This is a genomic window from Aquamicrobium sp. YD-1-mutant5 (genome assembly GCF_059509755.1).
Genome location: NZ_JCAKKP010000014.1, coordinates 1 through 55,817 on the forward strand (window position 1 = coordinate 1; position 55,817 = coordinate 55,817).

Below are 55,817 nucleotides of genomic sequence, written 5' to 3' on the forward strand. Positions count from 1 at the left end.
GAACCCCGTGCCACAACGGGAAGTACGGCGATATGCGCGCCATCTGGCACTCGCTCAGCAGAAACAAATCACCCATCACGGCCTCCTTCAGCAAAGACCGTGAATCACAGATCAAACCAAATTAATAGGTCCTGAGCCTAAAGGCAACGTGCCTGGGGCCGGTTGCAAAATTGAATGCGCCGCTAAGCAAGAGTGCGCGCAACATGATTTATGCGCGGAATGGTACAGGCAAATCGTTTATCACGCGCGCGCTTCGCTACCTGGATATTCACGGACAGCAGGGGGATATATCTGACGCTGCCTTTAATCTTGTGTCGGAAGAATCCGTTGACGGTCGCGGCAGTTTTGCTCTGGTCCAGGGTCCAGCGGCTCTTGGTTCTCTGACGCTTGATAACAGCAATTCCAGCGTCTCGGCCTCATGTCCTGACCGAATCTTCTACGTCTTTTCAGACGACTTCGTACACGCAGAGCTTCGCCAGAATAACTATGACATGGATGGAGACATCGAGAGTGAAATCACCCTCGATCAGGACAATATCGACACAAAGGATGTCGAGAAGCGTCTTGATGCCAAGCAGAAAGATTCCGCCAAAGCGCGGCTGCTACTCCAGAGCCTACTGGAAACGCAAAAGTCTGAGGAGTTGGTGGGGAAAGCCTCAATCAATCGCCAGCTTCGCGAGTTTCGGGATATTGGCGTTGATCGCCTCATTGCGCTGGTCGAGCAACCACCCCTTCCCGAGCGTTCATTCAAAATCGTTCTAAGTGACCTCGATGCTCTCAAAGCAATCCCTGCCGAGCCGGATTATCCATCAGAGCAGAACCAAGTCACGATTGATCAGAGCAATTTGAGTGTCGTTGACTCGCTCTTGTCTAAAATCACATCACCCTCGACTGTGTCAGAGCACATCAAGACGCTGCTTGAGAGCAATCCGACGTTCTTCGAAGCGGGTCTTGAATTACTGGAACACGGCGGCGACGACAATTGCCCGTTTTGTAAACAGTCAGTGGCTCACCCGCCTGCAAGGGATCATATAGAGCTTTACCTGGCGTACTTTGCTGACGCCGAGGGCAAGCATAAGGCCCAGCTTCGCACTGCATGGAGCAACGTTAAAACATTAAGATCAACGATAAGCGACCGTGTCGCGTCCGTTGCCAAACAGGCTCTGAAATTTGAGGCGCTTCGCAAACTCGTGCCCTCGCAGCGATCCGTGGTGCTTCCGGAAATTAGCGGTGTCGCCAGTGTTCTTGATGCATCGTTCGAGGCCTATCTTCTGGCCATTCAGACGAAAGGCAAATCCCCTTCTTCGGAAGTGGCAATTCCTAAACACGAGATCTTTTCCTGCCTCGATGAACTGAACGCTCATATTGTTGCCCACAATGAAGCTTTCTCGAATCTGTCAGCAGCAGTTCGAAAATCGGACGAAGAACGGAAAAGTCTCCATCGAGAAGCTTGCCTAACATTCTCAGTAGAGTTTTCTCATTCAAATTGGGCAGATATCGCGGCGATCCACCTGCTCGACCAAGAAGCGTTGGCTGTTGAGGCGGAGTTAAACGCTCTGAAAAAGTCCCAAATCTCCACGAGCGTTAAAGAGCGAGTAGCTCAGACCTTCGAGATTCTTATCTCCAGTTTCTTCGGTACGAAATATTCTTTTGATCGTACCGAGTTCGTCCTGCGCAGAGACAGTAAAAAAATGGCACGCGGTGCAAGCCGCACATTGAGCGACGGCGAGAAGACCGCCATAGCGTTTTGCTATTTCCTAGCTTGCGCACATAAGAAGGTTAAGCAGACATCGGACTACGCGAAGCTGTTTTTCGTCTTCGACGATCCGATTACATCAATGTCTTATGACTTCGTTTTCTCCATCGCGCAGACACTCAAAAACATGAGCATTAGCAACGGCGGAGACTTCTCGATCAATCCGGCAGACATTGGCGGAGCAAGAAGACCTGAGCTGCTGGTGCTGACGCACAGCAGCTACTTCTACAATATCTGCGTGACCAATCGCATCATTGAGAAAGAATCCGCCTTCTTCCTCTACAAGGCCGGAGCGGAACACAAGCTCGCCAATCGGGCAAAATATGTCGCTCCCTTTGAGGAGCATTTGAAAGAAATCATGGAAGTGCATGGTGGTCGGGAGGCAAATCATACGACAGGCAACGCCGTTCGCTGTGTTCTCGAAGCCATCGGACGCTTTTGCCACCCTGACAAGTCAGAGTCCCTGTCGGACTTCATCAAGTTCTTAGCTGGCGAAGAGAATTTCACCATCAAGAGCGTTCTCATAAACAACCTGTCGCATGGCACCTACTACGACGAAACACCGAGTCCCGAAGAGTTGCAGGAGGCGTGCAGCGAAGCAATCCTTATCGTTGAACGCTACGCACGCGGGCAATTGGATCTGGTACGCTTGATGCCGTCTGCGAATGCCACGATGTCGGCTTAGCGGATCATGATGCGGATGCTCTTCCGTCTGTGCAAGCCACTCCAGGCCTCGCCAGAATTGCGACACCGACAAAGAGTGCGATTGCCGCAGCGCCGAGTGCAATGCTGAGGCCCATCGCCGAACTTCCTACGGTAATCCTCCCCGTTTTGGCGGAGCGCATTGTTGTCGGAATTCACTGCTCTCGCGAATGACCGCTTTTCCGGCTCACCAGCTTGAAGGGGGCAGACAGCTTCCAACCCCTTTGTCGCCGTTTGGAATGCAGATTGGCAGTCGCCCGCGTAGTGCGTTGCTGCTGAAGCCAACGACTTTACCGAGGTGGGAGTAGTTTGCGACGAAAAACGGCCCGCGATTGCGGGCCGTTTTGTTCACTTGAGGCATACTTTGGGTGCTTTGAGCCAATCTATGGGGTAACTGACAACTTTCGGGCGACATGCCTTAGCTGCAGCCGCTGGTTGCGCCGCAGGTGTCGCACTTCTCGCAGGTACCGTTCCGCACCATGGTGAAGTTGTGGCACTCGGAGCATTCGTTGCCCGTGTAGCCCTGCATCAGCGATTGCTGGCGACGGGCGGCGGCGAGCTTCTTGGCATCGGCTGCTTCCCGGGCGGCAGCGTCGGTGAACAGAACTTCGGCCGTGGCCTCCGGAGCATCTTCGGCCGCTTCCTTCGCCTGCTCCTCAAAGTCGCGCTTGAAGGCGACGGCGCCATCTATGGCCAGTTCGCTTTTCAGGGCCGTCGCTCCCGACGAGATCGGATGGACGTTGGAGGTGAATGCGGTCGGCGCGGTGCGCTGTGCCTTGTCGCCCGAGCTGCCGCCCATACCCTTCGGCTCGCTGCTGACCAGCTTCACGGTCGAGGCGCCGCGCACCAGACCCTTGGAGAAGGGCAGGGCCTTGCCTTCAGTGATGCCCTTGCCGAGCGACGTGTTGGAGAAGTCGGTATCGACATGGGCAAGATCGTTGCGCGCCAGATAGGAAACCGCCAGCTCGCGGAACACATAGTCGATGATCGACGTGGCGCTCTTGATGGCGTCGTTGCCCTGCACCATGCCGGCCGGTTCGAACTTCACGAAGGTGAAGGCTTCGACATATTCCTCCAGCGGCACGCCATATTGCAGACCGAGCGAAATGGCGATGGCAAAATTGTTCATCATGGCGCGGAAGGCAGCGCCTTCCTTGTGCATGTCGATGAAGATCTCGCCGAGGCGGCCATCGTCGAACTCGCCGGTGCGCAGATAGACCTTGTGGCCGCCGACGACTGCCTTCTGGGTGTAGCCCTTGCGGCGGTTCGGCAGCTTCTCGCGGTCGCGCACTACCTTTTCGACCACGCGCTCGATGATCTTTTCCGTCACTTCCACGGCGCGGGCAGCCGCCGGAGCGGCAACCAGAGCCTCGACCGCATCGTCCTCTTCTTCCTCGTCGGAGATCAGCGAAGCGTTGAGCGGCTGCGAGAGCTTGGAGCCGTCGCGGTAGAGCGCGTTGGCCTTCAGCGCCAGTTTCCACGACAGCATGTAGGCGTTCTTGGCGTCCTCGACCGTCGCCTCGTTCGGCATGTTGATGGTCTTGGAGATAGCGCCCGAGATGAAGGGCTGCGCCGCGGCCATCATGCGGATGTGGCTCTCGACCGACAGGTAGCGCTTGCCGATCTTGCCGCACGGATTGGCGCAGTCGAACACGGCCAGATGCTCATCCTTCAGGAAGGGCGCGCCTTCCAGCGTCATCGCACCGCAGACATGGATGTTGGCGGCCTCGATCTCCTTCCTGGAGAAGCCAAGCGCCGGCAGGACCTCGAACGAGAAGTCGTTGAGCTGCTCGTCGGTGAAGCCGAAAGTCTCCTTCAGCCAGTCAGCGCCCAGCGTCCACTGATTGAACACGAACTTGATGTCGAAGGCCGATTTCAGCGCACCGTTCAGCGCCTCGATCTTCTCGTCTGTGAAGCCTTTTGCCCTGAGCGTTGAAGGATTTACGCCGGGAGCCTGATTCAGATTGCCATGACCGACTGCGTACGCCTCGATCTCGGCAATCTGGCTCTCGGAGTAACCCAGCGTGCGCAGGGCTTCCGGCACGGCCCGGTTGATGATCTTGAAGTAGCCGCCGCCGGCCAGCTTCTTGAACTTCACCAGCGCGAAGTCCGGCTCGATGCCGGTGGTGTCGCAGTCCATGACGAGGCCGATGGTGCCTGTCGGCGCGATCACCGTTGCCTGCGCATTGCGGTAGCCGTGCTTCTCGCCAAGCTCGATGGCGCGGTCCCATGCGGCGCGGGCATGTTCGACCAGTTCCTTCTGGCTGACATGTTCGGCATTGAGCGGCACAGGGTCGACAGCCAGCTTCTCATAGCCATTGCTCTCGCCATAGGCGGCACGGCGATGATTGCGCATGACGCGCAGCATGTTTTCGGCGTTGCGGTCGTAATCCGGGAAGGCCCCCAGTTCGCCCGCCATCTCGGCGGAGGTGGCGTAGGAAACGCCGGTCATCAGTGCGGTCAGCGCACTGCAGATGCCGCGGCCCTCATCGGAGTCGTAAGGAATGCCGGAGGTCATCAGCAGGCCGCCGATATTGGCGTAGCCGAGGCCGAGCGTGCGGTACTTGTAGGACAGTTCCGCGATTTCGCGCGACGGGAACTGCGCCATCATGACCGAGACTTCGAGCACGATGGTCCACAGCCGCACGGTATGCTCATAGGCGGCGATGTCGAAGGTGCCGTCCTGATTGCGGTAGGGCAGCAGGTTGACCGAGGCCAGGTTGCACGCCGTGTCGTCGAGGAACATGTATTCCGAGCACGGGTTGGAGGCGCGGATCGGGCCGGCGGCCGGGCAGGTGTGCCAGTCGTTCATGGTGGTGTTGAAATGCAGGCCGGGATCGGCCGAGGCCCATGCCGCGTAGCCGATCTTCTCCCAAAGGTCGCGGGCCTTGAGGGTCTTCGTCACCTTGCCGTCCTTGCGGGCGGTCAGGTGCCAGTCGCCGTCATTTTCAACAGCGCGCAGGAAATCGTCCTTGAGCGAGACGGAGTTGTTCGAGTTCTGGCCCGAAACGGTCAGATAGGCTTCCGAATCCCAGTCGGTGTCGTAGGTGCTGAATTCGATTGCCGTGTAGCCCTGCCGCGCGAACTGGATGACGCGCTGGACATAGTTTTCCGGCACGGCGTTCTTCTTCGCCGCCTTGATCTCGCGCTTCAGCGCGGTGTTGATCGATGGGTCGAAGCAATCGTCGTCCTGACCTTCGCAGTTCACGCAGGCCTTCATGATCGCGTCGAGGTGCTTGCGCACGATCTTGGAGCCGGTGACGAGGGCGGCAACCTTCTGCTCCTCCTTCACCTTCCAGTCGATGAAGGCTTCGATGTCCGGGTGGTCGGCATCGACGATCACCATCTTGGCAGCACGGCGGGTGGTGCCGCCAGATTTGATGGCGCCGGCGGCACGGTCGCCGATCTTGAGGAAGCTCATCAGGCCCGACGACTTGCCGCCGCCGGAAAGCTTTTCGCCTTCGCCGCGCAGATGCGAGAAGTTGGAGCCGGTGCCGGAGCCGTATTTGAACAGGCGCGCCTCGCGCACCCACAGATCCATGATGCCGCCTTCGTTGACGAGGTCGTCGCCCACGGACTGGATGAAGCAGGCGTGCGGCTGCGGATGCTCATAGGCAGACTTCGAGCGGGTCAGCTTGCCCGTGAAGGGGTCGACATAGAAGTGGCCCTGACCGGGACCGTCGATGCCGTAGGCCCAGTGCAGGCCGGTGTTGAACCACTGCGGAGAGTTCGGCGCCACGCGCTGCGTCGCCAGCATGTAGGACAACTCGTCTTTGTACGCCTGGGCATCTTCCTCGCTGTCGAAATATTTGCCCTTCCAGCCCCAGTAGGTCCAAGTGCCGGCCAGACGGTCGAAGACCTGACGCGCGTCGGTCTCGGAGCCGTAGCGCTCGGCTTCGGGCAGTTCGGCGAGGGCGGCCTCGTCGGCCACCGAACGCCACAGGAAGGAAGGAACGTCGTTCTCCTCGACTTTCTTCAGGCGCGCGGGAACGCCAGCCTTGCGGAAATATTTCTGGGCGAGGATGTCGGCGGCAACCTGACTGAACTGCGCCGGCACATCGATGTTGTCGAGCCTGAACACAACCGAGCCGTCGGGGTTCCTGATCTCCGACAAGGCCTTGCGGAACTCGATCTCCGTGTAGGGAGACTGACCCGCTTTTGTGAAGTGCCGTTCGATGCGCATCTGGTTTCTTCCTTCATCTATATATAGCGCGTTTCAGGGCGGCCGCCCAACCGGTTTTCCACAGGAATGGCGCTGATCCGGACAGACTGCGCCGTCGCGGATCTGCTCCGCTTTCCCTGACGCGATTTGAAACCGGATGCACCAGCAATTCCGGGACAGTCGAAGCCGTCCGCATGCCGTACCCACAAAAACGCTGCAATTCCCTCAAAAGGGAAGGTTTACATTATCTAGCCGGAATAATGATCGCAAACACTAAATATAGTATTAAACGATTAATTTTACCAGCTATTCCGCTGCTCTCCACGCATGGAAAAACGCTCCGCAAACGGCCTCTTCAGAAGGCGGAATGCGACTGAAACGCGATTGAACGGGAAAAAGACCGGGCTCAAAACTTTCCGGCCGCGTCCGCAACATCGAACGCATGGCCAATAAAAGGCGACTCGCAGGGGAGCGTCAAGCGCTCGTTCGTCCAACTTTTATGACCCCCAACATCTTGTATGTGAAGGGTGTGGATATCGGGGAGAAGCGCGCAAGGCTGTTGCCTGTTGCAATGGCCATCGTGGCGAACCTCGTTTCGGCCTGAGCCCGGCTTTTCCGCCACAGGCGCGACCCGGTTCCGTGATGCGGGTAATGATATGATGAAGGCAGGACAGGGCCGGATGACAGCGCGGCTCGCATACGGAATTCCTGTGCTGAAGGCAGATTAAGGAAAATTGGGTTCACCACCTGCCCGATCTGCTCTATATCTGTCGTGGAGTTGGTTGGGGCCATGTCCTGACCCTTTATGTCGTGCCGCGAGGCGCGCGCCGGTTTGCTTCATTCGAGCACCGGTATTCATGCGCCGGCGCCGATACCCGAAGGCGGGGAGTTAATGTCATGAACAGTCTGTTGCGTCACAACGCGCTGCAACCGGTCGATCCCATCTGGCGCTCCATCCGCGACGAGGCGATGGCGGCGGTCAACCGTGATCCGCTTCTGGCAGCGTTTCTCTATTCCACCATCCTCAATCAGGAGAGCCTTGAGGACGCCGTCATCCACAGGCTGGCTGAGCGGCTCGCGCATCAGGATATCGGGGCGGACCTGATCCGTCAGACCTTCGATGCCATGCGCGAAGACGACCGGGAATGGTCGACGGTGGTGCGGGTCGACATTCAGGCCTATTTCGATCGTGATCCGGCCTGCGAGCGCTTTCTGGAGCCTGTGCTCTACTTTAAGGGCTTTCATGCGATCCAGACGCACCGCCTGGCGCACTGGCTGTGGAAGCAGGGCCGCAAGGATTTTGCGCTCTATCTGCAGAGCCGTTCGTCGTCGGTATTCCAGACCGACATCAATCCGGCCGCCCGCATCGGCAAGGGCGTCTTCCTCGATCACGCGACCGGCCTCGTGGTCGGCCAGACCGCCGTCATCGAGGACGATGTCTCGATCCTGCACAATGTGACTTTGGGCGGCACCGGCAAGGCGAGCGGCGACCGGCATCCGAAGATCCGGCGCGGCGTCCTGATCGGGGCAGGGGCCAAGATCCTCGGCAATATCGAGATCGGTCATTGCTCCAAGGTGGCTGCCGGCTCGGTCGTGCTGGCTACCGTTCCCCACAACAGGACTGTTGCCGGCGTGCCGGCCCGCATTGTCGGCGAAACGAGCTGCGACGATCAGCCTTCCCGCGAGATGGATCAGCTCCTGCCTTCACAGGCGATGGATCATGTCGTGAGTTTCGACATCTGAGAATGAACTGAACATGACGGGGTTGTGTCGTCACCGCCTCGTCTTTACAGCGCCCTGACCGCGTGCAAGAAGCGCCTCTCACATCCAGTCCCTTAGCGGAGAATTTTTTTGAAACCCGACGAAATCCGAAAGCTCGACGCCTATTTCAAGCGCGTCTTCCAGAATCCGCGCCTTGAAGTGAAGGCTCGTCCGCGCAAGGACGATTCAGCCGAAGTGTATGTCGGCGACGAATTCCTCGGCATCGTGTTCAAGGACGAGGATGACGGCGACTACAATTTCTCGATGGCCATTCTCGACATCGATCTGGGCTGATTTTTTTCAACCCTTCGTGTTCGCTTCACCTTCATTGTTGCGGTGAAGCCGAGGCACCAAGCATGGATGCGGCGAGGTTTTCAACCGCCGTGTCCAGTGCCTGCCACTCTTCCAGAAATCGTTTCGGAAAGCGGTAGGTGAGCGTGAGACGCTCGCCGACCAGAATGTCGCGCTCGCAGGGGGCGAGCGACTTTTCTGCCGCTTCACCGGTCAGGCAACGCGCCACGAATGGCTCCCGCCCCTGCCTGTCCGCCACGGCAAGCTTTTCTCCCACATATCCTGAGTTTTCGGAAAATTCGTAGAAGGTGATGCCCGCGGGACCGTTGCGGCCCGGTCTGGCAATCAGCGCGTTGTAGATCGGCGCAAAACGGCCGCTCATGTCGCGGGACATCATCTGCTCCGAAAAGCCGAGAAAGATGATCGAGTCGGTCGTGGTTGCGTGATTGAATTCGTCGCGCGACGCCTGCGTATATCCTGCCATCGAAGGATAGTGCACATAAAGGTCGAGCCGTTCCGCATTGCCGCTGCGCCTTGCCTGCTCGAAGCGGATCATGTTGGCCGGCACCGCCAGCAGATTGTTCCCGATGACCACGGCGTGGATCGTTGTGTCATCGGTGTGGCCGCCCATCGCCATCCGTTCGCCGAACCATTTTCCGGCGAACGTGATCGCCACCGACAAAATCGCCACCACGACGAGGCCGTAAAACAGCCGCGACCTCAGGGAGGAACCGACGACCTTGAATTCGTTCGCGGCGACGGCGTCCTTCATCTTGCTCCGTGAAATGGTTGCAGCGGCCGCCAGAAACAGCGGCGTATCAGGTGAGACTGTGGAGATTTATGGTAAAGGGAGCGTAAAGAAACGGGTGCGGCAACCGTGCCAGTCTGACAGGAGAAGATATGCCCATCTACGCAATCGATGCAGCAGAGCCCAGCTTCGAGGACAAGGACACAAACTGGCTTGCCCCGGACGTGACGCTCATCGGCAATGTCCATGTCGGTCGCAATGTCGGCATCTGGTTCGGCACGGTCATCCGTGGCGACAATGAAGCGATCGTGATTGGCGAGGATACGAATGTGCAGGAACACACGATCATGCACACGGACCCCGGCTTCCCCCTCACCATCGGCAAGGGCTGCACGGTCGGCCACCGCGCGCTGCTGCATGGCTGCACCATTGGCGACAACAGCCTGATCGGCATGGGCGCGATTGTCCTCAACGGCGCGAAGATCGGCAGGAACTCGCTTGTCGGCGCCGGCGCGCTGGTCACAGAGGGCAAGGAATTTCCCGACAATTCACTGATCGTCGGTTCTCCGGCCAAGGTGGTGCGCACGCTGGATGAGGCAGCCGTCGAGCGGTTGCGGCAATCTGCCGGGCATTACGTGGCGAATGGCCGCCGTTTCAACAAAGGTTTCAGAAAACTCGAAGACTGATCCTGACGACAACCGTCTGCGGCCTGAAAAAGCGGAGCCGGCTCCGGTTAAGAGCCGGCTCCTGAAATCCGGTCGTCGGGGGGGGCGGGGGCTCGACCGGATTTTTGGCGGACAGCCAGCCATTCAGCTTTGGCTGAGGTCAGCGGACGGAGGCCACCGCGTCGGCGCGGCCATCGGTGATTGAAACCCACACACCCGAATTCTGCGCGGACTGGCGCTTGAGGTAGGTGTACTGGGTTTGCGACCACGCAAGAACCCGGCTTTCGAGGTTGTCGAGGATGAAGTCGCCCATGCTGGTGTGGACGGTCAGAACCGCATGGCCTTCGCCATTGGGCTGGCGCACGACGGTGATGAGCAGGTTGCCGGCCGGCACTCCGGCCTGCATGAGGCGGCGGCGCTTTTCCAGCACGTAGTCCTCGCAGTCACCCATGCCGTTGACCGGGTAGGACCAGACTTCCTCGCGACCCCAGATTTCCATGTCGGTCATGGGAATGACGCTGGTGTTCACGTCGTTGTTGACGGAAATGATCGTTGCCCACAGCTTGCGGGTGAGTTCAACCGGAGCTTTCTTCGCAGTCTTCTGGCGGCATTCCTGCGGCAGACCCTGACAGAACTCATAGTGTCCGACCGGCTGTGTGGTGCGGCCGCCCGTAGGCATGAAGCTGTTCCCGGCATGGGCGCTGCCCAGTGCGGCGATCAGTATCGTCATGGCCGTTATAAGCGAAGCGCCCCAGTTGAAAGTCATTTCGGTGTCTCCCCGTTTGAGGAGATAATGACAGGTCCGGATTTATTTGGCGCAAAGTACCGAAGAAGACATTGAGTAAAACATAGATCATTTTAAGAGAAAACAAGAATAAAACAATAAACAAATTTGATTCAAGTTTTATCCTTTCTGGCAACGTATGAGCGCATGCCTGCGCCTGGAACAGCAGGTCTCAACTCGCCTGATTTCGTGGATTTTGCCCGGCGATGTGCGGCGAAGACGTCCGCCCGGGCAGCCGCGGTGTGTTAACGCCTGCTGGGCCCGGCAGGAGTGTCAGCCGAGTTGACCGGCGGGGAAGAAGCGCAATGCGGGAAATCGCTCCCGCTTCGCGCGCCTATTTTCAGCCGAGTGTCGTGTTGAATTCCGCGTTCAGGGATTCGGGCCGCTGGACGACGGCGAACTCGATGGCCACCCCATCTTCAAAGTGGCGCACGATCTGGCCGCGCATGGTGCCCAGCTTGACCTGCACGCCGATCGCCGGCTTGACCTCGATCTCAACCGCGGCACCCGACAGCGACAGGTCGATGATCCGGCAGGGATACTGGCGACCGTCCATGAGGCGCAGAACGCTGATCGGATTGCGCGGCGCGATGCGCTCATGGCGGCGATCTTCCGGCAGATCGAGCTCGTGACGGTTTGCGAGCCATGTGAGCTGGGCGGCAAGTTTCTCGCGCTTGCGCTCGGAGGCAAGCACGGTCATGGCAAATCCGTCCTGAAAGGTGCGAACGATAATGCCTTCAACGCGGCCGATATGGTCGATATAGGCGATAACGCGCTCACCCGGTTCGCCGATGCAATCCGTGCGCAGAGCCATGTTGCCGGGCGACATTTCAATGACCTGACAGGGGTGCTCGGAGCGGTCCTCAAGCATGAAGCGTCCGTAGACCTTGACGCGAACGCGCTGGAAGCTGCGCCTTTCGGCAACAGACGGCGCGAGGACCTTCGCCGCAGAAACCATAACCGCCTTCACCCCACTGGCCGTCCCGCCTTTCGGGCGGATTCCTGACCAGATTATGAATGGGGAAAGTTAACAACCGGCAAACAAGGCATCTGCAGGGCACTTACTCGTCGCGGCCGCCGTCAAGCACCAGAAGGTGGCGTATCCTGCGGGCCTTGCCGTAACCGGCAATGGTGCTGGCCGTGTCGAGATCGACGGGTGCGAGTTCCGGCGCTTCGATTGCAGGACGCTGAAAGGCTTCGGTTTTCTCGGTAGCGGGATCCACGACGCGCAGGGCTTCGATGACCGCGTCGTTGATGGGATCCGCACCCAGCCAGAACGGCTTGTGCGCGGGGGCTGCGACACCCAGGCAGCGTGAGCTTCCGATTCCACTTTCCAGCGGCAGGGCCAGCAGTTCAAAGGGGAGGGCGCGTCCTGCCTGACTGATTGCCTCGTAACGGATCAATATCACCGCGTGCCTGTCGAACACGTTGTCGAGCAGGCGGGCGACCAGCCCTTGGTCTTTCGGACGCCAAAGCGAAGGGAAGCTGAAACCTTTCAGTTCCCGCCCATAAGCAGCACACAGCCGTGTTCCCGCCAGGCGGAACACGGCCTCGCCACGCGTATCCTTTTCAAGAATAAAAGTATCGGCAAGCAGCTTTTTAATGTCTGCCGGCTCGATCTCCGTGCGCTGTGGCGCAGAACGGTCCCCGCGCAGCCGATTCCAATAATGGAACAGTGCAATGGATCCTGCGAGTTTCATGTTCGCTCCGCTTCGTGCAATCTGAAGTCTGATTGTCCCAACGATGAACAGGAGGACATTTCCGACTACCTACATGCGGTGCGGAGCATAAACCGTGCCAGCTTTGAGGCGGCTTGTTCACGGATCGAGGCCGTTAAGGTTAACAAACGGTTTAGATTGCGGCCGGGCATGACATGTGAGACTTTGAATTCATTCCAGAAAACGGCCTGCCGGAAAGCGGCGGCGGTTTTCCAGTCAGAAGTCCAGGGGAGCCCAGGGGCTCGATCGGCCGTTCAGGACATGTCCTGAACGGCCATTTTTTTGATTCGATTCGGCTGTTTCAGAAGTCCCGTCCGCGCCGCGGCGACGATTCGCCGTTTGGAAAAAGCCGGTGTGTCGCCTACATCGCATCTCTCAAACAGGACGATATCATGAGCCAGCCCGAGCCCTACATGCCGACGCAGCCTGCGATGCAGCGCCGCGAGCCGATGTTCAACCTGCCGGGCATCGTGATCGCGCTTCTGGTGCTCTGCACCGGCATACATGTGCTGCGCACCTATGTTTTGACCGCCGAGCAGGATTTCGAGCTGATCATCCGCGCCGCCTTCGTGCCGATCCGCTATTCCGGTGACTATGTGCTGGATGTCTATGCCTTCTCCACCCCGTTCACCTATGCGCTGCTGCACGGAAGCTTCGCGCACCTTGCCGTCAACATGGTCTGGATGGCGGCGTTCGGCGCACCGCTCGCCAACCGGCTGGGGGCAGTGCGCTTCGCGATCTTTTTCGCGGTGACAAGCCTCGCGGCCGCCTTCTTCTTCTATGCGATCCACCCGCTGGGGCAGAACCCGCTTGTCGGCGCTTCCGGCGCCATTTCCGGCATGATGGGCGCTGCCGCGCGCTTCGCCTTCCGCATCGATCGTTCTTCAGGCAAGGGCGCCTTCGCCGGTGATCCGCTGCCGATGCGTGAGATCGTGCGCTCGCGCAGCGTCGTGACCTTTCTGGCTGTGTGGATGGTCATCAATCTCGTCACCGGCATTGCCGGTTTCGTTCCGGGCGAGGAATCCCAGATCGCATGGGAGGCGCATATCGGCGGTTTTCTGGCCGGTTTCTTTGGGCTGCGTCTTTTCGAGGCAGGTCTGCGCCGTCGCTTCTGACCGGTTCTGTCTCCACGGAAGCTTGAAAAGCTTGCGGCCCCGGCGCACCATGTCTCTGCGAACGTCATGGCCGGAGGAGCGGTCCGGCCTAACGCAGAGGAGGACGCAATGACGGTTAAAGCTATTCTCGCACAGAAGGGGCACGACGTTTTTACACTCGGGCCTGACGAAAAGCTCGCCGAGGCGATCCACAAACTTGCCGCGCATCGCGTGGGTGCGCTGGTTGTAACCAATCCGGAAGGCGGGATCGTCGGCATTATCTCCGAACGCGACATCGTACGCGTCATGGCCGCTCATGGGGCTTCGGCGCTCGATATCTCCGTCCGTGACGGCATGACATCCAAAGTCAAAATCTGTCACGAGCACCACACGATCACCGAAGTCATGGAGGTCATGACGGCGGGCCGCTTCCGCCACCTTCCCGTTGAAAAGGATGGCAGGCTGGACGGCATCATTTCCATTGGTGACGTGGTGAAGCGGCGCATAGAGGACGCGGAGCGCGAGGCCGAGGAGATCAAGGCCTATATCGCCACCGCATAGGAGGCTTGCCAGAGCCTTCCAGAGTTCAGCTCGAAAACTGCCAGAGCCGGCTTTATGCCGGCTTTGTGCTTGTCTGGCAGCCGGGTTTGCAATAGCCAAGCGATACGATCTATATCCGCCGGGTAAGCAAGCCTATTCCGGCATATCCGAAAAGACGACAGGCCGCACATGACCCTCGTAGATACCCGCACGCCCGACGCAAAACGCCTCATTCCCGGCGCAACCGGAGACTGGGAGGTCGTCATCGGCATGGAAGTCCATGCGCAGGTGACGTCGCAGTCGAAGCTTTTTTCCGGCGCTTCCACGGCGTTCGGCGCCGCGCCCAACGCCAATGTGTCGCTGGTCGATGCGGCCATGCCCGGCATGCTGCCGGTGATCAATGAGGAGTGCGTGAAGCAGGCCATCCGCACCGGCCTTGGTCTGAAGGCGCAGATCAACCTGAAGTCCGTCTTCGACCGCAAGAACTATTTCTATCCGGACCTGCCGCAGGGTTACCAGATCTCGCAGTTCAAGCAGCCCATCGTCGGCGAAGGCCAGATCATCGTCTCGGTCGGGCCTGACAAGAAGGGCGAGTTCGAGGACATCGAGATCGGCATCGAGCGTCTGCATCTGGAACAGGATGCGGGCAAGTCGATGCACGACCAGCATCCCACCATGTCCTATGTCGACCTGAACCGTTCCGGCGTGGCGCTGATGGAGATCGTGTCGAAGCCCGATATGCGCTCGTCCGACGAGGCCAAGGCCTATCTCACCAAGCTGCGCACCATCGTGCGTTATCTAGGCACCTGCGACGGCAACATGGATGAAGGCTCCATGCGTGCCGACGTAAACGTTTCGGTGCGCCGTCCGGGCGAAGGGTTCGGCACGCGCTGCGAGATCAAGAACGTCAATTCGATCCGCTTCGTCGGCCAGGCCATCGAATATGAGGCGCGCCGCCAGATCGCTATTCTGGAAGATGGCGGCAAGATCGATCAGGAAACCCGCCTGTTTGACGCCAACAAGGGCGAGACGCGCTCCATGCGCTCGAAGGAAGAGGCGCATGACTACCGCTACTTCCCCGATCCCGACCTTTTGCCGCTGGAATTCGATCAGGCTTATGTCGATGCGCTGGCGGTTGACCTTCCCGAGCTGCCCGACGACAAGAAGACGCGGCTGATCGAAAAGCTCGGCCTGTCGGCCTACGATGCCTCGATCCTCGTTTCCGAAAAGGCGATCGCCGATTATTTCGAGCAGGTCGTTGTGGGACGCGATGGGAAGCTGGCCGCCAACTGGGTCATCAACGACCTGCTGGGCGCCCTCAACAAAGCCGGCAAAGCCATTGAAGAGACTCCGGTTTCGCCCGATCAGCTGGGCGCCATCCTCGACCTGATCAAGGAAGGCATCATCTCCGGCAAGATCGCCAAGGATCTGTTCGAGATCGTCTGGAACGAAGGTGGCGATCCGCGCGAGGTCGTGGAACAGCGCGGCATGAAGCAGGTTACCGATACCGGCGCCATCGAGAAGGCGGTGGACGAGATCATCGCCGCGAACCCCGACAAGGTCGAGCAGGCGAAGGCCAAGCCGACGCTGGCCGGCTGGTTCGTCGGTCAGGTGATGAAGGCGACCGGCGGCAAGGCCAACCCGCAGGCCGTCAACGATCTGATCAAGGCCAAGCTGGGCCTCGAATAGATGTTCATCCGCACCGCCGGAGAACGCGACCTGGAGGCGATCAAAGCGCTTCTGGCTGAAACCTGGCACGCTACCTACGATGCCATCTACGGCTGGAAGCGTGTGAACGAGATTACCGCCGAATGGCATTCGATGGCTGCGTTGAGGACGCGCCTGACGCACCCGCACTCCGAATTCCTTGTCGCCGATGACGGCAAGGCCATCGCCGGGATGGCATTCGCCGCTTCTGTCGACGAGGGCAGGGTGGTGTGGCTGCGTCAGCTCTATGTGCTGCCCGCACAGCAGAGACGCGGCATCGGCGCCATGTTGCTCGACGAGGTGTCCGAGAGCTTCCCCGAGGCCAGCCTGATCCGGCTTGAGGTCGAAGCGGAGAACCTGAATGCAATCGGGTTTTACCGTGCACAGGGCTTTATCGTATCGGATGCCGCTGAAACGACGCAGGATGAGGTTTCGGTCGTGGTGATGGAAAAAGCGCTCGCCTGATCAGCGAGCGCCGATATTGCCGTGCCGATGGACGGCAACGCTCAAGCCACCGCGGCAATTTCCACATTGTCGATCAGCCGCGTGCTGCCAAGCCATGCGGCAACGAGCAGCCGCCCCACTGTTGAAGGCTGCCATGGTCCCAGCGAACCGCTTTCGCGCGCCGCTACATAGTCCACGCTTCTGAAACCCGCATCCAGCAAGGCCTGCCCGGCTTTCGCTGCCTCCTGTTCAGGATCGGCTCCGCTTGAAATCGCGCTGGATGCCGTGCGCAGGATGACGTTGAGCTTGCGGGCGATGGTGAGCTGTGCCTCGTCGAGATAAGCGTTGCGCGAGGACATGGCGAGGCCGTGCTCGTCGCGAACCGTCGGCGCGCCGATGATCTCGACGGGAATGTCGAGGTCACGGCACAGTTGCTGCACCACACACAGCTGCTGATAATCTTTCTGGCCGAACACGGCGCAATCGGGTGCGGCCTGCAGCAGGAGCTTGGTGACGACCGTTGCCACGCCTTCAAAAAAGTGCGGACGAAAATCCGTTTCCAGTCCGGCGGAAGGCCCCGCTACCGACACTTTGGTCGCAAAGCCGGCCGGATAGATTTCGGCAGGCGTGGGCGTAAAGGCAAGCTGCACGCCGACTTCCGCCAGCCGCTCGATATCCCGCTCTAGCTGGCGCGGATATTTGTCGAGGTCTTCTGTCGGTGCGAATTGCGCGGGGTTGACAAAAATCGAGACGATGCAGCGATCAGCGCGCGAGAGCGCCTCGCGCATCAGCGAAAGATGCCCCTCGTGCAGCGCGCCCATGGTCGGCACCATGGCGACACTCAGCCCCTGCCGGCGCCAGTCTTTCACCTGCGCGCGCAGATCCGCGATGGTCGGTGAAATATGCGGTCCGCTCATGTCAGCCCTTCGGTGTCTGCTTGCGGAACACATGGTCCGCGGTCGGGAAGGCGCGGGCGCGTACTTCGGCCGCATAGCTCATCGCCGCCTTGGCAACCTCGTTGCGCAGGTCGGCATATTCCTTGACGAATTTCGGAACCCGGTCGATCGTCAGGCCAATGGCGTCGTCGATCACCAGCACCTGCCCGTCGCAGGCCGCACTTGCTCCGATGCCAATGGTCGGGATCGAGAGAATTCGCGTGATTTCGGCTGCCAGCGGCTCGATCGTGCCCTCGATCACCACGGAAAAAGCGCCGGCCTGTTCAACCGCGCGCGCATCCGCCAAAAGCTTTGCGGCGCTTTCGTCGGTTCTGCCCTTGATCTTGTAGCCGCCTTCCTTCTCGACGGATTGGGGCTGCAGGCCAATGTGACCCATCACCGGAATGCCGGCCTTGACGATTGCGGCGATTCGGTCGGCCATTTCCGTGCCGCCTTCCAGCTTCACGGCATGGCAATGCGTTTCCTCGAAAATACGCCTGGCGGAGGCCAGCGCCTGTTCGGCCGAATCTTCGTAGCTGCCGGCCGGCATGTCCACCACCACGCAGGCATTGCGCACCCCACGCATGACGGCCTGCCCATGCAGGATCATCATGTCCATGGTGGCGCCAAGCGTGTTTTCATGGCCGTGCAGAACCATGGCCACGCTGTCGCCGACCAGAAGCAGGTCGACATGCGGGTCCAGAAGCTTTGCGACCGGATAGGTATAGGCAGTGAGGCACACCACCGGCTCGCCGCTCTTGGCGGAGCGGATCGCCTCGGTTCTGGCGTGCGATTGCGCCGACAAGACAGGTGCCATTCTCTCCCTCCGGTATTTTGCCGCATGGCCCCGATGGGCTGGCAGCATTAGAAATATGACAGGGGCTTGGCAAGGCGCATTGTGCACCGCAATAGCAAAAGGCTTGCCCAAAACGCTTGTCATTGCCATATGGCAGGGTCATAAGCAGCGGGCAGGCGGTTTTGCCCGGCGAGGATTGGATGAAAAAGTTTCTCCTGCAGATTTTCACTTGGTGGAACGGCCAGACGCTGAACACGCGCTTCTATACGTGGCGCAAGGGCAAGCGCGTCGGTGAAGACGAGTTCGGCAACGTTTATTACGAAGGCGGTGTCAATTCGGAAGGGCGTACGCGCCGCTGGGTCATTTTTAACGGCTATTCGGAAGCTTCGGCCATTCCGCCGGGCTGGCACGGCTGGATGCATCACCGCGTTGACGTTCCTCCTGTCCGGGAAGAGTACAAGCCCCGCGACTGGCAGAAGCCGCACCATCCCAATCTGACGGGCACACCGGCAGCATATCGTCCGAAGGGCTCGATTCTCGGCACGGGCCATCGCCCGCAGGTTACCGGCGATTATGACGCCTGGACGCCGGGCGCCTGAGGAATCCAGTGCTGCGTGGCTTTTGTTGCCACATTTTGTGTTTAGCTGGTTGCCTCATCCGCAACGCCCGCTAGCCTTTCGAATCATCGCTGGCGCAACAATCGGTGTTTTTGCATGAGGGAATTCGGCCGTATCTGGCAAAGCGCTGCGGCGTCTGTGATCGCCGCCTGCGCATTTTCGGCACCGCTTCATGCTGCCGAACCCACGGTTGCCGAGCGCGTGAACAACGCGGTTGCCGAGTTCGCAGGGCTCGACAAGATCACTGGCCGCATCATCACCTTCGATGTCTACATCGACGAGACCGTCCAGTTCGGCGCGCTGCAGGTCACGCCGCGCGTCTGCTATTCCCGCCCGGGTGCTGAAGCTCCGAAGACGGATTCCTTCGTCGAGGTCGATGAAATCACGCTGGATCGCAAGATCAGGCGCATCTTCACCGGCTGGATGTTTGCCGAAAGCCCGGGCCTCAACGCCGTGGAACACGCCGTCTATGACGTGTGGCTGAAGGACTGCAAGCAGAAGTCCGACGTCCCGGCCCCGGATGCCGCCGGAACGAACTGAATCCCGCCTCAGATCGTGGTGCGTCCATTCGGACGCACAAAGGACGAACTGAATTATTGATCGAGGATCCGAACAACCGAAAACCGGTTCCCGCTTTCGGTCTGATGCTCTAGATCAGCAGCAGGCCTTTCATCGAGGCATAGCCCTTTTTGCCGATGATGAGATGGTCATGCACGGCTATGCCAAGGCGCCTGCCGGTCTCGATGATTTCCTTCGTCATGTCGATGTCCGCGCGTGATGGTGTCGGATCACCTGAGGGGTGATTATGCACGAGCACGATGGCGGTGGCGGAAAGCTCCAGCGCGCGCCTGATCACCTCACGCGGATAGACGGGCGTGTGATCGACCGTCCCGGTTTGCTGCACTTCGTCGGCAATCAGTCCGTTCTTCTTGTCGAGGAACAGGATGCGGAACTGCTCGCGCTCCTCGAAGGCCATGGCGGCCTTGCAATAGTCCAGAACCTGCGACCATGAGGTCAGCACCTCGCGCCCTTTGATCTTGCCGAGCACCATGCGCTGGGCGGCGGCCGCGATGACCTTGAGGTCCAGAGCCACGGCAGGGCCAATTCCTTTCACTTCCTGCAGAAGATTGATGGGAGCGCCCAGAACTTCGGCCAGCGAACCGAACCGTGCAAGCAGCGCCTTGGCAACGGGTTTGGTATCCGAGCGCGGGATCAGGCGGAACAGCAACAGCTCCAGAAGCTCGTAGTCGGGCAGGGCGCCCTGTCCTGAGGTGAGAAAGCGTTCGCGCAGCCGGTCACGGTGTCCGAGATAGTGCGGCTTCTCGTCAGCTGAGGCGCTTTTGCGAAGCTCGGGCATTGGCTGCTCCGCCAGAAACCCGTGCGAATCGCCGCCGTTCTTGCTCATACGCCCCCCGAAACACCCATACAGACCCCCTTAACGCGCAGGCCACCTTTGCCGGCGGCCCTGATGTTAGGACGGCAGGCCGGGTCGGTCGAGCCCCCTGGGTGACAGCGTGAATATCTCGCAGCCCGTTTCGGTCACGCCGATGGAGTGCTCATACTGCGCGGAAAGGGAGCGATCACGGGTCACGGCGGTCCAGCCATCGGACAGCACCTTCACATGAGGCCGGCCGAGATTGATCATCGGCTCGATGGTGAAGATCATGCCGGGGCGCATCTCCACGCCGTCGTTGACGTTGCCGTAGTGCAGGATATTCGGTGAATCGTGGAAAAGTTGGCCGACGCCATGGCCGCAGAAGTCGCGGACCACGGAGCAGCGTTCGCCCTCGGCATAGGCCTGAATGGCGGCGCCGATAGCGCCGGTGCGAACGCCGGGCTTCACCGCCGCGATGCCGAGCAAGAGGCACTCATAGGTGACTTCGAGCAGCCGCTCGGCCGCGCGCTTGATGGTGCCAACCGGATACATGCGGCTGGCGTCGCCATGCCAGCCATCCACGATGTAGGTGACATCGATATTGACGATGTCGCCGTCGCGCAGGGGCTTGTCGTCGGGAATGCCGTGGCAGACGACATGATTGATGGAGGTGCAGGTCGACTTCGTATAGCCGCGATAATTCAGCGTTGCGGGCAGGGCGCCGTTGTCCATGCCGAACTCGAACACGAAACGATCGATCGCATTGGTCGTCACGCCGGGCTTGACGATATCGACGAGCGCGTCGAGGCAGCGCGCGGTCAGGTTGCAGGCCTTGCGCATGCCGGCAAAGCCTTCTTCATTGTAGAGGCGGATCTGCCCGGTATTGCGAAGAGGCGCGGTCTCGGCGTCGAGATAAGTGGTCATGGCTTCCGGCGACTGACTTCAGAATTAATTTCCCCATCATTTGGCACCGATTGCCTTCGTCTTCAACCCATCGCCCGAAACGGGGTGTTTTCGGGAACCACCAGAACCCGGCTGCATTTACCAGACAGCCGGCAATGTGGCGGCAATCATGGGGCTGACCTGTGAAAGCCGCTGCAGCCTCACCATACCCTGACATGATCGGCCGAAACGGGGAAAGCAAATGGACAGGCTACAGTTTTCAGTTCCGGTACGTCTTTCATTGAAGGACGGGCAGCCCGTCGAAGAGATTTACTGCGTCGACCAGGCGCTGGCGTTTCTCCAGAACTGGCCAGTGGGCAGGCAGGGGCCGTTGTTTCAGGCAGCTTTCGATGCCTGTTTTGGCGCGAGCGTCGATGTTGTTTCCACCGAGGAGGCACGCAAGGCGTTCGCTGCCTTCTGTCGTGTAAGCGACCTGCTTGCCAAAGATGCGATGCTTTCGGATCGAGGCGGCGAGGAGTATCGGATCCGGCCGGCCTGACACAAACCGCCGCTAATCCGCAACTTCGATCGATCCATAAAAATTTAATAAAAACAGATATTTATTTGAATACAATCTCGCTGTTCATATTAATCATCCAGCGATAGGAATCGCGAACAACCTGCTGTCGGGGGCGCAGACCGGAAGCAGCGAGATGTCGATTCGCGAGAAACGATTCAGTATCGTCCTTGATCCCACCAATCTGTGGACCGTGTGGGATGGCGAGGAAGAGACGCCGGCGGTGTTCGGCGACAGGGTGCTGTGCAGCCTCTCCGAAAGCGAGGCGCGCTCGGCATGTGATGTTCTTAACGCCATTGATGAGCGCCGACGCTGGCGCCGCCCCAGCCCTGTGCCGCAGGAGGGCATGCGCATGGAAAATGTGCTGGACCCGGAGGTGGTGGCCAAGTTCAAGGCCACCGGTCCCGGTTGGCAGTCGCGTATCAACGAGTTGCTGCGTCAGGCGAAGATCTGAGGTGACAGCGTAGCGGCAAAGCGCTCGCGCAAATCACCTTCGTCATGCTCCGCGTGCGCTGCCTGCCGTCGAACTGCTCACCTGCGACCACGGCATGGTCGCGGTGATGTCTTCAAGGATCCGACTGGATTTCGCGAAGCCAACGAATGCGGCGCGGGCCGCGGCGAGCGGATAGTCCGTTTCGAAGGCCTTCTGGCACGCACGCAGCGCTGTGGCATGGATGGGGCCACGCCTTTCGCGCGGCCACTCATACAGAAATTCGAGTGCATCTTCGAGGCATGCGATCTCTTGTATAAGGCCGCAGCCTTGCTTGACGAAAACGGGGCTGTCGAACGTCCTTGTGCTCATCAGGTCCTCCTGAATCCGAAGAGTTTGCCAATTGAATGGGGTGGCGCGCCACGGCGCGGCTTCACCTTGCCAGGATATGTTAACCCTGAATCGGGGTTTCAAGGCTAAGCACGTATCGATTTGAAGGACGATAATTCGTTCCATGTTCACCATCTGTAAACCATGATGGCTCAAGCATGCCTCCCATGGCTGACTTGATTCCTTTCCCCCTTCATTCCCGCACCCGGCTTATCCGGTCCCTCGTTGACGATCTCAAGGTCGTGCACGGCCCGGCGGCCAATCTGTTCTGGCGCGAGCGCATTGCCGGCATCGTTCGTGAAATGCGGGGAGCCGGTCTCAGTGACGATGCAATCCGCACCGAGATACTTGGCTTGCAGGATGCGGTTCAGGCCGAGCTTCAGGGAAGCTACCTGCAACAGCGCGATGGTACGGCCTGATCACCGGAAAACACCTTCCGTGCAGGCCTGCAAGCCAGACGACGGTGTCTGGCTTGTCATGAGTGCGCTTGTTCGGAACGTGAAGGCGATCAGAAAGGGCTGAGGTTTCAGCGCCGGATCGAGCCTGTCATGAAGGGGTCGATCGCGGCGGGAAGGGACCTTGAAGGCTCCCTGGCCGACAGAATCGCCAGCGCAAGCAGGCCAACGAAAACAGGTGCGAAGAGCACACCGACCCGCGCCAGGCAGATCAGTGTCTCCCAGTGGCGCGGCGCTTGTTTTTCGTCATTCTGGCTCATGCTTTCGGGTATGGAGTGCAAGAGTCAATGTTCCGTTAAAACGCGCCGGGCCGCCCCGCTTGTTCACGCCTTCCTGACGAATTCGGTCTTCAGGACCAGACCCTTGACCTGCTTCGTATTGGCTTCGATCTCGCCCGGATTGCCGTTCAGGCGGATGTTCTTGACCATCGTGCCGCGCTTGATGGTTTCCGACGTGCCCTTGACCTTCAGGTCCTTGATGAGGGTGACGCTGTCGCCTTCATTGAGCTGGTTTCCATTGCTGTCACGAACCACGATGTCGGTCACAGGAATTTCCTTTCAGATATGCATGATGAAACACCCTGTCAGGCAGGGTGCTGATCCGGGGATTGAGGACTGATCAGAAGTCGTCGTCCGCGACGATCCCGCCTTCGCCTTCCAGCGTTGCGATTCGTCTCACTTCGGAAGCGCTGAACTTCAGCCTTACACCAGCGCCGCCGCCATTCTCGGGAATGAAACGGATGCCAAGCTGCTCAAGGGCAGCTTTGACAGCGCGCACATTGTTTGGAAGCCCGCCGGCCGGACCTTCGCTGGATTCCATGCGCCGCAAGGTTGTAATGGAGATATTTGCGAGCCGCGCCAGCCTGTCCTGGCCGATGCCCGCCAAAACTCTTCCGGCTGCGATCTGCCGCCCGCTGACCTGCTCTGCTTCGCTCAATTTCACAACCCGTCTTCCGCCAGCCCCATCGCGACCATATCACGGCAGGCTGTCCGATCAAACCGGACCACACGGATCGGACCAGAGGGGAGATGTTCAAGGGCGGCGCTCCCGAAGGAGCATTGCCTGAAGCCACCCCCGCAAGCTCGCCCGAAGGTCCGCCGCTGCCGAACTGATCGCATCGGCAGCCCCTGCATGCCAATGACGATTTGCAAAAGCATGTTACGGGCGAGGCTGACAGCGCACGAATCGACCGCGTGGGCGACGTACCGGATCTGGATGAAGTGCTTGAAAAATCTGGTACGCCCAAGGGGAATCGAACCCCTGTTTGCGCCGTGAAAGGGCGCCGTCCTAACCGCTAGACGATGGGCGCGTTCAGATGTTGGCGGTATATAGTTGGGTTGTTTGAAAGGGGCAACCCATCATCCGGCTCTGCGACAACTTTTTTCTCGAAATGCTTGTGGAGAAAGCCGTTTTTTCGATATCGCCCGAAAAATTCCGGGCGGGAAGCTTATTTGCGGCGACGGCAGCGCCAATCCCAGTCGCGTTCAGGGCCGACATCCACATGAACCGATTCTGTGTGGCAGTAGGTTCCAACGCCACCGCGTCCAGGCATGGAGCGCAGATACGTGGCAAGCTCCCACTTGCTGACGCCCGGAACCTGCACGTCGGCGGCTGCGCAATACATGTGCAGCGAATTCTTCGCGCCACGTGCGCGCTGGTTGCGGGAGGGGTCGCGATATCCCGAGGTGACGATCAGCTTCTTGCCGTAGTGGTTCTCGATGCCCTTGAGCACACGCACCAGCGAAGGCTTGAGACACGCGACGTCCACGCTCTCCGTCTGCTTCAGGAGGCCGTTGGGTGCAAGGCGGGCGAGACCGGCTGCCGAAGCCACCTGATAGGTGGCCGGGCCTTCATCCTCATTGATATCGACATCGCTGTCGTCATCGATACCGGATTTGCGCTTGATCTCGAAAAGGGCGTTCTGGCGAACGCCGGGAAGGGAATCACCGGAGAAATTGCTGCGCGCCGCGCTCGCGGAGGCAATCACGGGCTTCGCAGCGCCGGTCGAGGCGAGCGTTACGACCGGCTTGGCGGCGGTTTGCGCCGGAACGACCGGGTTCGACTTTGCTGCGGGGGATGCTGAAGCTGACGAGGCACCGAAGAAAGAAGCAAGGAAGCCCTTCTTCTTTTGCTGCGCCGGCTGCTGCGGAGGTTCGGTGGCGGTTACGAAAAATTCCGCGGGTTTTTGCTGGACCTCAGCCGGCTGTGCAGTCTGGACGGAGGCGGTTTGAACCGGTTTTGCGTCAGGCACCGGTTCTGTTGCCGTTGCCACTGCGAGCGTTTCCGTGGCTGGAGCCGTTTCCTGCGGCGCCTGCGTCTGACCCAGCGCTGCTGCCTGTGCCTGAAGCGTGTGCGCGGCTTCGCCGTTCACAGCTTCCATCGCTGCAACCGAAGTCGAGGGTTTCTGCGCCGGCATAAAAGCGACCTGATCGGGCAAATCGGTGTCACCCTCGGCGCTCATAAGCTGCTGCGGCTCGGCGGCGACTGCTGATTCGCTGGCGAAAGACGCAGAGGATGCGGGCGTCAGATCGGCTGCATTGTAGCCCGGCATGTCGACAGACAAAGTCGGATCGACGGTCGACGAGCAGGACGCAAGGAATATGGACAGGAGGGCAGCGGTAACGAACCGGCATTCACCTTTTGCGAGGCGCGATCCTGCTGATTTCAAAACAAAACTCCCTTGCATTCCGTCCGATGTCGTATCGACGCAGGCGTTTGAGGCGTCAGCATCGATCTGATCGTGTCCCCGGGTTCGCAAACGGGACCTGTGTCAAATCGGCAACCTTGCTGTGAATTCGGCGACTATCGACAGAATAAGATTACCAGAGAGTTGACGCAGCCATTTCACCCGCTTGGCGCCGGTCGTCAACTCACCAGACATTACAGATTGTTACACTCGCACACGGACATATGTGCCGGGCGCCTCATCCAGAGGCTGAATCCGCTGTCCGGGAAGGCGGGCATCTACGCGATCCGCATCCTGGCTTTCGATCCATCCGTGCCAGTGCGGCCACCAGGAACCCGGGGTTTCCTTGGCCTGCGCGAACCATTTGTCAAAATCGCCTTCAGGCTTGCCGCCGGTCCAGTACTGGTACTTGTTGAGATGCGGCGGATTGATCACGCCGGCGATATGGCCGGACCCTGCCATCACATATTCCACATCGCCGCCGAAGAATTTGCAGCCGAGGAAAACGGACCGGGCAGGGGCGATGTGATCTTCCTTGGCCGCCAGATTATAGACGGGGATGCTGATGTCAGCGAGCGATATGGTGCGGCCGGCAAGCTGCATCCGTCCCGCCGAGAGATTGTTCTCCAGATAGCAGTTGCGCAGATAGAAGGAGTGGTTGGCCGCCGTCATGCGCGTGGAATCGGCGTTCCAGTACAGCAGGTCGAAGGGCATCGGGTCTTTGCCGCGCATGTAGTTGTTCACGACATACGGCCAGATGAGGTCGCTGGAGCGCAGCATGTTGAAGGCCGTCGCCATCCGGGTACCGTCCAGATAGCCCTTTTCCTGCATGGCGCGTTCCAGCGCGCTGATCTGATCCTCGTCGACGAACACCTTGAGGTCGCCGGCATGGGTGAAGTCGACCTGCGTGGTGAAGAAGGTCACGGAACGTACCCGGTGGTCGCCTTCCTGCGCCATGAGGGCCAGAGCGGCAGAAAGCAGCGTGCCGCCGACGCAATATCCTATTGCATTGACTTCACGCTCGCCGGTTTCCTTCTCTATCGTGTCCAGCCCATATTGCAGGCCTTCCCTGATATAGGCCTCCCAGTTCTTGGCGCCGTGGCGTTCGTCCGGGTTCACCCATGAGATGACGAACACGCTGTGACCCTGCTCCGTGGCCCAGCGGATGAAGGATTTTTCCGGATTCAGGTCGAGAATGTAGAACTTGTTGATCCATGGCGGGCAGATCAGCAGCGGCCGCTTCAGTACCTTGTCGGTCGAGGGCGCGTACTGGATGATTTCGGCCACGTCGCTTCGGCCCACCACCTTGCCCGGCGTGACGGCGATGTTCTCGCCGATCGAGAAGCGCTTGTAATCGGATTGCCGTAGTCTGAGTTCGCCTTTGCCGGCGGCGATGTCCTCGGCCAGCATCTTCATGCCGCGAACGAGGTTCTCTCCATGTGAGGCCATGGTCTCGCGGAACAGTTCGGGGTTCGTGAACAGGAAATTCGACGGCGACATGGCTGCCGCAACCTGTTTGACGTAGAAATTGGCCTTCTGCCGCGTGTGTTCGTCCAGCCCTTCTGTCTGGTGCACGAGATCGGCGGCCCATCGCGACGTGACCAGATAGGTCTGCTTGAGAAAATCGAAAAAGGCGTTGCGGCCCCACTCAGGGTCCTGAAAGCGCTTGTCGCCGCGTTCCGGCTTTACGGCATCCTCGACCTGCGGGGCGTCAGGCGTGGTGTTCAGGCGCTGGATGGCCTTGCTCCACACGTCCATATAAGCGGCAAACAGGCGCGTCTGCGCCTCCAGCGCCCGCTGCGGATCGGAAAGCCAGTATTCGCTGAGCTTGGAGAAGGTTTTCACCATGTCGGCCACCGGCTCGGCCATGTGGTCGCGAACCTCGCCTTTTTCGCGGGGCTCCACCCATGCCGAGGCTGCCTTGCCGGCCTGTTCGATCATGCGGGCGAGATTGAGCGCGAAAAGCTCAGGATCCTTCACCAGATATTGCTCGATGGAGGATTGATTGTCGCTTTCGCCTTTGCCTTGGCCCGCTTTTTCGGACATGGTTCGCGCAACTCCTCCCTGACCCTGTGGTTGACATGCTATCATGACTAGGCGGATAGGGTCCAACACGGTCTACCCCGGATTTTACGGATTTACGATGACAGCTGGTATCGAAAAAGCGGCGGGCTCAAGGGCGCGATATTTCCTTGCAATCGCAGTGGCAGCAACGGCCCTCGGCCTCTCTGCCTGCGCCAGTAACGGGCCTTCCGGCACCAGCGCTCAGGGCGCCTCCTCGCAGGCCGGCGGCAATGTGGTGGGCCCGCGCGATACCGGCTCCTATCCCAACCTGAATATAAAGCCGGGGCAGGCGGCGCCCCAGTTCACCGATGCGGAGGCGCAGGCCAAGCTTAGCCAACTCAACGCCGAGCGCGCATCCGCGCAGAATCCGGCCCGCTCCAAAGGCGTGAAGGATGAAAGCGCGGCCCTGCGCAAGCTTGCTGCAACGCATGGTCCTGATACGCTGAGGCAGATCGAGGGCAAATGCGATCCCGCCCTCGACCCGACCTGTAAATAGGTCTATACCGCGCACCTGTTTTTACGCTTTCCGATCGCTGGAATTGCCATGGAAGAATTTCATAAAGTCCGCCGCCTCCCACCTTACGTGTTCGAGCAGGTCAATCGCCTGAAGGCGGCCGCGCGAGCCCGTGGCGCAGACATTATCGACCTTGGCATGGGCAATCCCGATCTGCCGACTCCGAAGGCGATCGTCGACAAGCTGTGCGAGGTCGTTCGCGATCCGCGCACGCATCGTTATTCCTCCTCGCGCGGCATTCCGGGTCTCAGGAAGGCGCAGGCCAGTTACTATGCCCGCCGCTTCGGCGTGAAGCTCGATCCCGACACGCAGGTCGTGGCCACACTCGGCTCCAAGGAAGGCTTCGCCAATATGGCGCAGGCCATCACCGCGCCGGGCGATGTCGTGCTGTGCCCGGATCCGACCTATCCGATCCATGCCTTCGGCTTCATCATGTCCGGCGGCGTCATCCGCTCGATGCAGGTCGAGCCGAATGATGACTTCATTCCGGCGCTGGAGCGTGGCGTTCGCCATTCGATCCCGAAGCCGCTGGCTCTGATCCTGAACTATCCGTCGAACCCGACGGCGCTGGTCGCCTCGCTCGACTTCTACAAGGATGTGGTCGCCTTCGCGAAGAAGAACGACATCATCATCCTCTCCGATCTCGCCTATTCGGAAATCTATTTCGACGGCAACCCGCCGCCTTCCGTGTTGGAGGTTCCTGGCGCGATGGATTGCACCGTGGAGTTCACCTCCATGTCGAAGACCTTCTCCATGCCCGGCTGGCGCATGGGCTTCGCCGTCGGCAACGAACGGCTGATTTCGGCGCTCACCCGCGTCAAATCCTATCTCGACTATGGCGCCTTCACCCCCATTCAGGTGGCGGCGACCGCGGCACTCAATGGCGACGGTTCCGACATCGCCGAGGTGCGCGAGGTCTATCATAAGCGCCGCGACGTGATGGTGGACGCCTTCACGCGCGCCGGCTGGCCGATCCCCGCACCTGCGGCCTCGATGTTTGCCTGGGCTCCCATTCCGGAGAAGTATCGGCATCTCGGTTCGCTGGAATTCTCCAAGCTCCTGATCGAGCACGCCGATGTCGCCGTCGCTCCCGGTGTCGGGTTCGGCGAGCATGGCGATGACTTCGTTCGCGTGGCGCTGGTCGAAAACGAGCATCGCATCCGTCAGGCAGCGCGCAACATCAAGCGCTTCCTGTCCATGGACGCCGCTCAATTTCAAAATGTGGTTCCGCTTTCAGCCCATCGCTGACGGCCAGCTACACTCTTGAACATCTGAAGAAGGGACTGAGCCTGTCATGGCTGAAGCATTGCGCGTTGGAATAGCTGGCCTCGGCACCGTGGGTGCTGCGGTCGCACGGGTTCTGGCGGAAAAGGCCGCTGAACTCACTCGCCAATGCGGCCGGGACATTATTGTCAGCGCGGTGTCAGCGCGCGATGCCAGCCGTGACCGCGGCGTCGATCTTTCCGGCGCGAAATGGTTCGATAATCCGGTGGACCTCGCACGCAATGCCGATATCGACGTTTTCGTCGAACTGATCGGCGGGGAAGAGGGCGCAGCCCGCGCCAGCGTCACCGCCGCACTCGAAGCCGGACGCCATGTCGTCACGGCAAACAAGGCTCTTCTCTCCCGTCACGGCGTGGAACTGGCCGGCATTGCGGAAGAACGCGGCATTCTCCTCAACTACGAGGCGGCTGTCGCCGGCGGCATTCCGGTCATCAAGACCATGCGCGAGGCCATGGCCGGGAATACGGTCAGCCGGGTGTTCGGCATCCTGAACGGCACCTGCAACTACATCCTTACCCGCATGGAAGCGGAAGGCCTGTCCTTCGAGGACTGCCTGAAGGACGCGCAGCGCCTCGGCTATGCCGAGGCCGACCCAACCTTCGACATCGAAGGCAACGACACCGCGCACAAGCTGTCGATCCTCACCAGCCTTGCTTTCGGCAGCCGCATCGCTCCCGATGACATCTATCTCGAAGGCATCTCCAACATCACGCAGGCTGATATCCGCGCTGCCAGCGAACTCGGCTATCGCATCAAGCTGCTGGGCGTTGCCCAGCGCACCGAAACCGGCATCGAGCAGCGCGTGCACCCGACCATGGTGCCGACGGCATCGGTCATCGCACAGGTGCATGGTGTCACCAACGCGGTGGCGATCGAGACCGATATTCTGGGTGAATTGCTGTTGTCCGGCCCCGGTGCCGGCGGCAACGCCACGGCGTCCGCCGTCATCGGCGACATTGCCGACATCGCCAAGAGCCGTCCGGGGTTCCAGCATGGGCCGGTGTTCGGGCGTCCGGCGAAGGAACTGCATCCCTATGTCAGGGCGCGCATGCGCACGCATGAGGGTGGCTATTTCATCCGCCTGACCGTGCATGACCGCGCCGGTGTCTTCGCCGCCGTCGCCACGCGCATGGCCGAGAACGAGATTTCTCTGGAATCCATTGTCCAGCACGCCAACGGCGCCAACCCTGAAACGCAGAAGACAGTCATTCTCGTCACCCACGAGACCACGGAAGCGGCGGTGCGCAGGGCGGTGGAAGGTATCGTCGCGGATGGACATCTGGTCGACAAGCCGCAGGTGATCCGTATCGAGCGGGCCGGATAGAGCATGTTGCAGTCAGACGGAATCGTCTGACGTCGCACAAATGCGGCCGGGGAAAACAAGCTGGAGCAGCGGGGGTGCGTTCGTCAGAACGCCCGCTGCTCCAGGCCTTTCAATCGATTGATATTGCTGCTTCTTTGTTGATTGTTGCGCCGGGACTTGCTGTTGTCACGCGCCTTTGACAAAAGAGGGCAAAGCTCCACGAAGGGGCATGGGAAAAGGGATTGAGCAAGATCATGAATGCGGCAGACAAGATCAGTGCGGGCCTCGACCGGGTTCTGACCATGGAACTGGTGCGCGTTACCGAGCGCGCGGCGGTGGCTGCGGCCAGGCTTCGCGGGCGCGGCGACGAGAAGGCCGCCGATCAGGTCGCCGTCGATGCGATGCGCACCGAGCTGAACCGCCTTGCCATCAAGGGTACGGTGGTGATCGGCGAAGGCGAGCGCGACGAGGCGCCGATGCTTTACATCGGCGAGGAAGTCGGCACCGGCAACGGCCCTGAAGTCGACATCGCGCTCGATCCGCTGGAAGGCACGACGATCTGCGCCAAGAACCTGCCCAACGCACTCGCCGTCGTGGCGCTGGCGGAAAAGGGCAGCCTGCTCAACGCGCCCGACGTCTACATGGAAAAGATCGCCATCGGTCCCGGCTATGCTGACGATGTGATCGACATCGATGCGTCCCCGGCCGAGAACATCGCGAGCCTGGCCAAGGCCAAGGGCGTTCCGGTTTCCGAGATCACCGCCTGCATTCTCGACCGTCCGCGCCATGCCGCCATCATCGAGGCCGTGCGCGCCACGGGCGCCGCCATCCGCCTGATCGGCGACGGTGACGTGGCCGGCGTCATTCACACCACCGATCCAGACGAGACCGGCATCGACATCTATATGGGCACCGGCGGTGCGCCCGAAGGCGTGCTCGCGGCTGCCGCGCTGCGCTGCATCGGCGGCCAGATTCAGGGCCGTCTCATTCTGGACACGCCGGAAAAGGTCGAGCGCGCGGCCCGCATGGGCGTCAGCGATCCGCGCAAGGTCTATCGCGCCGAGGAAATGGCGCGCGGCGACGTGCTGTTCGCCGCAACCGGCGTCACCGACGGCAACATGCTGTCGGGCGTGAAGTTCGCCAGCAACTACATCACCACCCACACCATCGTGCTGCGCTCGTCCTCGCGCACCGTGCGTGAGATCAAGGCGCGCCATCAGGATCTGGACAAGTTCTGATTACGGTGGCGATGCTGTCGGCCTGTAATCGCGTCTCACACAGGGAATGCGAGAGATAATGGCCGACAAGCGTTTTTTCCTCGATGTCCGGCGTTCCGCGACGGGCATCTTCTGGGAGCATCGGCTGAGCGACCGCCAGGACATGATCGCTCTGGCGATCGCGCAGGGACACGGTGTTCCCGACATCGTGGCGCGGGTGCTGGCCGGGCGTGGCGTGCAGGCGGCGGAAGCCGCGCGCTTCCTCGACCCGACGATCCGCGACCTGCTTCCCGATCCGGCCTCGCTGACCGACATGGAGCAGGCCGCCAGCCGCATCGCCGATGCCGTCGTGCGCAAGGAGAAGGTGGCGATCTTCGGCGACTATGACGTTGATGGCGCCGCCTCTTCCGCCCTGCTGAAGCGGTTTCTCGCGCATTTCGGCGTCGAATCCGAAATCTACATTCCAGACCGCATTTTCGAGGGCTACGGCCCCAATCCGGATGCGATGCGCGAACTTGTGGCGCGCGGCGCGTCGCTGATCGTGACCGTCGACTGCGGCACCAACAGTGCGGCCTCCATCGAAGCGGCGAAGGAAGCCGGCGCCGATGTCGTGGTGATCGATCATCATCAGGTGGGGGGCGCGCTGCCGCAGGGCGTGGCTGTGGTCAACCCGAACCGGGAGGACGACCTTTCGGGGCAGGGGCATCTGTGCGCCGCAGGCGTCGTGTTCCTGACGCTCGTGCAGGTGGCGAAGGTGCTGCGCCAGCGGCTTGCCGCAAGCGCGCAGCCGAACCTGCTGGGTCTGCTCGATCTGGTCGCGCTGGCGACGGTCTGCGATGTCGTTCCTCTGGTTGGGGTGAACCGGGCCTTCGTGGTCAGGGGGCTTCAGATCATGCGCCAGCAGTCCAATGTGGGGCTTGCTGCGCTGGCGAAACTGTCCCGCATCGGCGAGCCGATCAACGCCTTTCATCTGGGCTTCCTCATCGGACCGCGCATCAATGCCGGCGGGCGCATCGGCGATGCCGCGCTGGGCAGCCGGCTGCTGGCAACCGACGACCCGGTCGAGGCACAATCGATCGCGGAAACGCTCGACCGCCTCAATCAGGAGCGGCAGGCGATGGAAGTTGAAATGCTGGCGCAGGCCCGCGCCGAGGCGGACGCCGAGCTGGCCGGCGGCAATGGCCCTGCGGTTCTCGTTACGGCCGATCCGTCATGGCATCCGGGCATTGTCGGGCTTCTGGCCTCGCGCCTGAAGGATCACGCGCGCCGGCCGGCCTTTGCCATCGCCTTCAATCCAAATGGCATCGGCACCGGGTCGGGTCGCTCGGTTCCGGGTTTCGACCTCGGGCGCATGGTGCGCGAGGCGGTGGAGGCGGGGCTGCTGGTCAAGGGCGGCGGCCATGCCATGGCGGCAGGCATCACTGTGGAGAAGGAAAAGCTCGGCGCACTGCGCGCCTTCTTCGAGGAGCGGGCGGCGGCCGATGTGTTCCGGCTTCAGGATCAGGAAAGCCTGCTGATCGATGCAGCCCTTGCCGCTGAAGGCGCCACGCTGCAACTGCTCGACACGCTGGAAAAGGCTGGTCCCTACGGCACCGGCCATGTCGCGCCGGTGTTCGCGCTGCCGCGTCACAGGCTGGTTGATGCGCGGCTGGTGGGCGCAAACCACATCCGGGCGGAATTGCGCTCGGATAGCGGCGGGCGCATTCAGGGCATCGCCTTTCGGGCCGCCGACACAGCACTCGGCGATTTCCTGTTCAGGAGCCGCGGGCAGACCATTCATACGGCAGGTTCGCTGTCGTCGAACTACTGGAACGGCAATCGCAGCGCTCAGTTCAGGATCATCGACGCCGCAGAATCGTGATCAGGCGGCATGATCAGACCAGCGCGCTTTGCAGCCGCCTGAGCTGCTCCACATTGGCCATGGCGGCTTCGTAACCGAGATCTATGGCTTCGCTGGCGCGATGGAAATCGGCCAGCCCGATATGGCTGAGCCTCGGTTGCAGCGACAGATCGGGCGGGTCGCCAGCAAGCCGCGACCGCGAAATGCGATCCTGAATGATGTTGAAGGCCTCGAACATCACGCCGGTAATGCCAAGCCGCGCGTCATGCGCCGAAGTCTGCTCGGCCGCATGAGGGGAGGCGTCGGTCGCTCCGTTCCCGGCATCATGGCGGATCACGGCCGCGCGGCCGAAATTGTCGGAACTGAGATTGACGGCAACCACCGCCGGCTGCTCGTAGGCGCGGCACACCGACACGGGAACCGGATTGACCAGCGCGCCGTCCACCAGCAGCCGTCCGTTGCACTGCACCGGCGCGAATATGCCGGGCAGGGCGTAAGAGGAGCGCATGGCGGTGATCAGCGAGCCTTTCCAGAGCCAGATCTCGTGCCCGCTGTGAATTTCCGCAGCGACGCCGACGAAGGGTTTGGGAAGATCCTCGAAACGCGTTCCGTTGAGATGCTCGCGCAGGCGCGCATCGAGCTTCAGACCGCCGAACAGGCCGCTGCCGCGAAAGGTGATGTCGAGCAGGCCGAAAATGCGGCGCTTGGTGAGGCTGCGGGCGAACTCTTCGAGTTCATCCAGCTTGCCTGCAAGGTAGCAGCCACCCACCAGCGCGCCGATGGAGGTGCCGGCGATCATGGAGATCTCGATGCCGGCTTCGTCCAGCGCGCGCAGCACGCCGATATGCGCCCAGCCGCGCGCGCAGCCGCCGCCAAGTGCCAGCGCAATGCCTTTTGCCGGAGGGGGAAAGGGATCTGCGGAGCCGCTGGCCGACGACAGCCCGTTGGCTTCGCTGACCTGTGGTTTGCCACGTAATGACGCCCATTCGAGCATCACGATCTCCCTTGTGTTCCGTTCAGTCTATGCCCGTCCCGTATCGAAAAGGTGAATCAGTATAGAAGCAAGCCGGGGGGTGGGTCAGTGAGACTTTCGATAGATGGCATCTGCGTCGAACAGGGGTGCGGTTCCGTCTCCGGAAACGATGGCAGCGCCGTCGCGAACGTCCACTTTCCTGTAGAAGCAGGAACGCCTGCCCGTATGGCAGGTTGCATCGTGGCCTGCGACCTTAACGCGCAGCCACACCGCATCCTGATCGCAGTCGGTGCGCAGTTCCACGACCTGTTGCAGGTTTCCCGACGTCTCGCCCTTCTTCCACAAGGCGTTGCGCGAGCGTGACCAGTAATGGGCGACGCCGGTTTCCAGCGTCAGCGCCAGCGCCTTGGCGTTCATATGCGCCACCATCAAAAGCATGCCGTCGGCGGCATCGGTCACCACCGCGGTGACAAGACCGCTGGCGTCGAAGCGTGGGGTGAAGGCCCCGTTCTCCTGTTCGAGCGCAGTTTTGTCCGCAGGGGCGGGGGTGAAGGTCAGCGCCATGCCGGCTGCTCCCGTAAGTGCGTTGGCTGCGAAAGGGGGGAAGGCGCGTCTAGCGCGCCAGCCCGCCCCGCGCCATGGTCATGAACCGGATCTGTTCCTCGACATTGTCGCTGAACGTGCCGGTGAAGGTGGAGGTGAGGGTGGTGGAACCCTGCTTGCGGATGCCGCGCATGGCCATGCACATATGCTCCGCCTCGATCAGCACGGCCACGCCGCGCGGATTGAGCACATCCTGGATGACATTGGCGATCTGCGCCGTCATCGATTCCTGCGTCTGCAGGCGATGGGCGAAGATATCGACCACGCGCGCGATCTTGGAGAGGCCGACGACCTTGCCGTCCGGCAGATAGCCGACATGCGCCTTGCCGATGATCGGCACCATGTGGTGCTCGCAATGCGAATGAAACTGGATGTCGCGGATGACGACGAGATCATCGTAGCCGGCCACTTCCTCGAAGGTGCGGCCAAGCTCTTCGGCCGGGCACATGTCGTAGCCGTTGAACATCTCGCGATAGGCCTTGGCCACGCGCTTGGGCGTATCGATCAGGCCTTCGCGATCGGGATTGTCTCCCGTCCAGCGCAGCAGGGTGCGCACCGCGGCTTCGACCTCTTCCTGCGTCGGCCGGTCGGTAACCGGTTTGTCCAGATAGGAGGAGGCAGGCATTTTCTGCTTGATGACGGCGTCCATAAAGGCGTCTCCCGTAGTTCCCCTCGGTGGAGGAACGAGTTGAACGGACCACAGCCTGTTACGGGATCGCTTGAAAGCCCGCATGCGGCGTGACTGGGTTCCGGAAGCATAGACGCGCAAAGGCAGCTTGCCGTTCCCGGAACCTCATCATTATATATGGAGCAAGGGCCACGATTGAAAGTGTGGATAAGGCAATCGCCGTCCATTTGATGGCGAGGAACCGGAAAATCATGATCGACGACGTCTACAACAAGAAAATTCTGGCTTTTGCCGGAAATATCGAGCGCATCGGGCGGCTGGAAAATCCTGACGCAACTGCGAAAGCACATTCCAAACTGTGCGGCTCGACGGTTGTTGTCGATTTGTCCATGCGTGACGGCATCGTCACCGATTATGCGCATGATGTGAAGGCCTGCGCGCTCGGTCAGGCGTCCTCTTCGATCATGGCGCAGCATGTCGTCGGCGCGAACGCGCAGGAACTGCGCGACCTGCGTGAGACCATGCTGAAAATGCTCAAGGAAGAAGGGGCTGCGCCGCAGGGGCGTTTCGACGACCTGAAATATCTGGAGCCGGTGCGCGACTACAAGGCGCGCCATGCCTCCACCATGCTGGTGTTCGACGCCGTGGTCGACTGCATCGATCAGATCGAAAAGGCGAAGGCCGGAGAAGCGGCATGAGAAGCGGCATGAAAAAATCCCCCTCCCGGTCACGGGAGGGGGATTTTCATAAGGTCATTCCGCCAGCAGTTCGCGAACCATGGGAATGACCCGCGTCCCGTAAAGTTCGATCGAACGCATCATCTTCCCGTGCTCCATCGGACCTGACGAATATTTCAGGTCGAACCGCTGGGCGCCGAGCGCCTTGACGGTGGAGGCGATCTTCTTTGCCACCGTTTCCGGGGAGCCGACATAGAGCGAGCCCATATCGGCCTCCGAATTGAAGGCGGCGATCGTCACCGGCCCCCAGCCGCGCTCGCCGCCGATGCGGTCGTGCATCTTCTTGTAGCTCGGCCACAGTTCCTCGCGCGCCTGCTCGTCCGTCTCGGCGATGTGGCCGGGCGAATGCACGCCGATGGGCAGCGCAGGTGCGTTGAGCTGCGAGAGCGCATCGCGGTAGAGATCCGCATAGGGTTTGAAGCGCTTCGGATCGCCACCGATGATGGCGAGCATCAGCGGCAACTGGTAGCGGGCGGCGCGGATCACCGATTCCGGGCTGCCTCCAACGCCGATCCAGGTCTTCAGCGTGCCATGCTCGATGGGCGGATAAACGTGCTGTTCCTGGAGGGGCGGACGCACCGAGCCCTGCCACGTCACCGGCCCACCTTTGATCAAAGCCGCAAACAGGTCCAGCTTTTCGGTGAACAGCGTCTCGTAATCGGAGAGCTTGAAGCCGAACAGCGGGAAGGATTCGGTGAACGAGCCCCGCCCGAGAATGACCTCGGCGCGGCCGTTGGAGATCGCGTCCACCGTCGAGAAGCGCTGGAACACGCGGATCGGATCGTCCGAACTCAGAACGGTGACAGCCGAGCCAAGCCGGATTCGTTCCGTGCGCGCGGCGATACCGGCCAGCACCACTTCGGGTGCGGAGACGGCAAAGTCATCCCGGTGATGTTCGCCAACGCCGATGAAGTCGACTTTGGTCTGATCGGCAAGAACCGCCTGATCGATCAGGTTGCGGATCACCTGCGCCTGCGGCAGCAGGGTTCCGTCATCGGCGAAGGTGACGTCGCCGAACGTGTCCACTCCGAGCTCTATGATCTGCGGTTCAGTGATGTCGGGCATAGCGGCCTCCTGTCCGGCCTGTTGCCGGGCGTTGTGTTGCGCCGAAGATAGTCAGGCCCGACCGTCCATTCAAATGGCTGGGGGCGGCAACGCAGTGTTCACTTATCCTTGACGCCGCGCCCTTGAAACATTGCAAAGCCCGCCCGGAAACCGCATCTGTCTGGACGAGCAATCAGCCGGGACAAAAGCGTGACAGACGGGCACAATCATGCACCGCAGGCCTGCAGGGCAGGCCGCAACTGGGCCGGGGCATGGCGCAAAACGCCGGGCCGCGTGCTGGGCACGTCTCTGGTGCGCCTCTATCAGCTCACGCTGTCGGGTTTCATCGGCAACACCTGCCGGCATCTGCCGACCTGTTCCGAATATGCCTATGAGGCGATCGCCCGCCATGGCCTGTGGGCTGGCGGCTGGATGGGCCTGTTCCGCTTTCTGCGCTGCGGGCCGGGCGGAACGCGCGGCATCGACAACGTGCCTGAGCAGCTCGGACAGCGCTTTCGCTGGTTCCTGCCGTGGCGGTATCGCGAGATCGGCAGAAAACGTGGCTGTGGATAGCTTGCAGATCGTGTCGCCGGATGGGCAATCGTTAAAACTTTCCTCATTATTTGTTAGCAAAAATTTACCATGGTGAGGGTGGAACGGCTTCGGCTTTTTCGATCCCGAGCCTTACATTTTGCCGCGATATTTTTCAGAAATGCGATTCGTTCGAGGGGACTTGATGCAGGCTTTTCGTGCTGGGCGGGGTGTCCGCAATTTTCTTGCGGCCCTGTTTGCCGCTGGCTCCATCGTGTTGGGCGCTGGTGCGGCACTCGCAGAAACCTCGTGGGCGGTCTTCGACGTGGACAGCGGCGTTTTCGTCGGCGAGGACGGTGGCAGCCGCATCCAGCCGCCGGCTTCTCTGGCCAAGATGATGACGCTCTACATCACCTTCGAGGCGATCCGCGATGGCCGTCTGCGCTGGGAGGACCGCGTCACCGTATCGCGCAACGCTTCCATCAAGATCCCCACCAAGCTGTGGGTGAAACCCGGCGACACGATCAGCGTGCGCGAAGCCGTGGACGGTATGATCGTCGTCTCCGCAAATGATGCTGCGGCTGCCATCGGCGAGCATCTGGCCGGCTCTGAGGTTCAGTTCGGCCGCCTGATGACGCAGCGCGCCCGGCAGATCGGCATGAAGGATACGGCCTTCACCAACCCGTCGGGGCTGACGGATGGCCTGAAACAGACCACGACCGCGCGCGACATGGCTCTGCTCGGCCTTGCCCTGCAGCGGGATTTTCCGAAGGAATATCGCCTGTTTGCGCAGCCGTCTTTCGTGTTTCGCGGCAAGCTGCGCAGGGGCCACAACAACCTCATGTATCGCTATGGCGGCGTTGATGGCATCAAGACCGGCTACACCGATGCAGCCGGCTACAACCTCGCAAGCTCCCTCAACCTCAACGGCCATCGCCTGATCGGCGTCGTGCTGGGCGGAAAGACGGCCCGTGCGCGCGACAACCAGATGGCGACGCTGCTGACACGCTTCAGCAACGGTGAAACCGTCGAAGCGCCTCTGGTGGCGATGAATGTGCCGGTGCCGACGCCAAGGCCGGCGGTGGAAATTGCCATGCATATGCCCGAGATGCACATGCCTGAAATCGAGCAGGGTGACGGCGGCTTTCCGGTACCTTCCCTGACCGGCTGGCAGATTCAGGTCGCGGCGCTGCCCAGCCGGGGCGCGGCACAGGAGCTTCTGGACAAGGTCGGGTCGCTGGTGCGCACGGTCCATACGGGAGCTCTTGCGCAGATCGAAACCACATCCCGCAACGGCCGCACGCTTTATCGCGCCCGCTTCGAGGGCTTCGAGGATCAGGCAGCCGCCACCCGCGCCTGCGCGATGCTGAAGAGCAACCGGCACGACTGCATCACCATCGAAGTTCCCTGAACCGGGCGGCGGCGGATCGCGGGATGCCGCGATGCTTCGCCGCCTTTACTCAGGCCGGAACAGGCACTATCAGACCGGCTCGGCATTCAAGCCGCATCAAACCCACCCGCGCTCGTTTGCGGGACTGGATAGGAGAACACCCGTGTCGAATACCGTTTCCCTCACATTTCCCGATGGCTCGTCGCGCGAGTATGACGCCGCGACGACCGGTGCTGCACTTGCGGAATCCATCTCGAAGTCGCTGGCCAAGAAGGCCGTCGCCTACACTTTCGACGGCACCCTGCGCGATCTGTCCGATCCGCTGGGCGGGTCCGGCAAGGTCGAGATCGTCACCCGCGACGATCCCCGCGCGCTGGAACTGATTCGCCACGACGCCGCGCACGTTCTGGCCGAGGCCGTGCAGGAACTGTGGCCGGGCACGCAGGTGACCATAGGTCCGGTAATCGACAACGGTTTCTACTACGACTTCGCCCGCAACGAGCCTTTCACGCCGGACGATTTCGCGGCCATCGAAAAGAAGATGCGCGAGATCATTCAGCGCAACAAGCCTTTCACAAAGGAAGTCTGGTCGCGCGAGAAGGCGAAGCAGGTGTTCCGCGACAAGGGCGAGGCCTACAAGGTCGAACTGGTCGAGGCGATCCCCGAGGATCAGGACCTGAAGATCTATTATCAGGGCGACTGGTTCGATCTTTGTCGCGGCCCGCACATGGCCTCCACCGGCCAGATCGGCAACGCCTTCAAGCTGATGAAGGTTGCCGGCGCCTACTGGCGCGGCGATGCCAACAACCCGATGCTGACGCGCATCTACGGCACCGCATGGGCGACGCAGGAACAGCTCGAGCAGTATCTGCACATGCTGGAAGAGGCCGAGAAGCGCGACCATCGCCGCCTTGGCCGCGAAATGGACCTGTTCCACTTCCAGGAGGAAGGGCCGGGCGTCGTCTTCTGGCACGCCAAGGGCTGGAAGATGTTCCAGAACCTCATCGCCTATATGCGCCGCCGCCTCGGCGACGATTATCAGGAGGTGAACGCCCCGCAGGTGCTCGACAAGAGCCTGTGGGAGACTTCTGGTCACTGGGGCTGGTATCAGGAGAACATGTTCGCGGTGAAGTCGGCCCACGCCTTCACCCATCCGGACGACCCGGATGCCGATCAGCGCGTGTTTGCGCTGAAGCCGATGAACTGCCCCGGCCATGTGCAGATATTCAAGCATGGCCTGAAATCCTACCGCGACCTGCCGATCCGGCTTGCGGAGTTCGGAAATGTGCATCGCTATGAAGCGTCCGGGGCCTTGCATGGTCTGATGCGCGTGCGCGCATTCACGCAGGATGATGCGCATATCTTCTGCACCGAGGATCAGCTTGAAGCGGAAATCCTCAAGATCAACGACCTGATGATGTCGGTGTACAAGGATTTCGGCTTCGAGGAAGTGGTGGTGAAACTCGCCACGCGGCCGGAAAAGCGCGTCGGCACCGATGCGGCATGGGACCATGCCGAGGACATCCTGCGCCGCGCGCTGGCGCGCATGGCGCGTGAGGACAACCGTATCAAGATTGGCATCAACGAAGGCGAGGGCACCTTCTACGGGCCGAAGTTCGAGTACACGCTGAGGGATGCTATCGGCCGCGAATGGCAGTGCGGCACCACGCAGGTGGACTTCAACCTGCCGGAGCGCTTCGGCGCGTTCTACATCGGCGCGGATTCGGAGAAGAAGCAGCCGGTGATGGTGCATCGCGCCATCTGCGGTTCGCTGGAACGCTTCCTCGGCATTCTCATCGAAAGCCATGCCGGCCAGATGCCGCTGTGGTTCGCGCCCTTGCAGGTGGTGGTGGCGACGATCACCTCCGATGCCGACGACTATGTGAAGCAGGTGGTGGCGAAGCTGAAGGCCGCCGGCCTGTCTGCCGAAGCCGATCTGCGCAACGAGAAGATCAATTACAAGGTGCGTGAGCACAGCCTGGCGAAAGTGCCGGTCATCCTCGTCTGCGGCAAGCGCGAGGCCGAGGAGGGTTCGGTCAACATGCGCCGCCTCGGTTCCCGCGACCAGCAGTCGATGACACTGGACGAGGCGATCACGGCGCTTGTCGACGAGGCGACCCCGCCAGACCTCAAGCGCGCCCGCGCAGGCTGATCAGGCTGGGCTCGTGGACACGAAAAACGGCGGCGGAGCAATCCGCCGCCGTTTTCATTTCGATGAATGAATTCAGGCAGCGGCAGCCAGCTGCGCGCGGGTCCTGCCAATGATCAGCGCCGCCTCCGCCGCCTCACGGCCCTTCTTGACGAAGTGCTCGGAAAAGATGCGGTTGTGGTGCTCGGTTTCCTGATAGTGGTGTGGGGTAAGCGACACCGACAGCACGGGAACACCGGAATCCATGCCGGCGCGCATCAGTCCGTCGACAACCGCCTGCGCGACGAAATCGTGCCGGTAGATGCCACCATCCACCACAAGCGCGGCCGCCGCGACAGCCGCGTAGCGGCCAGTCTGCGCAAGATCACGGGCGAGCAGCGGCATCTCGAATGCGCCGGGAACGTCGAAGACATCGACCTGTTCGGCGGGAATGAGCTGGGTGAATCCTTCCAGCGCGCGATCGACGATGTCACTGTGCCAGTTGGCCTTGATGAAGGCATAGCGCGCGGAACGGGAAAAAGAAGGGTGAGCTACTTCTGATCGGGCTTGTGTCATGGCGATCTCCTTTCAGCAACAGACACGTCACCCAAGGCGATCACATGAAGGCACTTCGCCCGCATAGTCGGCGGTGCCCACATGTCCTCTTCCATCCGGACTGTAACCGTCGGCTCAGGCATCGCACCTGATCTGCTGACCTTTCCCCACAGGCCGGAGAAGATGGCTGGGAGGAAAGCGCTCGCGGGCTCGCAGGCTAAGCCTGCATACCGCCGGTGGGGAGTCTCACCCCGCCCTGAGAACGCTGTATTTGTGTCATGGGAGGAAAACTGTTGCAACCTTGAAAGTGGTGAACAGTCAGTCCGCGGCTTCGGGGTCCACCGCCGAGGCTTCGGACGCCACCACCTCGATCTCGCGGTTGCGACCCGGTTCCACCTTGAAATCCGTCTGGTAGATGCGGTCGCGGTTCTTGGCGATCACCGTATAGTCGCCATCGGCCAGAACCATCGGCGCGAAGGCCCCGACGCTTTCCTTGACCTGTTCGCCCGCCTCGTTCAGGACCGACCACGACGTATCGGCAATGGCCTCGCCACCGGCTTCACGCACCAGCTTCAGCGTGACTTCGGCGGCATGGTGCTCCACGGTTGCCTCGGTGAGCTTGCCGGCCTCGACCCTTATGTCGGAGCGGATGATGGCGTTCACCGAACCGTAGGTCGAAACGATGTGGTAGGTGCCGGAATTCAGCCGGACCACGGTGTTCGGCTGCACGTTGGGCAGGATCAGCGGGCGTTCGCCCGGGCTGTCGCCATCGCCCTCATAGATGGCAAAGCGCAGTTTTGCCGGCGGAATGCGCCCGCCGCCTACGGCTACAGCGTCAAGCTTGAGGCCGCCCGCATCGAGAACGAAGCTCTCGCGCTGGGGCTGCCTGCCCACGGAAATGCGCTTGGTGGCGCCCGCCCGGCCATAGGAGGCGTGGACCAGATAGCTGCCCGGTTCGAGCTCGAACGAGGTGGTGCCGCCCTGCGCCGAGGCGATCAGCGGCAGTTTGCCATCTGCATCCGGCTCGGGCCTGAAAACACGCCACACCATGCCGCGGGAGATGTCCTCTCCGCCTTCGGTGAGATGCGCGCTGAGGGTAACGTTTCCGTCCGGGACGGCAAGCTGGGCGTCGCTGTGCGGCGTCGCATAGCTGGAAATGCCGGGGAGCTTGAGTTCGCCGATGCCGTCATCGTCCTGTGCCCCGGATGGCACGGACATGGCCATGCCGAGCGCGGCGGCCAACATGATCGGGGAAAGACGGCGAACCGCTGCAAACATACCTTGCCTTGAACCGCAAGCTGGTGGCAATTTCAAGGCCCGACAGCATCCGTGTGGACGGATGCCTCCATTTTCCGGCAATGCCCGGGCAGATCGCAAGATCGGGCGCCCCAGCCGCCGGTCCCAATCCCACCGGAGGATGCGTGCCGATGAACGAGACGATCATGGACTTCCTGCTGACCAGAACCTCGGTTCCGGTTCAGGACCTGAAGGCTCCCGGTCCCGACGATGCCCAGATCGCGAAGATCATCGCGGCGGCTTCCCGCGTGCCGGATCACGGCAAGCTGGCGCCGTGGCGCTTCATCATCTATCGCGGCGAAGCGCGTGAGGAGGTCGGGCGCCGGCTGGTGGCTCTTGCCGAAGAGCTGGAAGGCCCGCTGCCGGAAGGGCGACGCATGAAGGAGCAGACGCGGTTTTCGCGCGCGCCCGTCGTGATCGGCGTGGTCTCGACGCCAAAACATCACCCGTCGATACCCGACTGGGAGAAATTCCTCTCGGGCGGCATGGCGGCGATGAATCTGATGATCGCGGCCAATGCGCTGGGCTTCGGCACCAATCTCATCACCAACTGGTATTCCGATAGTCCCGAAGGCCGGGCGGTGCTGGGGCTGGCGCCCGACGAGCGCGTCGTCGGCTTCGTCCACATAGGAACTTTCGAGGGGCCAGTACAGGACCGTCCGCGTCCCGACCCGGCAACGCTTTATGCGGATTACACCGGCCCCTGGCAGGGATGATCATGCTAAAAGCATGATCCTGAAAAGTGGTAACCGGTTTTCGGAAAAGATCATGCTCAATAAAAGGGAGAGCGTGATGGCGATTCAGGGAAAAGTCATCGCGCTCTAGCTGGTCACACCCGCGGCCCGTGCCCGTGCCAGAAGGCGCTCGGCGAGGCGCAGGTGAGGGCGGTCGTACATCTTGCCGCCGATGCCCACCACGCCCGGATTTCCGGCGGCTTCGAACGCCGCCACAACGGCTTGCGAATGCTCGATGGCCTCGGCTGATGGCGTGAAGGCGGCGTTGATGACGGGAACCTGTGCTGGATGGATCGCCATCTTGGCGGTGAACCCGTCGCGCTCGGCTTCAAGGCATTCGGCTTCCAGCCCGGCCAGATCGCGGAAATCAGGATACACGCTGTCGATGGCCGTGGTTTCGGCAGCCGATGCCGCAAGCAGGGTGACGGTGCGGGCAAGCCTGAACACGTCCGTATAGCGCCCGTCCGCATCGCGTGCCGAACGCGCGCCTATGGCTGCCGACAGATCCTCGGAACCCCATGTCAGCCCGGCAAGGCGTGTGCTTGCGCCGGCATAGGTAGCACCCGTGAACAGCGAGGCAGCCGTCTCCGTCACAATGGCGATGATGCCGATGCCGCCATCCGGCAGCCCATTTTGCGCTTCATGCACGCGCAGCTTTGCGGAAAGCTGCTGCACGTCCGCGCCGCTGGTCGATTTGGGCAGCATGATGCCGTGCGGGCGCGCGTCCGCCACTGCGGCGAGATCGCCATCGGTGAGGCCGGTCGAAAGATCGTTGACGCGCACATAGACGGCAGGCTTTCCGCCTGACTGGCGTGCGGAAAGGAAATCGGCGGCGATGCGGCGCGCGTTTTCCTTGTTGGCCGGAGCGACGGAGTCCTCAAGGTCGACGATCACCACATCGGCCCCGGATGAAAAGCCTTTCTCCAGCTTCTTTTCCGAATCGCCGGGAACGAACAGAAGCGAGCGCATCAGGCCGGTCTCTTCAGCATCATGGCCTGCCGCAGGCATTTCGCCACCAGAACGTCGTTCTGGTTGTAGGCCCTGTGTTCCATCTCCACGATGCCGCGATCAGGCTTGGATTTCGATTCACGCACCGAGACGACGGTGGTTTCCACCCGCACCGTATCGCCATGGAACAGCGGGTGCGGGAACACCGTGTCCGTCATGCCGAGATTGCCGATGGTGGTGCCAACGGTAAGGTCGTTCACCGCGATGCCGATCATCAGGCCGAGCGTGAACAGGGAATTGACCAGCGGCTTGCCCCATTCGGTCTTCGAGGCGAAGTCGAAATCGATATGCAGTGGCTGGGGATTCAGCGTCATCACCGAAAACAGCATGTTGTCGCTTTCGGTGACGGTCTTGCGCAGTGTGTGGCGAAAGACGTGTCCGACTTCGAATTCCTCAAGATAAAGACCGGCCATTGCATTCTCCTCTTCGTGCTTTCTGATAGGGCGCTGCCGCATGTCCCGCAAGCGTTGCCTTCACGCTGAAACATGGTGAACGCTTTATTAAGCCATCGAATCTATCCTGCGTTGCATGGCCGGGGCTGGCCTGGTGGGGCAGGGCATATGATAGTTGTTTCGCATTTCCTGAAGTGGATCTGCACTGCGAAGGTCTCGGAACGCGCGGCCGCGGCCGCGGCTCTTGCCCATGCCTATGTCAACAATACGCTGCCTTTCGAGGACCGCTGCGCGGCCGAGGCGGCGCTGACGCTGCTGCTCGACGATCCGTCCTCCAAGGTGCGGCAGGCCATGGCCGAGGCGCTTTCCATGAGCCGGCATGCGCCGGTTCAGGTCATTGCCACCCTTGCCGCCGACCAGCCGGAAGTGGCGGCCCTCGTCGTTGCCCGCTCGCCGCTTTTGACGGATGCCGATCTCATCGACCGGGTTGCTGCGGGAACCCTCGCCACCCAGAAGCTGGTGGCAGACCGCCCCTTCGTGTCGATGCAGGTGGCTGCCGCAATCGCAGAGATCGGCGAGGCGGACGCCTGCGTTATGCTGCTTAAAAACTGCGGGGCGGATATTGCCTCGCTGAGCTTTCGCCGCATGACGGAACGTTTCGGCCATCTGGGGCCGGTGCGTGAGGCGCTCGTTGGCGATGTGCGGCTGCCTGCGGATTGCCGCCACACGCTGCTGGTCAGGCTTGGCGAAACGCTGAAGGGATCGCCGCTGGTGCAGGCGCTGATGGGTGCTGCGCGTGCCGACCGCCTGCTGCGCGATGCCTGCACAAAGGCGTCGCTGACGCTGATAGAGGCAACCAATGCCGATGAACATGAGGCGCTGGCCGAGCATCTGCGCCTGCGCGGCGATCTGACGGCTTCCTTCCTCATTCGCACGGTTGCCCATGGCAAGATCGATTTCTTCGGCCGGGCGCTGGTGGTTCTGACCCGCCGCAGCGAGCAGCGCGTGGCCTCCCTGCTGGCCGCCGGCAACGACGTTGCCCTGCGTGCCTTGCTGGCAAGTGCCGGCCTTGCCGATGCCACCCATGCCATCATCCTGCGCGCGCTGAGAATCTGGCGCGAGGTCGCCAACGGCAAGCGAGTCGCCGGCGTTCAGGAGGTAAGCTGGCTGATGCTGAAGGAGCTCGGCGGGCAGGGAGCGCAGGGCGATCTCGCCACGCTGGTGAAATCCATCCACCTCGATGCGCTGCGCGAAAATGCGCGTGGCCACGCCCTCGCCATAGCCGCTGCCTGAATTCAGGCCCTGCGACTGAAGAAGGCCGGGTGATCCTCGATCGCCGCCGCGATAACGCGCATGGAGGCGGCGGCCTGCAAGGCCTCGGCGTTGCCGGAAGCTGCGATCCGGCCGGCTGTCCGGCGAGCGTCGGCAACCGTTCCTGCCCATGACGAGCCGGCAGGCTTCACCAAAAGCCCGCGCGCCACCTGGCGCAGGAAATCACCTGCCTCTTTCTTGTCTGCTGCCGTCAGCCCGCTGCCCAGCATGGAAATGCGCAGGCGCAGCACCGAAAGGCCGGCCGTCACCGCCGCCACGCTGCCGGCGATGAGCGCCTCGCCTTCCTTTCCTCTTCCCTGCAACAGGGGCATCAACTGGCTTATCCGGTCGTAGGCGAGGCTTTCGAAAGCGGATCGCTTTGCGATGCGCTCATGCAGGCACAGGCGCGCCAGATCCTCACGCATGACGCGCACTATGCCTTCGGCCGTGCGGCGCGGATTGGCGGGAAGCACGGTGAGGAATACGCCGATCGCCAGCAGGATGCCGATCAGTATCGAGCCGGAACCGGCAAGAAACTCCGCCGGGTCGTAGCTCATGAGCTGGTGCGGGCTCAGGAAGGCGAGGAAATTGATCGCAAATGCGGTCGCGACGCCGGTCAGGCGCGGATTGGCCATGGCAAGTGCCGCCGGCACCAGTATCGGCACGACGAACAGCGCGAACCAGAAAAATCCGGGAAAGGCGGGCAGGAGCACCTGTCCGACCACGAATGCGAAGGGCAGGGCAAGAAGAGTGCCCTTGAAGAAACCCCATGCGACCTTGACCGGAAACGGCCGCGCCGCGAACAGGCTGGCCACGACGGCGACGATGACGACGATGCCCGCCGCGCTCGACCATTGCGTTTCCAGCCAGAAGGCCGCGACCAGCGCCGTGGCCACCATGGCGCGGATGGCGTTGCGCCGTGCCGCATCGTGGTCGCGGTGAATGACGAGAGCCGGCTGCCGGCGCAGGCTTTTCTGCCGGTCCGGCTCGTGGCGCAGCATGTCCAGACCGCGCAAGGCGCCTTTCAGCGCGTGGACGAACTCCCGCACCAGCGCCAGCCGCGAAGCCGTGGCAACGGGATCGTCCCCATCCGTGGATCTCGCCATCGCCGCCATGGCTGCGATCTCGTCGAGGCGCGCGATGAAGGGGGCTGTATCGTCAAGGGCGCCGGGCGCGGCCAGATCGTCGATCAGCGATTTCAGTGCGTCGCGTATGGGTTGCAGCGCCTCGTTGTCCGGCAGCGAGTGCTGCCGCAGCATCCGGGCCGCCGAAATGGCGGACAGCAGATGGCCGATGGCGCGCCGCACGGAATGGGCGCGGCTGGCGCGTCCGGGCATTTCCAGCCGCGCATAGGCGCGCATTTCGCTGAGCGCCTGTATGTCCGTCACCAGCTTTCGGTGAACGGGCCGCAGCGTCGAAATGTCGGCGCCTGAAAAGGCCCCGCGCGCATAAGTGGCAAGGTCACTGATGCAGCCAGCCAGCCGGGTTCCCATGGCTTCCGAAGCCAGTTGCGGCAGCATGAGCCGGCTGCTGATGCCGGCGCATAAGATGCCGATGACGATCTCGCCGCAGCGCGCCAGGGCCAGATCGTGAAGCAGATGCGGTTCGGCAAAGCCGGGCAAGCCGATGATGATCGCCGTATAGCCGGCGAGGGCGGCACCATAGGCTTCCGGATTGCGCAACAGCGAGGCGAACCAGGTGCAGATCCCTATCCACAGTGACAGCACGGCGAGGAACAGCCAGGCATGGCCGCCAAACAACGGCACCATGACGAGCGCTGCAAGTGCGCCCGCCAGCGTTCCGATCAGCCGGTAGAAGCTTTTGGCCAGCACCATGCCGGCAACGGGCTGGGCGACGATGAACACCGTCATCATGGCCCAATGCGGATGCTCCAGCCGCAGGGCATAGGCCACAAACAGCGCGACAAGACCGGCAAGCGTGGTGCGAAGTGCGAAAACCCAGTCGCCGCGCGTCGGACGCATCAGGCCTGCAAGCGTGTCCCTGAGCCGGTTCATCGCTCGCATAAAGGATCAGATGTCCAGCGCGTCGGCCTCGGCGAATTCGGCACGCTCGGTGATGAAGCGGAAACGTGCTTCCGGCTTTGTGCCCATCAGCGCATCCACCGCATCGCGGGTTGCTGCTTCCTCATCGATCACATCGACACGCAGAAGCGTGCGCTTCTTCGGGTCCATGGTGGTTTCCTTGAGCTGATGCGCCATCATCTCGCCAAGGCCCTTGAAGCGGCCGATCTCGATCTTGCCGCGCCCGGTGAACTGGGTGCGCAGCAATTCGTCCTTGTGGGCGTCGTCGCGCGCATAGGCGACCTTGCCGCCCTGCCGGATCGAATAGAGCGGAGGCACCGCCATGTAGAGATGCCCGCCATGTATGAGCTGCGGCATCTCCTGATAGAAGAAGGTGATGAGCAGCGAGGCGATGTGCGCGCCGTCGACGTCGGCGTCGGTCATGATGATGACGCGGTCGTAGCGAAGGTCCTGATCGCGATATTTCGAGCGCGTGCCGCAGCCCAGCGCCTGGACCAGGTCGGAAATCGTCTGGTTGGCGGTGAGCTTGTCGTGACCGGCGCTGGCGACGTTGAGGATCTTGCCGCGCAGCGGCAGGACGGCCTGCGTGGCGCGGTCGCGCGCCTGCTTGGCGGAGCCACCGGCCGAGTCACCCTCGACGATGAACAGTTCTGCACCTGCGGCGGCATTCTGGGTGCAGTCGGCCAGCTTGCCGGGCAGACGCAGCTTGCGCACGGCGGTCTTGCGCGACACCTCGCGCTCCTGACGGCGGCGAACGCGCTCGTCGGCGCGCTGGATCACCCAGTCGAGCAGCTTCGAGGCTTCCTGCGGGTTGTCTGCCAGCCAGTGGTCGAACGGATCGCGGATAGCGCTTTCGACGATGCGCACGGCTTCGACCGTCGCAAGGCGATCCTTGGTCTGGCCGACGAATTCCGGTTCGCGGATGAATACGGACAGCATGCCGGCGGCCGAAATCATCACGTCTTCCGACGTCACCACCGAGGCGCGCTTGTTGCCGACCAGATCGGCATAAGCGCGCAGGCCGCGCAGCAGCACGTTCCGCAGTCCGGTTTCATGCGTGCCGCCTTCACCGGTCGGAATGGTGTTGCAGTAGGAGTTTAGGAAGCCGTCGCCGCCATACCAGGTCACGGCCCATTCGACGGAGCCATGACCACCCTGACGCTCGGTTTTGCCGGCGAAGATTTCGCGCGTGACCTGAAAATCGCCGCCCAGCGAGGCGGCCAGATAATCCTTGAGACCGCCCGGATAGTGGAACTCGGCCTTCGGGGGCGTGGTGTCCTTCTCGCCGATCAGCAGGGGATCGCAGTTCCAGCGGATCTCGACGCCGCCGAAAAGATAGGCCTTGGAGCGCGCCATCTTGTAGAGGCGCGCCGGATCGAACTTCGCGCCCTTGCCGAAAATCTGATCGTCCGGCTTGAAGCGGATCTTCGTCCCGCGCCGGTTGTGGATGTCGCCCAGATGTTCGAGATCGCCAAGCGGCTTGCCGCGCGAGAAACGCTGCCGATAGAGCTTGCGCCCGCGCGCAATCTCGACTTCCAGTTCCTCAGACAGGGCGTTGACGACGGAGACGCCGACGCCATGCAGGCCGCCCGAGGTTTCATAGACCTTGGAATCGAATTTGCCGCCGGAGTGCAGCGTGGTCATGATGACCTCGATGGCGGGGCGGTTGTATTTCGGGTGCAGATCGACGGGAATGCCGCGGCCATTATCGGTCACGGTCAGAAAACCGTCGGCGGAAAGCTCCACCTCGATGAAGGTGGCGTGGCCGGCAACGGCCTCGTCCATCGAGTTGTCGATGACTTCGGCAAACAGATGATGCAGCGCCTTTTCGTCGGTGCCGCCGATATACATGCCGGGCCGACGCCGCACCGGCTCCAGCCCTTCCAGAACTTCGATGTCGGCCGCGCTGTATCCGTCGCCGATTGGCGCAGGCGCGGAAGGCACAGGCTTCGGCGGCGGAGAGGCTACCGGAGCAGCAGCCGTTGCCGCCTTGCGGGCCGCTTCCACAAGCGGATCGGCCGGGCGTGCAGGTGCGCGCACCGGCTGCGGCTTGTCATCGATGCGGGCGAAAAGATCGTTGCTGTCGTCCATGCGGGTCCGTGAGCGGAGGCTGCGAATCACCGGTTAGTCTGCCACGCTTTGGGGGCAAGCGCGACCAAGGTTCCGGTTCTGTTCAGGATCGTTTCCACGCAATACAGAGGATTGGCGCGGGGAGCAAGGGCCGGACGGTTCCAAACGCTGTGTTGAAAAGCCAGACACTGCCCTGAAAAGCAGGAGGCCGGCATTTTGCGCCGGCCTCTGCCATGTTTTCTACCGAATCGGCTTATTCGGCCGCGTCGCTGTATTCGGACACGGGCGGGCAGGAGCAGATCAGGTTGCGATCGCCGGCCACGTTGTCGATGCGCGACACCGGCGGCCAGTATTTGACGATGCTGTCGGCATTTTCAGCCGGGTAGGCGGCTTCCATGCGCGAATAAGGATGCGTCCACTCGCCGACCAGAACCTCGGATGCCGTGTGCGGCGCATTGACCAGCGGGTTGTCATCGGCCGGCCATACGCCCTTTTCCACCTTGGCGGCTTCGTCCGCGATGGCGATCAGTGCTTCGCACAGACGATCCACTTCGGCCTTCGGCTCGGATTCCGTCGGCTCCACCATCAGCGTTCCGGCAACCGGGAACGACATGGTGGGAGCGTGGAAGCCGTAGTCGATCAGGCGCTTGGCGATGTCGTCGACGGTGATGCCGGAACGGTCCTTGAGCACGCGCGTGTCGAGGATGCACTCATGCGCCACGCGTCCGCCACGGCCCCGGTAGAGCACCGAGAAGTGGTTGCCGAGCCGCGCCACCAGATAGTTGGCCGACAGGATGGCAATCTCCGTCGCTTTCTTCAGGGTGGGGCCCATCATGCGGATATACATCCATGTGATGGGCAGGATCGATGCGCTGCCGAAGGGGGCTGCCGAAACCGCATGAGCGGAGCCTTCCGCAACATGGCCCGGCAGGTGCGGAGCCAGATGCGACTTGACGCCGATCGGCCCGACGCCCGGGCCACCGCCGCCATGCGGGATGCAGAAGGTCTTGTGCAGGTTCATGTGGCAGACGTCGGCGCCGATGTCGCCGGGGCGAGCGAGACCGACCAGCGCATTGAGGTTGGCGCCGTCGAAATAGACCTGACCACCATGCGCGTGCACGATGTTGCAGATGTCCTTGGCGCCTTCCTCGAACACGCCATGCGTGGACGGGTAGGTGAACATCAGCGCCGCCAGATTGGCGCCGTGCTGTTCGGCCTTGGCCTTCAGGTCGTCGATGTCGATATTGCCGTCATCGGTGCAGCGCACCACCACAACGCTCATGCCGGCCATCGCGGCCGAAGCCGGGTTGGTGCCATGCGCGGAGGAGGGGATAAGGCAGATGTTGCGGTGCCCTTCGCCGCGCGACTTGTGATAACCGCGAATGGCGAGCAGGCCCGCATATTCGCCCTGACTGCCGGCATTGGGCTGCAGGGTGACGGCATCGAAGCCGGTAATCTCGGCCAGCCAGCTTTCGAGCTCCGTGATCATGTCGCGGAAGCCGAGCGTATGTGCCTTCGGGGCGAAGGGATGCAGGTTGGCGATGTTCGGCCAGCTCACCGGCATCATTTCCGCCGCCGCATTGAGCTTCATCGTGCAGGAGCCGAGCGGGATCATGGCGCGGTCGAGCGCCAGATCCTTGTCGCCCAACCGGCGCAGATAGCGCATCATGTCGGTTTCGGAGCGGTTTTCGTGGAACACCGGCTGGGTGAGGAATTCCCCGCCGCGCGGCTTGCCGGGCAGGCTGTCCGAAGCGGCGGCCGTGGCCTTGGCGCCGAACAGCGCGGCAATGGCTTCGAGATCGGCCTCCGTGGAGGTTTCATCGAAGGCGATGCCAACATGGTCGGCATCGATGACGCGCAGCAGACGGCCGCCTTTTTCGGCTTCATCGGCAATGGCCTGCGCCTTGCCTTTTACCTCGGCCGTGACGCTATCGAAGCGGCTGGCGCCAAGCACCTTTACACCTGCGGCGGTCAGCCCTGCGGCCAGTCCGTTGGCGAGCCTGTGGATGCGGGTGGCGATAGCCTTCAGGCCGGACGGACCGTGCCAGATGGCATAGGCGGTGGCCATATTGGCGAGCAGGGCCTGCGCGGTGCAGATGTTGGAGGTCGCCTTATCGCGGCGGATGTGCTGCTCGCGCGTCTGCAGCGCGAGGCGGAAGCCGGGACGGCCATGCGCATCGACTGACTGGCCGACGAGCCGGCCCGGCATCAGGCGGGTGAGTTTTTCCGACACGGCGCAATAGGCCGCATGGGGACCGCCAAAGCCCATCGGCACGCCGAAGCGCTGCATGGAGCCGACGGCTATGTCCGCGCCGAGGCTTGCCGACGAACTGGTGACCGTCAGCGACAGCGGATCGGAAATGAAGATGACCAGCGCGCCGGCTGCCTTCGCCTTCTCGATCGCCGCCTTGTGGTCGCCATAGACGCCATTGGCGTCCGGCCATGAAACGACGAGTGCGGCGGTGTTGTCGTCGATCGTGTCGCCGTCGATCACGATGTCCAGCGGCTCGGCGCGGGTGTGCAGAACATCGAGCGTCTGCGGCAGCGGCACGCCGGCGAGCGCAATTTTGCTGCGCTTGTCGCGATGATGACGCACGGCAATGCCGACGGCCTCGGCGGCAGCCGTGGCTTCATCGAGCAGCGAGGCGGACGCCACCGGCAGACCGGTCAGTTCCGACACCAGCGTCTGGAAATTGAACAGCATTTCCAGACGTCCCTGGCTGATCTCGGCCTGATAGGGCGTATACGCCGTGTACCAGGCCGGATTCTCGAACATGTTGCGCTGAATGACCGGCGGCACCTGAACGCCATGATAGCCTGCGCCGATGAAGCTCTTCATGACGATGTTGCGCGACATGGTTACCGAGAGTTCGGCAAGCGCTTCGGCTTCGCTGGCCGGAGCCGGCAGGGCGAGGGCGCGATCAAGGCGGATCGACTTCGGAACAGCCTGATCGATCAGTTCATCGACCGAAGCGACGCCGATGCGGGCGAGCATGGCGCGCACATCGTCATCGCCGGGGCCGATATGGCGATCCGTGAAAGTAAAGGGTGCCGTGGTCATTGTCTTGTCCTGTCAGCCGATATGGGCGTTGTAGGCCGCTTCATCCATGAGACCGTCGAGCTGGCTCGTGTCGGAAAGCTTCATCTTCCACAGCCAGCCGTCGCCGGTGGCGGCGGAATTCACCAGTGCCGGGTCTGAGGAAAGAGCCTCGTTGGCTTCGGTCACTTCGCCATCGACGGGGGCATAGACGTCCGACGCCGCCTTGACGGATTCCACCACGACGGCCGTGTCGCCCTTGCTCAGGCTCTTGCCGGTCTCAGGCAGTTCGACGAAGACCAGGTCCCCAAGCTGCTCCTGCGCATAGTCGGTGATGCCGACGGTCGCCACATCGCCCTCGACGCGCAGCCATTCGTGGTCTTCGGTGTAATAGGTCGTTGCCATGAGAATTATCCTTTGCGGTAGCGATGCGGTGTGAAGGGCAGGGCATGTATGTCGACCGGCACTTTCGTGCCACGCACATCGGCATACAGCCTGTTACCAACGGCTGCCTGAGTGGCGGGCACATAGCCCATTGCGACCGGATGTCCGGCCGAAGGACCGAAACCACCCGAGGTGATGCGGCCGGCGGGATTGCCGTCCGTATCGAAGAGGGAAGCGCCGGCGCGCACCGGCTGGCGCCCTTCCGGCTTGAGACCGACGCGCTTTTCTGAAGCGCCGCGGGCAATCAGGTCGCGCAACGCGTCTGCGCCCACGAACCGGCCTTCGGCGCGCACGCTCTTCGGCACGGCCCACATCAGCGCCGCATCCACCGGATTGGTGTCGGGCGTGATGTCGTTGCCATGCAGGCACAGACCAGCTTCGAGGCGAAGGCTGTCGCGGGCGGCAAGGCCCACCCACATCACGCGCTCGTCGGCGAACAGTTTTTCGAGCAGTTCGCGGGCGTCCTTTTCCGGAAGGCCAATCTCGAAGCCGTCTTCGCCGGTATATCCCGAGCGTGTCAGGAACCAGCCGTCGCGAGGTTCGATCCCGTGCATGAAGAGGAGCGCGCCGGTTTCGACGCCGGCCTTGTTGAGGGCGGCTTCGGCTTCGGGACCCTGAATGGCGAGGAAGACGCGATCGAGCGGATCGATGGTGACGTCGAGCCCTTCAGTGAGGCTGCGCAGATGCGCCTCATCCTGTGCCGCATTGCCGGCATTGGCCACCAGCATGAAGCGGTCATCACCAAGACGGGTGACGATCACGTCGTCGAGGACGCCGGCGGCATCGTTGAGCAGGAAGGAATATTTGGACTGAAGCAGCGGCAGCGCCACAGAATCGAGTGGACACGCACGCTCCAGCAGAGCGCCGGCACCGCTGCCGGAAAGCTCGATCAGCTTCATGTGCGAGATATCGAACACGCCGACATGTTCGCGCGTATGCAGATGCTCTTTCATGACGCCGGCCGGATAGGTCAGCGGCATGGACCAGCCGGCAAAGGCGCCAAAGCGCGCTCCGGCCTGTTTGTGCAGATCTTCAAGGGGTAGGTGCTTGTCTTCAGGGCCTGCCATAACTTCTCCAGAACAACACGAAACCGGCCGCAACGGCGACCATTCGTGCCCCTCTGTCTGAAGCCTGAGAGACTCGTGCAACCGGAACTC

At 61.6% G+C, this 55,817-nt stretch carries 51 protein-coding genes, 1 tRNA gene, 1 pseudogene and 1 riboswitch; of the genes and pseudogenes, 24 read left to right on the forward strand and 29 right to left on the reverse strand.

The window, feature by feature from the left end:
* Positions 1-170 precede the first annotated feature (170 nt).
* On the forward strand, positions 171-2,441 hold the full coding sequence (locus tag AC5XE7_RS16530; RefSeq protein ID WP_495366875.1) for an AAA family ATPase: 2,271 nt from the start codon (positions 171-173) through the stop codon (positions 2,439-2,441).
* 435 nt (positions 2,442-2,876) lie between these two features.
* Here the strand turns inward: AC5XE7_RS16530 and AC5XE7_RS16535 are convergent, their stop codons facing one another.
* Positions 2,877-6,641, reverse strand: a complete 3,765-nt coding sequence (locus AC5XE7_RS16535) for a vitamin B12-dependent ribonucleotide reductase (RefSeq protein WP_495366876.1) — start codon at positions 6,639-6,641, stop codon at positions 2,877-2,879.
* An 876-nt stretch (positions 6,642-7,517) separates the two neighbouring features.
* On the opposite strand from AC5XE7_RS16535, the gene cysE reads away from it, so the two are divergent.
* Both cysE and AC5XE7_RS16545 read left to right on the forward strand, forming a co-directional pair.
* On the forward strand, positions 7,518-8,363 hold the full coding sequence (gene cysE / locus AC5XE7_RS16540; protein ID WP_183829201.1) for a serine O-acetyltransferase: 846 nt from the start codon (positions 7,518-7,520) through the stop codon (positions 8,361-8,363).
* Between the two features lie 108 nt (positions 8,364-8,471).
* A complete protein-coding gene (locus AC5XE7_RS16545; RefSeq protein WP_183829203.1) occupies positions 8,472-8,675 on the forward strand; it encodes a DUF3126 family protein in 204 nt (67 codons plus the stop codon).
* A 31-nt stretch (positions 8,676-8,706) separates the two neighbouring features.
* Here the strand turns inward: AC5XE7_RS16545 and AC5XE7_RS16550 are convergent, their stop codons facing one another.
* Positions 8,707-9,444, reverse strand: coding sequence for a hypothetical protein (locus AC5XE7_RS16550; RefSeq protein ID WP_495366877.1), 738 nt, complete (start codon positions 9,442-9,444; stop codon positions 8,707-8,709).
* A gap of 128 nt (positions 9,445-9,572) precedes the next feature.
* Between AC5XE7_RS16550 and AC5XE7_RS16555 the strand changes: the two genes are divergently transcribed.
* Positions 9,573-10,106, forward strand: coding sequence for a gamma carbonic anhydrase family protein (locus tag AC5XE7_RS16555; protein WP_495366878.1), 534 nt, complete (start codon positions 9,573-9,575; stop codon positions 10,104-10,106).
* A 139-nt stretch (positions 10,107-10,245) separates the two neighbouring features.
* Here AC5XE7_RS16555 and AC5XE7_RS16560 read toward each other — a convergent pair whose 3' ends face one another.
* The 3 genes from AC5XE7_RS16560 to AC5XE7_RS16570 all read right to left on the reverse strand — a co-directional run bounded on the left by AC5XE7_RS16560 (position 10,246) and on the right by AC5XE7_RS16570 (position 12,569).
* Positions 10,246-10,851, reverse strand: coding sequence for a transglutaminase-like cysteine peptidase (locus AC5XE7_RS16560; RefSeq protein WP_495366879.1), 606 nt, complete (start codon positions 10,849-10,851; stop codon positions 10,246-10,248).
* A 358-nt stretch (positions 10,852-11,209) separates the two neighbouring features.
* Positions 11,210-11,827, reverse strand: coding sequence for a PilZ domain-containing protein (locus tag AC5XE7_RS16565; RefSeq protein WP_495366880.1), 618 nt, complete (start codon positions 11,825-11,827; stop codon positions 11,210-11,212).
* A gap of 103 nt (positions 11,828-11,930) precedes the next feature.
* Positions 11,931-12,569, reverse strand: coding sequence for a PAS domain-containing protein (locus AC5XE7_RS16570; RefSeq protein ID WP_495366881.1), 639 nt, complete (start codon positions 12,567-12,569; stop codon positions 11,931-11,933).
* Positions 12,570-12,979: 410 nt separating this feature from the next.
* On the opposite strand from AC5XE7_RS16570, the gene AC5XE7_RS16575 reads away from it, so the two are divergent.
* From AC5XE7_RS16575 to AC5XE7_RS16590, 4 genes are all read left to right on the forward strand, one after another.
* The gene (locus AC5XE7_RS16575) at positions 12,980-13,702 is read left to right on the forward strand and encodes a rhomboid family intramembrane serine protease (RefSeq protein ID WP_495366882.1); all 723 of its coding nucleotides are present in this window, start codon (positions 12,980-12,982) and stop codon (positions 13,700-13,702) included.
* 108 nt (positions 13,703-13,810) lie between these two features.
* Complete coding sequence (locus tag AC5XE7_RS16580; protein WP_495366883.1) at positions 13,811-14,242, forward strand: CBS domain-containing protein; 432 nt, start codon at positions 13,811-13,813, stop codon at positions 14,240-14,242.
* A gap of 168 nt (positions 14,243-14,410) precedes the next feature.
* Complete coding sequence (gene gatB, locus AC5XE7_RS16585; RefSeq protein ID WP_495366884.1) at positions 14,411-15,910, forward strand: Asp-tRNA(Asn)/Glu-tRNA(Gln) amidotransferase subunit GatB; 1,500 nt, start codon at positions 14,411-14,413, stop codon at positions 15,908-15,910.
* Complete coding sequence (locus AC5XE7_RS16590; RefSeq protein WP_495366885.1) at positions 15,911-16,393, forward strand: GNAT family N-acetyltransferase; 483 nt, start codon at positions 15,911-15,913, stop codon at positions 16,391-16,393.
* A gap of 41 nt (positions 16,394-16,434) precedes the next feature.
* On the opposite strand, the gene panC is transcribed toward AC5XE7_RS16590, so the two are convergent.
* Positions 16,435-17,289, reverse strand: a complete 855-nt coding sequence (panC, locus tag AC5XE7_RS16595) for a pantoate--beta-alanine ligase (RefSeq protein WP_495366886.1) — start codon at positions 17,287-17,289, stop codon at positions 16,435-16,437.
* 1 nt (position 17,290) lies between these two features.
* Positions 17,291-18,124, reverse strand: coding sequence for a 3-methyl-2-oxobutanoate hydroxymethyltransferase (panB, locus tag AC5XE7_RS16600; RefSeq protein ID WP_495366887.1), 834 nt, complete (start codon positions 18,122-18,124; stop codon positions 17,291-17,293).
* A gap of 179 nt (positions 18,125-18,303) precedes the next feature.
* Here panB and AC5XE7_RS16605 point away from each other — a divergent pair, with 179 nt between their 5' ends.
* Both AC5XE7_RS16605 and AC5XE7_RS16610 read left to right on the forward strand, forming a co-directional pair.
* The gene (locus tag AC5XE7_RS16605; RefSeq protein WP_280200323.1) at positions 18,304-18,702 is read left to right on the forward strand and encodes an NADH:ubiquinone oxidoreductase subunit NDUFA12; all 399 of its coding nucleotides are present in this window, start codon (positions 18,304-18,306) and stop codon (positions 18,700-18,702) included.
* 114 nt (positions 18,703-18,816) lie between these two features.
* Positions 18,817-19,260: a DUF2155 domain-containing protein gene (locus AC5XE7_RS16610; RefSeq protein WP_239798504.1), complete on the forward strand. Its 444-nt coding sequence runs from the start codon at positions 18,817-18,819 to the stop codon at positions 19,258-19,260.
* A 109-nt stretch (positions 19,261-19,369) separates the two neighbouring features.
* Here AC5XE7_RS16610 and radC read toward each other — a convergent pair whose 3' ends face one another.
* Together radC and map are read right to left on the reverse strand one after the other, a co-directional pair.
* The gene (radC, locus tag AC5XE7_RS16615) at positions 19,370-20,125 is read right to left on the reverse strand and encodes a RadC family protein (RefSeq protein ID WP_495366888.1); all 756 of its coding nucleotides are present in this window, start codon (positions 20,123-20,125) and stop codon (positions 19,370-19,372) included.
* 66 nt (positions 20,126-20,191) lie between these two features.
* Positions 20,192-21,019, reverse strand: a complete 828-nt coding sequence (gene map, locus AC5XE7_RS16620) for a type I methionyl aminopeptidase (RefSeq protein ID WP_495366889.1) — start codon at positions 21,017-21,019, stop codon at positions 20,192-20,194.
* 220 nt (positions 21,020-21,239) lie between these two features.
* Here map and AC5XE7_RS16625 point away from each other — a divergent pair, with 220 nt between their 5' ends.
* The gene (locus AC5XE7_RS16625; RefSeq protein WP_495366890.1) at positions 21,240-21,536 is read left to right on the forward strand and encodes a DUF982 domain-containing protein; all 297 of its coding nucleotides are present in this window, start codon (positions 21,240-21,242) and stop codon (positions 21,534-21,536) included.
* 154 nt (positions 21,537-21,690) lie between these two features.
* On the forward strand, positions 21,691-22,008 hold the full coding sequence (locus AC5XE7_RS16630; RefSeq protein WP_183829250.1) for a BrnA antitoxin family protein: 318 nt from the start codon (positions 21,691-21,693) through the stop codon (positions 22,006-22,008).
* Positions 22,009-22,050: 42 nt separating this feature from the next.
* On the opposite strand, the gene AC5XE7_RS16635 is transcribed toward AC5XE7_RS16630, so the two are convergent.
* Positions 22,051-22,530 carry a DUF982 domain-containing protein gene (locus tag AC5XE7_RS16635; RefSeq protein WP_495366891.1) on the reverse strand — a complete coding sequence of 160 codons (480 nt, stop codon included), beginning with the start codon at positions 22,528-22,530 and terminating at the stop codon, positions 22,051-22,053.
* An 11-nt stretch (positions 22,531-22,541) separates the two neighbouring features.
* On the opposite strand from AC5XE7_RS16635, the gene AC5XE7_RS16640 reads away from it, so the two are divergent.
* A complete protein-coding gene (locus AC5XE7_RS16640; RefSeq protein WP_183829257.1) occupies positions 22,542-22,793 on the forward strand; it encodes a DUF6074 family protein in 252 nt (83 codons plus the stop codon).
* Between the two features lie 107 nt (positions 22,794-22,900).
* Here the strand turns inward: AC5XE7_RS16640 and AC5XE7_RS16645 are convergent, their stop codons facing one another.
* The 6 genes and pseudogenes from AC5XE7_RS16645 to AC5XE7_RS16670 form a co-directional block, all read right to left on the reverse strand.
* Complete coding sequence (locus AC5XE7_RS16645) at positions 22,901-23,089, reverse strand: hypothetical protein (RefSeq protein WP_495366892.1); 189 nt, start codon at positions 23,087-23,089, stop codon at positions 22,901-22,903.
* A gap of 63 nt (positions 23,090-23,152) precedes the next feature.
* Entirely contained in the window at positions 23,153-23,374 is a 222-nt protein-coding gene (locus AC5XE7_RS16650; protein WP_183829263.1) for an alkylphosphonate utilization protein, read from the reverse strand.
* Positions 23,375-23,522: 148 nt separating this feature from the next.
* A pseudogene (locus AC5XE7_RS16655) lies at positions 23,523-23,765 on the reverse strand (transcriptional regulator); the annotation flags it as partial.
* 298 nt (positions 23,766-24,063) lie between these two features.
* Positions 24,064-24,138: transfer RNA gene (locus tag AC5XE7_RS16660), tRNA-Glu, on the reverse strand.
* A 138-nt stretch (positions 24,139-24,276) separates the two neighbouring features.
* Positions 24,277-25,497, reverse strand: coding sequence for a YcbK family protein (locus tag AC5XE7_RS16665; protein WP_495366893.1), 1,221 nt, complete (start codon positions 25,495-25,497; stop codon positions 24,277-24,279).
* 222 nt (positions 25,498-25,719) lie between these two features.
* Positions 25,720-27,561 (reverse strand): PHA/PHB synthase family protein, encoded by a 1,842-nt coding sequence (locus AC5XE7_RS16670; RefSeq protein WP_495366894.1) that lies wholly within the window; start codon positions 27,559-27,561, stop codon positions 25,720-25,722.
* A 97-nt stretch (positions 27,562-27,658) separates the two neighbouring features.
* On the opposite strand from AC5XE7_RS16670, the gene AC5XE7_RS16675 reads away from it, so the two are divergent.
* The 5 genes from AC5XE7_RS16675 (at position 27,659) to recJ (ending at position 33,758) form a co-directional block, all read left to right on the forward strand.
* Positions 27,659-28,075: a hypothetical protein gene (locus tag AC5XE7_RS16675; protein WP_495366895.1), complete on the forward strand. Its 417-nt coding sequence runs from the start codon at positions 27,659-27,661 to the stop codon at positions 28,073-28,075.
* A gap of 48 nt (positions 28,076-28,123) precedes the next feature.
* Entirely contained in the window at positions 28,124-29,341 is a 1,218-nt protein-coding gene (locus AC5XE7_RS16680; protein WP_495366896.1) for an LL-diaminopimelate aminotransferase, read from the forward strand.
* A 46-nt stretch (positions 29,342-29,387) separates the two neighbouring features.
* Positions 29,388-30,701, forward strand: coding sequence for a homoserine dehydrogenase (locus AC5XE7_RS16685; protein ID WP_495366897.1), 1,314 nt, complete (start codon positions 29,388-29,390; stop codon positions 30,699-30,701).
* A 233-nt stretch (positions 30,702-30,934) separates the two neighbouring features.
* Entirely contained in the window at positions 30,935-31,918 is a 984-nt protein-coding gene (glpX, locus tag AC5XE7_RS16690) for a class II fructose-bisphosphatase (protein WP_495366935.1), read from the forward strand.
* A gap of 58 nt (positions 31,919-31,976) precedes the next feature.
* A complete protein-coding gene (gene recJ / locus AC5XE7_RS16695; RefSeq protein WP_495366898.1) occupies positions 31,977-33,758 on the forward strand; it encodes a single-stranded-DNA-specific exonuclease RecJ in 1,782 nt (593 codons plus the stop codon).
* A gap of 13 nt (positions 33,759-33,771) precedes the next feature.
* On the opposite strand, the gene AC5XE7_RS16700 is transcribed toward recJ, so the two are convergent.
* From AC5XE7_RS16700 to folE, 3 genes are all read right to left on the reverse strand, one after another.
* The gene (locus AC5XE7_RS16700) at positions 33,772-34,731 is read right to left on the reverse strand and encodes a patatin family protein (protein WP_495366899.1); all 960 of its coding nucleotides are present in this window, start codon (positions 34,729-34,731) and stop codon (positions 33,772-33,774) included.
* Positions 34,732-34,815: 84 nt separating this feature from the next.
* The gene (hisI, locus tag AC5XE7_RS16705) at positions 34,816-35,274 is read right to left on the reverse strand and encodes a phosphoribosyl-AMP cyclohydrolase (RefSeq protein ID WP_495366900.1); all 459 of its coding nucleotides are present in this window, start codon (positions 35,272-35,274) and stop codon (positions 34,816-34,818) included.
* Positions 35,275-35,323: 49 nt separating this feature from the next.
* Positions 35,324-35,962, reverse strand: a complete 639-nt coding sequence (gene folE, locus AC5XE7_RS16710) for a GTP cyclohydrolase I FolE (protein ID WP_239798517.1) — start codon at positions 35,960-35,962, stop codon at positions 35,324-35,326.
* Positions 35,963-36,192: 230 nt separating this feature from the next.
* Here folE and AC5XE7_RS16715 point away from each other — a divergent pair, with 230 nt between their 5' ends.
* Complete coding sequence (locus AC5XE7_RS16715) at positions 36,193-36,639, forward strand: iron-sulfur cluster assembly scaffold protein (protein WP_183829289.1); 447 nt, start codon at positions 36,193-36,195, stop codon at positions 36,637-36,639.
* 54 nt (positions 36,640-36,693) lie between these two features.
* On the opposite strand, the gene AC5XE7_RS16720 is transcribed toward AC5XE7_RS16715, so the two are convergent.
* Positions 36,694-37,743, reverse strand: coding sequence for an LLM class flavin-dependent oxidoreductase (locus AC5XE7_RS16720; RefSeq protein WP_495366901.1), 1,050 nt, complete (start codon positions 37,741-37,743; stop codon positions 36,694-36,696).
* A gap of 189 nt (positions 37,744-37,932) precedes the next feature.
* Here AC5XE7_RS16720 and yidD point away from each other — a divergent pair, with 189 nt between their 5' ends.
* From yidD to thrS, 3 genes are all read left to right on the forward strand, one after another.
* Positions 37,933-38,295, forward strand: coding sequence for a membrane protein insertion efficiency factor YidD (gene yidD, locus AC5XE7_RS16725; RefSeq protein ID WP_495366902.1), 363 nt, complete (start codon positions 37,933-37,935; stop codon positions 38,293-38,295).
* Between the two features lie 163 nt (positions 38,296-38,458).
* Positions 38,459-39,664, forward strand: a complete 1,206-nt coding sequence (locus AC5XE7_RS16730; RefSeq protein WP_495366903.1) for a serine hydrolase — start codon at positions 38,459-38,461, stop codon at positions 39,662-39,664.
* Positions 39,665-39,806: 142 nt separating this feature from the next.
* Positions 39,807-41,795 (forward strand): threonine--tRNA ligase, encoded by a 1,989-nt coding sequence (thrS, locus tag AC5XE7_RS16735; RefSeq protein WP_495366904.1) that lies wholly within the window; start codon positions 39,807-39,809, stop codon positions 41,793-41,795.
* Between the two features lie 72 nt (positions 41,796-41,867).
* Here thrS and AC5XE7_RS16740 read toward each other — a convergent pair whose 3' ends face one another.
* Complete coding sequence (locus tag AC5XE7_RS16740; protein WP_495366905.1) at positions 41,868-42,347, reverse strand: 6,7-dimethyl-8-ribityllumazine synthase; 480 nt, start codon at positions 42,345-42,347, stop codon at positions 41,868-41,870.
* 79 nt (positions 42,348-42,426) lie between these two features.
* Positions 42,427-42,594, reverse strand: a riboswitch (FMN riboswitch).
* Between the two features lie 50 nt (positions 42,595-42,644).
* A complete protein-coding gene (locus AC5XE7_RS16745; protein WP_425291497.1) occupies positions 42,645-43,604 on the reverse strand; it encodes an RgsD C-terminal domain-containing protein in 960 nt (319 codons plus the stop codon).
* A 149-nt stretch (positions 43,605-43,753) separates the two neighbouring features.
* Between AC5XE7_RS16745 and AC5XE7_RS16750 the strand changes: the two genes are divergently transcribed.
* Complete coding sequence (locus tag AC5XE7_RS16750) at positions 43,754-44,338, forward strand: nitroreductase family protein (RefSeq protein WP_495366906.1); 585 nt, start codon at positions 43,754-43,756, stop codon at positions 44,336-44,338.
* 105 nt (positions 44,339-44,443) lie between these two features.
* On the opposite strand, the gene AC5XE7_RS16755 is transcribed toward AC5XE7_RS16750, so the two are convergent.
* Entirely contained in the window at positions 44,444-45,325 is an 882-nt protein-coding gene (locus AC5XE7_RS16755) for an HpcH/HpaI aldolase/citrate lyase family protein (RefSeq protein WP_495366907.1), read from the reverse strand.
* A complete protein-coding gene (locus AC5XE7_RS16760) occupies positions 45,325-45,777 on the reverse strand; it encodes a MaoC family dehydratase (RefSeq protein ID WP_183829312.1) in 453 nt (150 codons plus the stop codon). Before AC5XE7_RS16760 ends, AC5XE7_RS16755 begins: the two co-directional genes overlap by 1 nt.
* Before the next feature lie 147 nt (positions 45,778-45,924).
* On the opposite strand from AC5XE7_RS16760, the gene AC5XE7_RS16765 reads away from it, so the two are divergent.
* Positions 45,925-47,049 carry a DUF2336 domain-containing protein gene (locus AC5XE7_RS16765; protein ID WP_495366908.1) on the forward strand — a complete coding sequence of 375 codons (1,125 nt, stop codon included), beginning with the start codon at positions 45,925-45,927 and terminating at the stop codon, positions 47,047-47,049.
* Between the two features lie 2 nt (positions 47,050-47,051).
* Here AC5XE7_RS16765 and AC5XE7_RS16770 read toward each other — a convergent pair whose 3' ends face one another.
* The 5 genes from AC5XE7_RS16770 to gcvT form a co-directional block, all read right to left on the reverse strand.
* Positions 47,052-49,091: an FUSC family protein gene (locus tag AC5XE7_RS16770; protein WP_495366909.1), complete on the reverse strand. Its 2,040-nt coding sequence runs from the start codon at positions 49,089-49,091 to the stop codon at positions 47,052-47,054.
* Positions 49,092-49,097: 6 nt separating this feature from the next.
* Positions 49,098-51,200, reverse strand: a complete 2,103-nt coding sequence (gene parE, locus AC5XE7_RS16775) for a DNA topoisomerase IV subunit B (RefSeq protein ID WP_495366910.1) — start codon at positions 51,198-51,200, stop codon at positions 49,098-49,100.
* A 232-nt stretch (positions 51,201-51,432) separates the two neighbouring features.
* Positions 51,433-54,240 (reverse strand): aminomethyl-transferring glycine dehydrogenase, encoded by a 2,808-nt coding sequence (gcvP, locus tag AC5XE7_RS16780; protein WP_495366911.1) that lies wholly within the window; start codon positions 54,238-54,240, stop codon positions 51,433-51,435.
* A 12-nt stretch (positions 54,241-54,252) separates the two neighbouring features.
* A complete protein-coding gene (gcvH, locus tag AC5XE7_RS16785) occupies positions 54,253-54,621 on the reverse strand; it encodes a glycine cleavage system protein GcvH (RefSeq protein WP_183829327.1) in 369 nt (122 codons plus the stop codon).
* 5 nt (positions 54,622-54,626) lie between these two features.
* Positions 54,627-55,727: a glycine cleavage system aminomethyltransferase GcvT gene (gene gcvT, locus AC5XE7_RS16790; RefSeq protein ID WP_495366912.1), complete on the reverse strand. Its 1,101-nt coding sequence runs from the start codon at positions 55,725-55,727 to the stop codon at positions 54,627-54,629.
* Between the last annotated feature and the right edge of the window lie 90 nt (positions 55,728-55,817).

What these genes read in the sequence shown, in the direction of transcription:
- AC5XE7_RS16535 (WP_495366876.1), bottom strand. Translation starts at nt 6,641, where the DNA reads ATGCGCATCGAACGGCACTTCACAAAAGCGGGTCAGTCTCCCTACACG.
- cysE (WP_183829201.1), top strand. Translation starts at nt 7,518, where the DNA reads ATGAACAGTCTGTTGCGTCACAACGCGCTGCAACCGGTCGATCCCATC.
- AC5XE7_RS16550 (WP_495366877.1), bottom strand. Translation starts at nt 9,444, where the DNA reads ATGAAGGACGCCGTCGCCGCGAACGAATTCAAGGTCGTCGGTTCCTCC.
- AC5XE7_RS16555 (WP_495366878.1), top strand. Translation starts at nt 9,573, where the DNA reads ATGCCCATCTACGCAATCGATGCAGCAGAGCCCAGCTTCGAGGACAAG.
- AC5XE7_RS16560 (WP_495366879.1), bottom strand. Translation starts at nt 10,851, where the DNA reads ATGACTTTCAACTGGGGCGCTTCGCTTATAACGGCCATGACGATACTG.
- AC5XE7_RS16565 (WP_495366880.1), bottom strand. Translation starts at nt 11,827, where the DNA reads ATGGTTTCTGCGGCGAAGGTCCTCGCGCCGTCTGTTGCCGAAAGGCGC.
- AC5XE7_RS16570 (WP_495366881.1), bottom strand. Translation starts at nt 12,569, where the DNA reads ATGAAACTCGCAGGATCCATTGCACTGTTCCATTATTGGAATCGGCTG.
- AC5XE7_RS16575 (WP_495366882.1), top strand. Translation starts at nt 12,980, where the DNA reads ATGAGCCAGCCCGAGCCCTACATGCCGACGCAGCCTGCGATGCAGCGC.
- AC5XE7_RS16580 (WP_495366883.1), top strand. Translation starts at nt 13,811, where the DNA reads ATGACGGTTAAAGCTATTCTCGCACAGAAGGGGCACGACGTTTTTACA.
- gatB (WP_495366884.1), top strand. Translation starts at nt 14,411, where the DNA reads ATGACCCTCGTAGATACCCGCACGCCCGACGCAAAACGCCTCATTCCC.
- AC5XE7_RS16590 (WP_495366885.1), top strand. Translation starts at nt 15,911, where the DNA reads ATGTTCATCCGCACCGCCGGAGAACGCGACCTGGAGGCGATCAAAGCG.
- panC (WP_495366886.1), bottom strand. Translation starts at nt 17,289, where the DNA reads ATGAGCGGACCGCATATTTCACCGACCATCGCGGATCTGCGCGCGCAG.
- panB (WP_495366887.1), bottom strand. Translation starts at nt 18,124, where the DNA reads ATGGCACCTGTCTTGTCGGCGCAATCGCACGCCAGAACCGAGGCGATC.
- AC5XE7_RS16605 (WP_280200323.1), top strand. Translation starts at nt 18,304, where the DNA reads ATGAAAAAGTTTCTCCTGCAGATTTTCACTTGGTGGAACGGCCAGACG.
- AC5XE7_RS16610 (WP_239798504.1), top strand. Translation starts at nt 18,817, where the DNA reads ATGAGGGAATTCGGCCGTATCTGGCAAAGCGCTGCGGCGTCTGTGATC.
- radC (WP_495366888.1), bottom strand. Translation starts at nt 20,125, where the DNA reads ATGAGCAAGAACGGCGGCGATTCGCACGGGTTTCTGGCGGAGCAGCCA.
- map (WP_495366889.1), bottom strand. Translation starts at nt 21,019, where the DNA reads ATGACCACTTATCTCGACGCCGAGACCGCGCCTCTTCGCAATACCGGG.
- AC5XE7_RS16625 (WP_495366890.1), top strand. Translation starts at nt 21,240, where the DNA reads ATGGACAGGCTACAGTTTTCAGTTCCGGTACGTCTTTCATTGAAGGAC.
- AC5XE7_RS16630 (WP_183829250.1), top strand. Translation starts at nt 21,691, where the DNA reads ATGTCGATTCGCGAGAAACGATTCAGTATCGTCCTTGATCCCACCAAT.
- AC5XE7_RS16640 (WP_183829257.1), top strand. Translation starts at nt 22,542, where the DNA reads ATGGCTGACTTGATTCCTTTCCCCCTTCATTCCCGCACCCGGCTTATC.
- AC5XE7_RS16645 (WP_495366892.1), bottom strand. Translation starts at nt 23,089, where the DNA reads ATGAGCCAGAATGACGAAAAACAAGCGCCGCGCCACTGGGAGACACTG.
- AC5XE7_RS16670 (WP_495366894.1), bottom strand. Translation starts at nt 27,561, where the DNA reads ATGTCCGAAAAAGCGGGCCAAGGCAAAGGCGAAAGCGACAATCAATCC.
- AC5XE7_RS16675 (WP_495366895.1), top strand. Translation starts at nt 27,659, where the DNA reads ATGACAGCTGGTATCGAAAAAGCGGCGGGCTCAAGGGCGCGATATTTC.
- AC5XE7_RS16680 (WP_495366896.1), top strand. Translation starts at nt 28,124, where the DNA reads ATGGAAGAATTTCATAAAGTCCGCCGCCTCCCACCTTACGTGTTCGAG.
- AC5XE7_RS16685 (WP_495366897.1), top strand. Translation starts at nt 29,388, where the DNA reads ATGGCTGAAGCATTGCGCGTTGGAATAGCTGGCCTCGGCACCGTGGGT.
- glpX (WP_495366935.1), top strand. Translation starts at nt 30,935, where the DNA reads ATGAATGCGGCAGACAAGATCAGTGCGGGCCTCGACCGGGTTCTGACC.
- recJ (WP_495366898.1), top strand. Translation starts at nt 31,977, where the DNA reads ATGGCCGACAAGCGTTTTTTCCTCGATGTCCGGCGTTCCGCGACGGGC.
- AC5XE7_RS16700 (WP_495366899.1), bottom strand. Translation starts at nt 34,731, where the DNA reads ATGCTCGAATGGGCGTCATTACGTGGCAAACCACAGGTCAGCGAAGCC.
- hisI (WP_495366900.1), bottom strand. Translation starts at nt 35,274, where the DNA reads ATGGCGCTGACCTTCACCCCCGCCCCTGCGGACAAAACTGCGCTCGAA.
- folE (WP_239798517.1), bottom strand. Translation starts at nt 35,962, where the DNA reads ATGGACGCCGTCATCAAGCAGAAAATGCCTGCCTCCTCCTATCTGGAC.
- AC5XE7_RS16715 (WP_183829289.1), top strand. Translation starts at nt 36,193, where the DNA reads ATGATCGACGACGTCTACAACAAGAAAATTCTGGCTTTTGCCGGAAAT.
- AC5XE7_RS16720 (WP_495366901.1), bottom strand. Translation starts at nt 37,743, where the DNA reads ATGCCCGACATCACTGAACCGCAGATCATAGAGCTCGGAGTGGACACG.
- AC5XE7_RS16730 (WP_495366903.1), top strand. Translation starts at nt 38,459, where the DNA reads ATGCAGGCTTTTCGTGCTGGGCGGGGTGTCCGCAATTTTCTTGCGGCC.
- AC5XE7_RS16740 (WP_495366905.1), bottom strand. Translation starts at nt 42,347, where the DNA reads ATGACACAAGCCCGATCAGAAGTAGCTCACCCTTCTTTTTCCCGTTCC.
- AC5XE7_RS16745 (WP_425291497.1), bottom strand. Translation starts at nt 43,604, where the DNA reads ATGTTTGCAGCGGTTCGCCGTCTTTCCCCGATCATGTTGGCCGCCGCG.
- AC5XE7_RS16750 (WP_495366906.1), top strand. Translation starts at nt 43,754, where the DNA reads ATGAACGAGACGATCATGGACTTCCTGCTGACCAGAACCTCGGTTCCG.
- AC5XE7_RS16755 (WP_495366907.1), bottom strand. Translation starts at nt 45,325, where the DNA reads ATGCGCTCGCTTCTGTTCGTTCCCGGCGATTCGGAAAAGAAGCTGGAG.
- AC5XE7_RS16760 (WP_183829312.1), bottom strand. Translation starts at nt 45,777, where the DNA reads ATGGCCGGTCTTTATCTTGAGGAATTCGAAGTCGGACACGTCTTTCGC.
- AC5XE7_RS16765 (WP_495366908.1), top strand. Translation starts at nt 45,925, where the DNA reads ATGATAGTTGTTTCGCATTTCCTGAAGTGGATCTGCACTGCGAAGGTC.
- AC5XE7_RS16770 (WP_495366909.1), bottom strand. Translation starts at nt 49,091, where the DNA reads ATGCGAGCGATGAACCGGCTCAGGGACACGCTTGCAGGCCTGATGCGT.
- parE (WP_495366910.1), bottom strand. Translation starts at nt 51,200, where the DNA reads ATGGACGACAGCAACGATCTTTTCGCCCGCATCGATGACAAGCCGCAG.
- gcvP (WP_495366911.1), bottom strand. Translation starts at nt 54,240, where the DNA reads ATGACCACGGCACCCTTTACTTTCACGGATCGCCATATCGGCCCCGGC.
- gcvH (WP_183829327.1), bottom strand. Translation starts at nt 54,621, where the DNA reads ATGGCAACGACCTATTACACCGAAGACCACGAATGGCTGCGCGTCGAG.
- gcvT (WP_495366912.1), bottom strand. Translation starts at nt 55,727, where the DNA reads ATGGCAGGCCCTGAAGACAAGCACCTACCCCTTGAAGATCTGCACAAA.